Here is a 57,671-nt window from a genome sequence, read left to right as displayed (position 1 = left end):
CGCCAATGTCCAGCACCCGTTGAACGCCTGGCAGGCGGGTTTGGAGGTACGCGGCGGTGAAGGCGCCCTGTATGCAGGCGTCTGTGCAGACCTTCATGGCGCTCCCGGCCTGTTGCACGGTGAATTGTTTGAATTGGAAGAAGGAGTTGCCCATAAACAAAATGCCGCTTTAGTTAACACTGAATTCCGCATGCTGGTGAGCTTCTTCAGCCAGCTCCTGAGCATGTGGAATGCCTGTTAAGGCCGCCTAAAACACCGCCCTGGCGCTTGGCACTGCGTCCATGCCGGTAAACTCGCCCGCCAGGTATTTGTAATGAGCGGCCATGGCTATCATGCCGGCATTGTCTGTGCAATATTCGAATTTCGGGATGTACGTTTTCCAGCCGTATTTCTCGCCATATTCCGCCAGCGCCTTGCGCAGGCCGGAGTTGGCGCTTACGCCGCCGGCAATGCCTATTTCGGTTACGCCTGTTTCGGCAGCGGCTTTCACCAGTTTGTTCATCAATATGGTGATGATGCGGTGCTGGATGGAGGCGCAGATGTCTGCCATGTTCTTCCCGGCAAAATCAGGGTCTTTGGCCCTGTTTTCCTGCAAAAAATAAAGGATGGCGGTTTTAAGCCCGGAGAAGCTGAAGTTCAGGCCGGGTATCTGCGGCTCAGGGAACCTGAACCGTGCGGCGTCACCGGTTTGGGCGTATTTGTCAACGAGCGGGCCGCCGGGGTACGGCAGTCCCAGCAGTTTGGCGCTTTTGTCAAACGCTTCACCGGCCGCGTCGTCCAGCGTTTCACCAATTACCCGCATCTGCAGCGGGCTTTCGCAATGAACTATCTGGGTATGGCCGCCGGAAACCGTGAGGCAGAGAAAGGGAAAAGAAGGTTTGGGATCTTCTATGAAATTGGCCAGCACGTGGGCCTGCATATGATGCACGCCTATGAGCGGCACATCCAGGGCCAGGGCCATAGATTTGGCAAAACAGCTGCCTACCAGCAGGGAACCGATGAGGCCGGGGCTTTGGGTGAAGGCCACCGCGCTAAGGTCTGCGGGCTGCATGCCGGCTTTGCGGAGGGCCAGGTCTACCACGGGCACAATGTTCTCCTGGTGCGCGCGGGAGGCCAGCTCCGGTACCACGCCGCCGTACTGTTCATGCACGGTCTGGTTGGCAATGATGTTAGACAGTACCTTGCCGTCCGCAATCACGGCGGCGCTTGTTTCGTCACAAGATGACTCTATGGCTAGAATGTTTACGGGCATATGCGGCGCAAAGGTACCACATTTAGCGGTATCTAGTTACTCCTGATAGCCACCACCGGGTCAAGGCGGCTGGCGGAAAACGCCGGGATGAACCCGGCTACAATGCCCACAATGGCGGAAATGGAAAAGCCCAGGATGATGTTGCCGGTAGACAGCCCTATGGTAAAGCTGGAGAACATGTTTTTGGCGATGAGCGTGCCGCTGAACACCAGCAGGAGGCCCAGCCCCCCTCCTATAAGGCAAAGCAGGATGGCTTCCAGCAGAAATTCAAGCAGTATGATGCCGGGCCGCGCGCCAATGGCTTTTTTGAGCCCGATGATGTTCGTTCTTTCCTTCACGGTTACAAACATGATATTGGCAATGCCGAAACCGCCTACTATCAGGGCAAAACCGGCTATCAGCCAGCCGGCCGTGTTCAATACCCTGAAAACGGATTCCAGCTCGCCCTGTACCGTAGTGATCTCGTTCAGGGCAAAGTCGTTGTCTTGCGTGGGTTTGAGCCGGTTAATGGCACGCATGGCGCCGGTGAGATCGTCTTTCATCTGGCCGAGGGGGATGTCTGCCCGGGCACGGATCATGTAAAACGGGTCTGCAAAGCGCCTTTCATCTACAATGGTGCGGGCAAACAGGTAAGGCATGATCACGGTATTATCCCCAAAAACGCCGCCCAGCATGCTTTCTCCCTTCCTTTTGAGCGCGCCTACCACCTTTACATTGCGGCCGGAGAAACGCACTACCTTGCCCACGGCGGCTTCCGGACTGAAAAACAGTCCTTCCCAGATATTGGCGCCCAGCACTACCGCATTACTGCCGGTAGTGAGCTCTGACGGGCTGAAGTAACGGCCGGCGGCAATATCCATAGACTGCATCTTGTCAAGGTCCATCGTAGTGGCCAGCAGCTCCACGTTCTCCATGTAATCCGCCCCGTACTCTATTTTGCGGCCGCCGGAAGAAAAAAGGAAGGTCACCGCGTCTGCCGTGCTCACTTTTTCCTTGATGGCCTTCATCTGGGAATACTCGGGTTCTGGCCGGTTTACATACTTCCACCACTCGCCATCCCCATCCCACGGCCATTTCTGCAGGTACACCACGTTGGTGCCCATAGATTTCAGGTCGTTCCGGATGGAGCTTTCCATACTGTCCGTCACTGTCAGCACGGCAATAATGCAAAAAATGCCGATGGTGATGCCCAGGAGGGACAAAAACGTGCGGAGTTTGTTCACCCGCAGCTCCTGCAGGGCCATCTTGAGACTGTTCAGCAATATTTTGAGGGTAGAAAGCATATTTCAAATTTAGTATATAATGTAATGCCATCCGTATGCTTGTGAAGAAAGGTCGTAAACCCGGGTTTTCGGAGGAAATATGTACCTTTGCAGCCATTTATAAAAGATGAAATACCTGAACGAGATCAATAAAAGGAAATCCTTTGCCATTATTGCGCACCCGGATGCGGGTAAAACCACGCTCACCGAAAAGTTCCTGCTCTTCGGCGGCGCCATCCAGACGGCGGGTGCGGTAAAGTCTAACAAGATCAAGAAACATACTACATCAGACTTCATGGAAATTGAACGCCAGAGGGGTATCTCCGTGGCTACTTCCGTGATGACCTTTGAATACAGGGATATATTGGTGAACCTGCTGGATACCCCCGGCCACAAAGACTTTGCGGAAGATACCTACCGCACCCTCACGGCGGTAGACAGTGTGGTGCTGGTGATAGACTGCGTGAAAGGCGTGGAAGAACAGACCAAAAAGCTCATGGAAGTATGCCGCATGCGCGATACGCCCGTGATCATTTTTGTGAACAAGCTGGACCGTGACGGTAAAAATCCCTTTGACCTGCTGGACGAGCTGGAAGAACTGCTCAACATCAGGGTGCGGCCGCTCAGCTGGCCCATCAATATGGGAAAAGACTTCAAAGGCGTTTACAACCTGTACGATAAAAGCTTTGTATCCTTTGCCGCCAACAGGAAAGCAACAGACGAAGATATTGTAGCGCTGCCAGACCTGGCCAGCGAACAGGTGGACGAACTATTCAATGCGCAGGACGCCGCGCAGCTCCGTAACGACGTGGAGCTGATCGAAGGCGTGTACGATGCGTTCGACAAACAGCCTTACCTGGAAGGCAAGCTGGCCCCTGTGTTCTTCGGCAGCGCCGTGAACAACTTTGGCGTGAAAGACCTGCTGGACACCTTCGTGGAAATTGCCCCCACCCCGCGGGACCGCGAAGCGACCACCCGCGTGATCAAAGTGACGGAAGACAAATTCTCCGGCTTCATCTTCAAGATACACGCCAACCTTGACCCTCGCCACCGCGACAGGATAGCGTTCCTCCGCGTGTGCTCCGGCAAGTTTGAAAGGAATAAATATTTCCGCCACGTGCGGCTGGACAAGGATGTGCGTTTTGCCAACCCTTACAGCTTCCTGGCCCGCGAAAAGAACATTGTAGACGATGCCTACCCCGGAGACGTGGTGGGCCTGTTCGATACCGGCAACTTCAAAATAGGCGATACGCTGACGGAAGGCGAAAAGTTCTATTTCACAGGCATTCCCAGCTTCTCTCCTGAACTGTTCAAGGAGCTGGTGAACAAAGACCCCATGAAAACCAAACAGCTGGAAAAAGGCATCTCCCAGTTAACAGATGAAGGAGTGGCCCAGCTGTTCACACAACATAACGGCAACCGTAAGATCATTGGCTGCGTGGGAGACCTGCAGTTTGAAGTAATTCAATACCGCCTGCTGCAGGAATACGGCGCTTCCTGCCAGTTCAACACCCTGCCCTTTTACAAGGCCTGCTGGATAACGGGAGATAAAAAGAAGCTGGAAGAATTTACCCGCTTCAAAGGCGCCAACGTAGTGCATGACAAAGACGGGCACCTGGTATACCTGGCCCAGTCTGAATGGTACCTGAATACGGAAAGGGCCAACAACCCGGACATCGAGTTCCACTTCAGCTCTGAAATTCACAAGTAATAACGGGAACGGCGCCTTAACAGGCGCCGTTTTCATGTACGACCAACTCAATTATTGCGTGAAATAAAGATGGTTACAAAAGTAACCGCCCCTGTCCGCAAGGGTTTACGATTTCGGGAAACTCATTTGCGAAATGCGGAAAAATAAAAGCGGCCGCACCTGGGGCGCGGCCGCTTTCTTGAAACAGATCAGCTGTTTACAGCGCTACTACAGCGCCATCCCCATATATCTGCTGCTTGTATTTTAACGAAGGAGAAGGCAGGAACGGCCCCAGGTCCAGCTGGGCCCATTTTTCATCTACGGCTTTGATGGTGGCATCATCTGCTACAATGATGTTTGGCCAGTCCCGCTGAAAATCGTCATGCTCCTTTGTTTTGATGGTACCGTCCAGGCCAAGGCAGGCGGTTACCTTATGAGGGTTGCAGCTGGAGGGGATCTCTGTGAGAATATTGTCCCGCTTGGGATCAAGGTTGTTGCAGAACCGCCAGAGCGCTGAGGGCAGGTCTGCCGCGTCTACCGTGTGCTCTACGTACAGCACCATCTTCACGCCTTCCATGCCGGGCTGCGCGCAGAGCCGCGGGTGCAGCTCCCGCACGTGGTTGCGGCGGCTTTTTTCCACTGCCACTATGATGCAGGGAATGTCTGCCTGCAGCAGTGAGGCGTTCACCTGTTTTATTTCCGGGAAAGCGGCTTTGAGCGCGGCCTCATTTACGGCAGGCGTAAAAATGCCATCATCAAAACGCTCGTCTTTCTCTTCTTCATGCTTGGCGGTGCCGTCTATGCACATCTTCCCGCCAAAACCCATGCGAGAGCAGGAATGGTCCAGCACGTCCATCGGCCCCTGGCTGAAGTATACGTCTGTTGCCGGGTTCAGGTTCCTGAACGCATATTGCGCCAGCGCCTTGTAATCTGAAATACGTGTGCCCGTATCCGTTACAGCCAGAATTTTATTGAACATCATTTGCCCCGCGCCCCACATGGCATTCATCACCTTCTGGGCCTGGCCGGGATAGTCTTTGGCTATCTGGGCAATTACCAGGTTGTGGAACACGCCTTCCACCGGCATTTCCATATCAACAATTTCCGGTACCAGCGTCATTTTGATAGGCGCCAGGAAGATCCTTTCCGTGGCCTTGCCTATCCAGGCGTCTTCCTGCGGGGGGATGCCCACAATGGTGGAGGGGTATACGGCGTCTTTACGGTGGGTGATGGCGGTAACATGGAAGCGGGGGTACCAGTCTGCCAGGGAATAATACCCGGTATGGTCACCGAAGGGGCCTTCCCATATCAGCTCTTCATGCGGCTCCACATATCCTTCTATCACAAAATCAGCATCTGCCGGCACTTCCAGCTCCGGCTGCGTGATGCATTTTACCAGCTCCACTTTCTTTTTGCGCAGGAAGCCGGCCAGCATGTACTCGTCTACATTCTCCGGCAGCGGCGCGGTGGCGGAATAGGTGTATACCGGGTCTCCCCCCAGCACTACCGCTACGGGCATGCGTTTGTTGAGCTTTTTGTATTCGGAAAAATGTTTGGCGGATACCTTGTGTTTATGCCAGTGCATGCCGGTCATGTCTTTTTCAAACACCTGCATGCGGTACATGCCTACGTTGCGGGAGCCGGTATGCGGGTCTTTGGTATGGATCACCGGCAGGGTGATGAAGGGGCCGCCGTCTTTGGGCCAGCAGGTCATTACAGGCAGCTTGCCCAGGTCTGGAGCGGCCATTACCACCTCCTGGCAGGCGCCTTTGCCGCCCACCACCTTCGGCATCCAGGAAGCGAACTGCCCCAGCTTGGGCAGCATCTGTAATTTATCTATGATGCTCTCCTTGGGTTTGGACAGCATTTTGAACAATGTTTCTATTTCACGGGCCACATCGTCCAGCTCCTGTACGCCCAGCGCCATGCACATGCGGCGGTAGCTGCCCATGGAATTGATCAGCACGGGAAAGTCGTACCCGGTGTTTTCGAAGAGCAGCGCCTTGCCGCCGTCCGGAGATTTGCTGATGCGGTCCGTTATTTCCGCTATTTCCAGCTTCGGGTCTACGTACGTGCTGATGCGCACCAGTTCTCCCGCTTTTTCCAGCGTATCTATAAAATGCCTGAGATGCTTGTATGCCATAGGTCCATGCTTTCTTTCAAGGCACAAAAGTACGGTGGTTCAGGCACATAAAAAAAGACCCCGGAAAACCGGGGCCCTGGGGTTTTGAGTAAAACAATCCGGATAAAAAAAGTGGAAAAAAGGGGCCGCTGAAAAGCGGCCCGGTACAAGTTATTGTGACAACAAGAATAAATTAGGTTAAAACGGCGGGTGCCGTGTTAGTTACCAAACACAATTACACCGGATACCCTGGGCCTGCGCGGAACCGGGAGCGGGGGCGGCGGAGGCGGGTAAGGATAGCGCGGCCGTACCACCACTACTCTTTCTGCACGGTAGCAATCGTCCCTTCTGTAGTCACGATGCTTGTACTTCTTGTGCTTGTAATGGCCGTGCGCATGTCCCCTGCCGCGGCGGTCATCGTAGTCGTCATCATAATAATGACGCTCCGAGTACACCGTGCGCACCGGGTAACGGTCGTGGCCCCGTCTCTGTGCCTGCGTTGCATAGGTTGCTCCTACAAGGAGTGTAACCAGAAGTAGCTTCTTCATAGCCTGCTGTTTTAAAAATTGGTTTTTCTGCGCCCGTTGATCCCCTTTTTTTGTTGGCGGACGGGCTTGCTATCGTAAATCCAAGAAGTATGCCAATATGGTTGTTACTTCTAAAGCCTTGGTGGGAAAGGGTTTCAAGCTGGTGATGGTATCATCATAAAAAAAGACTGCTTATAAAAGCAGTCTTTCCTTTTTTTCTATGTGGACTTGATTGGGGGTGTGATAATCTCTTATCAACAACCTTCATGCCAAATAATAATCTACATTTTGAAGCAGCGGGAGAAGTTGGTGCTCCGCCTGCCGCCTGAGCTGCTTCCAAAGCGGTACATCACGGTAATGCCGGAAAAGGAATACCAGTCTTTATACTTGGCGGAACCGCGTTGTGCACCATCCAGCGGGTAAGCGGCCGGGCCTTTGCCGGACTCGTCTCCCCGGTACGCCATATCTACCGCCAGCTGGCCTCTTTCCGCCAGCAAGGTATTCTGGTCTATATAACCGGTGCTCACATCATCCAGGTAATCTGTGAAAGTAGGGCGCAGGCCTATTTCCAGGCCAACCGTCCACCGGTCTGTAAAAAGATATTTGAACCCTACACCGAACGGGATGGCTACCTGGTGGAGGGCGTACTGGTTGCCCCGCTCAGGATACTGCGGCAGGCCCTGCCCTTCCGTGCTCAAACGGCGCAGCGGCACTTTGTTGCCAGATGTATCCCTGGCCCAGGGGTAAAAACTGAATACGGCCACCCCGCCGAATATGTAGGGCGTAAACCCTTTGGCATCTATGTCCAGTATGTTCCATTCAGCGCCTATCTGCCCTTCCCAGAGGTTAGACTGGAAGCTCAGGTTCCTAGCCTGCAGCGCAATGCTTTCATTCGTTGCATCGTCCGCGGCTATCATGCCAAAGCTGAAACCTGCTCTCAGTGTGAGATAGCGGTTCATGTCCTTTTTCACCATCAGGCCCACCATTGGTTTGGTATAACGGAAGTCAACGCGTTTTTCTGAAAGGTCCCCGCTGTAGTTGCTGATACCGCCTATAAGGCCCACATGCCAATCTTGTGCTGTACTGATGAAAGGGGCAGAGATGAATAAAACAAACCCGATGATCTTTTTCAAGGTTGTATGGTTTTAACAGGTTACCGATTATTAGAACGCTGTAATGCCGTTTAAAGTATTTACAAGTACCATAACCGGGGACTAAATTATACATTTTTCACTGTTATTACAATTATAACCATATGATTACGCGTTCTTTTATAACAGGATAGAGGCTAATGCCTTATTTTTGCCGCAGGTATGATATTTGAGTCGTTGTAACCATTTACCGATATAAATTGTAATTAATACGTGAGTACCCCCCGCCGGAAAAAAATCTTACGCTGGACCATAGGTAGCGTGCTGACATTGCTTTTGCTGCCAGTTCTCCTTCTTCTGTTGCTGCAGTTACCCGTGGTGCAGGATTTCATGCGCTCCAAAGCCGAATCCTACCTGCGCAAGCAATTGAAAACGGAGGTGAACATTGCCAGCCTCCGTTTTTCCTGGTGGAACTCCATGACGCTGAAAGGCGTGTACGTAGGAGATACACGTAAAGACACCCTGCTTTCTTCCGGTGAGCTGGCCGTGAAATACAACCTGCTGGGCCTGCTCAGCAATGAGCTCAAGATCAATTCCCTCCGCTGGGAAGACGCCGTAATCAACATTTACCGCCCCGCGGCAGATTCTTCCTTCAATTACCAGTTCGTGATAGACGCCTTCAGCAGCCCCGGCGCAAAGGAAGACACCCTCATTGAAGAATCCGGCACTACGCTGGAGTACCAGATCGGGAACGTGCAACTGGAACGTATACACGTAAATTTCAATGATTCCCTGGGCGGCATGCTGGCCACCGTTCGCCTGCAAAAGCTCGAAGCCCTGCCGGATACCCTGCAGCCGGGAAACGGTATCTATTATATAAAGAACTTCCAGCTGGACGGGCTGCAGGCCACCATTCTGCAGCAATACCGCACTCCCCTGCCGGATACCGCTCCCCCTGATACGGCCGCCGTGCCCTTTGACCTGGCCGTGCGCGAGCTGGCCATCCGCAATACGCAATGGTCTTATACAGACGAGGCCAGCGGCCTGGGCACCACCGGCAGCATCGGCAAATTGCAACTGCGCAAGGCCCGCTTTGACCTGGTGCAGACCTTCATCGCCGCAGACGAGCTGCTGCTGGAAAAAACCGCCGCCGCGCTTGATTTCTCCAAACCGCTGGATACCCTGCAAACCCCGGAAGATACCAGCGCTGCGCCCAATACCTGGACCGTGGCCGCCAAAAAGCTGGAAGTGAACGGCGTAGACTTTGCCATGTCTAACCACCTTGAAAAAAGGCTGGCCTACCGCAATGCGGTTGACTATAATTATATGAACATCCGCCAGCTGTCGCTGCGCGCGGAAGACCTCACCTATAGCGCAGACAGTACCCTGGTAACCCTGCTGGGCGGCGCCATGCAGGAACAAAGCGGCCTGCAGCTCAAGGCCCTCAGGGGCAAGGTGCGGTATACCAACCAGGAGGCGCAGCTGAGCAACTTCCTGCTGCAAACGGCGGAAAGCAATATTGATGCAGACGTACACCTGAAAACTGCGTCATGGGCCACCGTGGCAGACCAGTTGCCGCTGCTGGAAATAAATGCAGACATACGCCCTTCCGCCCTGGCCATGAAGGAAGCCTTGTTTTTTGTGCCGGACATGCGCAGCACCCCTTCCCTGCAGCCGCTCTGGAAAAAGCGTGTATCCCTGCACGGTAGCATGAAAGGCAGCCTGGCCAAACTGGACGTTGCCGGATTGGAAGCCAAAGACAACGACGCCAACTACCTCTATGTGAAAGGCACCGCCTACCAGGTAACAGACCCTGACCGTATGGGCGCAGACCTGGTGAACGTCAAACTGCAGAGCAGCCGGCGGGGCATTGAATCCTGGCTGCCGCCCAATACCCTGCCCGCCTCCGTGAAACTGCCCAACCGCCTGGCCCTTAACGGCAGCGTGCGCGGCGGCATGCAATTGCTGCGGCCAGACCTGGCGCTCACCACAGACATGGGCAACGCCAGCATTAAGGGCGAGCTGGCTGATTTTATGGACACTAAAAAGATCAGGTACGATGTAGCCCTGCAAACAGACCGCCTGCAACTGGGCAGCCTGCTGGGAGATACCACCATGGGCAGCCTTACCGGCAGCGTAACGGCCAAAGGCAGCGGCACAGACCCGCAAACCGCCAGCGCCCTGGCCAACGTAGACATCCGCTCTTTTACCTATAACCGTTACACCTACCAGGGCGTGAAAATAGACGGCAGCCTGCAGAAAGGCGCCTACGCCGTAAAAGGCGGCATCAATGACCCTAATGCCGTAGCGCGTTTTGAAGCTTCCGGCCAGCTGGACACCCTGCACCCCGACCTGCAGCTGCGCGCTGACCTTGACAAGCTGGACCTGATGGCCACCAACTTCAGCACCAGCCCCATGATCATCAAATCTTGCCTGGACGCGGAGGTAGACAACCTCTCCCCCCGCCGCCTCAGCGGGTTTGCCGCCGTTCATAAAATACAGATCACAGATGACAAGGAGATGTACGCCATGGACAGCATCCTGCTAAAAGCCACCACGGCAGACAGCCTGCAGCAGATCAGCCTCACCGGCCCCTTCGGTTACATCCGCGCCTTTGGCGATTTCAATTACCAAACCTTTGCTACCGCCGCCACCAGTCTCATTACCCGCCACCTGGAAGCACAGGCCCCACCCGCCGCGGTTAACCAGGAAAGCCAGTGGGTACAGTTCAACGGCAGCCTTTCCATACCCAAAAGCCTGCGCAACCTGCTGCCTGATATTGACCTGCCCAGGCCGGTAACCCTCAACGGCCGCATTGACACAGACAGCAGCTTCCTCATAGCCCGCATTGCCGTGCCCACCATGCGGTACGACTCGTTCAAGGTAGACACCCTGGAAGCAGACCTGACCGCTGACACCACCCGTATGGACGCCAAAATACTGCTGGGCGCCCTCTACCACCCCCAGATACCCCTCCAGCGCACCACGCTCGATGTATCTGCCACCGGCGGCCTGCTTGACTGGGACCTGCTCATGGGCCGCAATACCAACCGGCCAAAGTATAAGCTGGGCGGCCTGGTGCGTTTCGGGGAGCAAGACAGCCTGCTCATCTCCCTCAAAAAAGACCTGCTGCTCAACCGGCAGCCATGGAACGTAAGCGGAGATAATAATATGGTGATACAGGGCGGCGGCGTGGCCTTTGCAGACATTGGCCTGCAGAAAGGCAGCCAGGAGCTGAAGATCACTACCGGGCAGCGTGCCGAAGGCGCTTCCCTGCCCGACCTTACCGTAACGCTCAAAGATTTCCGGCTGAGCACCATTACCAGCCTCATTGAAAAAGACACCGCCCTGGCGGAAGGCATCAGCAACGGCAGCATCACCGTCAGCAACCTGGATGCCACCCCGCTGATAGACGGGCAGTTGAAAATAGACAGTTTGGCCGCTATGGGCGCCGCCATCGGCACCCTCAATCTCACGGCGCAAACCACCGCAGAGAAAGCCGTAAACCTCAACGCCACCATCAAGGGTAATGGCAATGACCTTACCCTGCAGGGCACCTATGCAGATGAAATGGACCTCCGGCTGGATATAGCCGCCCTCAGCATGAAAAGCGCAGAGCCTTTCACCTTTGGCAACGTTAGCGGCATGAGCGGCGTAAGCAGCGGCACCATTACACTAAAAGGCACTACAGATAAGCCTTTGATCAGGGGTAATCTGCACTTCGAAAAAGTAAAAGGCCGGGTAACCGCCATCAACAGCATTATACAGCTGCCGTCTGAAGACCTGGCGCTGGACGATGCCGGCATGCGTTTCAACCAGTTCGTTATTGCAGACAGCAGCGGCAATGAGGCCGTGATCAACGGGCAGATACTCACCCGCAACATGGACCGCGTCCAGCTCCAGCTCGACCTGACCGCACAAAACTTCCAGGCGCTGGGCCCGCAGGCCACCAATGACCCAGACCAGTTTTATTACGGTCCGGCCTGGGTAGATGTAGACGCCCGCATCCGCGGTACGCTTGACCTCCCGCGTGTGGAAATGGACCTGAAGCTCCGCGAAAAATCCGAGGTAACGGTGATGATACCTGAAGAAGACCCCGGCATTGCAGACCGCGCCGGCGTGGTGGAATTTATTGACCCCGCCATGTGGCTGGATACCACCCTCCGGATCAAAGACACGCTTCAGCTGACCGCCACCCGCCTGAAAGGCATTGTATTTTCCGGAGACATTACCGTAACGCCGGAGTCTACCATGAGAATAGTGATAGACCGTACCAATGGAGACTTCCTGGAGGTAAAAGGCAACGCCACCCTCAACCTCACCATGGACCCCTCCAGCAAAATGAGCCTTACCGGCCGGTACGAGATAGACGACGGTAAATACCAGATGTCACTCAACCAGCTGATCAAACGCGAGTTCAAAATAGAAAAGGGCAGCACCATTATATGGAACGGAGACCCCCTGAGCGCGGACGTGAACATTACCGCCCGGTACGATGTGAACGCAGTGGCCGGAGACCTGCTACAAGACCAGATCTCCTCCAGCGACCCTACCCGTGGCCGCTTCAACCAGAAAGTGCCCGTGGAGGTATACCTGAAGATCACCAAGGAGCTGCTCAAACCGGAAATTGCCTTTGAGCTGGACATGCCCGAACGGGAACAGGGCGCCCTGGGCGGCATGGTGTATACCCGCATCAAGCAGATCAACCAGGTGCAATCCGAACTGAACAAACAGGTGATGGGCCTGCTGGTGCTGAACCGCTTCATCTCCGAAAACCCCTTTGACCAGCTGGACAGCAAGAGCGGCAGCGCCGCGGAAGACATTGCCCGCAAAAGCGTGAGCAAGATCGTTTCCCAGCAGCTGAACAACCTGGCCGGCAGCCTCATCAAAGGCTTTGATGTGAATTTTGACCTGCAAAGCGAGAACGAGTATACAGACGCCGGCAGCCGCGAAGAAAGCACCAACCTGAAAGTAGACGTGAGCAAGCGCCTCTTCAGCGACCGCCTCACCGTGAGCGTGGGCTCCAACATCGGCATCTCCGGCTCCCAGTCTCAAAACCAGAATGCCAGCTCTATTATTGGAGACGTGTCTGCAGAATACACCCTCACCCGCGACGGGCGCTACCGCATCAGGGCTTACCAGCGGAACGTAACTGAAACCGTGGTGCAGGGGCAGATCGTGGAGACCGGGCTCACGTTTATGCTGGTAATGGATTATGACGAGTTCCGGGAAATATTCGGCAGAAAAAAAGAAGAAAAAAAGCAGGAACGGCTGCGGAAAGAAGACAAATAACATGAACAGCTCAGTACGATATTTCATTTTATGCAACCTGGCCCTTTTGCTGGCGGCCTGCTCCACTACCCGCACCGTGCCGGAAGGAGACCGGCTGTATACCGGCCATGAGGTCAAGTGGACGGAGAAAAAGAAGCCTAAAGATTACAGCATTCTCAAAGCCGGTATGGACGAGCGGGTGCGGCCTACCCCCAACCGCAAGTTTCTGGGCATGCCCTTCAAGCTCTGGCTGTATAACCTCGGCAAGGAGCCGAAAGGCAAAGGCCTCAACTACCTCCTGCGCAAAAAATGGGGAGAGCCCCCCGTGCTCCTGAGCCAGTTGAACGCAGACAGGAATGACGATGTGCTGAACAGCTACCTGGAAGATAATGGCTACTTCCAGTCTGAGGTTACCCATGAAATAAAAAACAAGGGCAAGAAAAAAGCCAGCGTAGAATTTACCGCCACCCCCAACCACCGGTACACCATTCACCGCGTGCGGTTCGATACAGATACCGGGGTGCTGGGCCGGATGATCATGCTCCACTCCGGCAAAACCCTGCTGAAACCCGATGATAATTACAGTCTTGACAAGATAAAGGCAGAACGGGAGCGCATACACGATCATCTGAAAGAAGAAGGCTTCTACTATTTCACGCCGGATTATATGCTGGTACAGATAGACAGCACCCTTAAAGGCCAGGTTGACCTGTATGTGAGACTGAAGTCTACCACCCCTGCCACCGCCATCCGTCAATACTGGATGAAGGAGGTGGAGCTGTATACCAATTATAACCTGGCGGAAGACACCCTGCAGCGCAACACCCCCGGCACCAAGTACCAGAACTTCACCATTATTGACCCGGATTCCCTGTACAAACCCATTGTATTTGACAGGAGCGTGTTTTTGCAGCGTGACAGCCTGTACCGCATCAGCTCCCACAACATTACGCTGCAGCGCCTGGTGAACCTGGGTACCTTCAAATTTGTGCGCGGTAATTTCCGGCCCGTGCGTGACAGTGCGCTGCTGTTTGCCCGCTTTTTCCTGACGCCCTACCCCAAACGCTCCTTGCAGTTTGAAGTGTCAGGCACCTCCAAATCAAATGGTTTTGTGGGGTCTCAGGTAAAGATATCCGCCAAAAACAGGAACTTCCAGCGTAAGGCCAACCTGCTGGAGATCAATTTGGGCGGCGGCTTTGAAACGCAGGTAGGCGGCAAAACCACCCAATTATCTACCAACGCCTATAGCCTCAATGCGGAAGTGGCCATTACCATGCCCCGCTTCTATACGCCTATCATCAAGTTCAACCCCCGGACACCTTTTGTGCCTAAAACAAGGTTCAGTTTGGGGTACGAGCTGCTGAACCGCCCCAACCTTTATAACCTGAACGCATTTACCGGCCAGTACGGTTACCTCTGGAAACAGACCCGTTTCCTCGACCATGCCCTTTACCCCGTTGCCATCACCTACGTGTTGCCGGGCAACGAATCTGCCGAGTTCCTGGCGCAAAAGGAACAAGACCCCGCGTTGAAACAGTCTATTTCCAAGCAATTCATTTTAGGAAGTAACTACAGCTTAATATTTAATAATCAATCACCTGCAAAATATCATAGTTTCTTTGGGCTGTTCAATGTAGACATAGCCGGGAATCTGTCAGGGCTGGTGGTGCCCACTGCCTCTGACGGTGTGAAACGCCTGCTGAACAATGAAATATCCCAGTACGTCCGCGTCAACGTAGATGGCCGCCACTACTGGAAACTGGGTGATAACCTCCGCTGGGTGAACCGGCTGTTTGCCGGGTACGGGTACGCCTATGGGAAAAATTCAGAAGGCGTTCCGCCCACGCTGCCTTTCGTGAAACAGTTCTTTACCGGCGGTAGCAACAGCATCAGGGCATTCAGGGCCAGAACGCTGGGCCCCGGTTCTTACAGGGATACCAACGCCGACAGGAACCTGTTGCTGGCCAATGCCGCGGGAGACATCAAGCTGGAATACAATTCCGAATTACGATACAAACCCAACAGTTTATTGGAACTGGCCGCTTTTGTAGACGCCGGTAACATCTGGCTGGGCAAGGCACCTGATACCCTGCAATCTCAAACCTTTGCCTTCAACCGTTTCATGAAAGAAATTGCTGTGGGCGCCGGTCTGGGTTTGAGGATAGACGCCTCCATCCTGCTGGTCCGCTTTGATGTGGCTTTCCCGCTGCGGAAGCCCTGGCTGCCGGACGGAGAGCGGTGGGTGTTTAACCAGATCAGTTTCGGGGATGGCCAGTGGCGGAAAGAGAACCTGATATTGAACATCGCCATCGGATATCCCTTCTAAATTTTTACAACAGGCCCCGTTTGAGGGCCTGTTACTTTTTTCTCCAAAAAAATGTTTGCTATACTTCCACTTTCATCCAACTTATTTTTCCTACTAGAAACCAGTCACTTAATTAACACAACCCGCCATCCCATTGAATTTTTATCATATTAATGTTTTTGTTTAATTTAATTTTAATTCTATATTTGTTGTCCGACTGATTTGCACCCATCGATTTCCTGTACCTAATTGATATTTGATGAAAAGAATTTCTACCCTTTGTTTATTCTTAATGATTTGCATGGTTTCACTGCCCAATTTGCTTCAAGCACAGGGCTTTGATCAGCACATGCCTCCGCAGGACCCGCTGCTCACCTCCTATTTCCAGAACCGCTACCTGGCCAACCCTGCCATGGCGGGGGCAGACTCCGGTTTGAACATCAACATCGGCTACCGCAAACAATGGAAGGAGGTAACAGACGCACCTGTTACTTTTGCCCTCACCGGAGATTACCGTCTTGGTAAAAAAATGGGCATCGGTATAACTGTCCTGAATGACCAGGCCGGCGTGCTGAAACAGAACCGCGTAGCCCTCACCTACGCCTACCATGTGCAACTGAGCGAAGAGGAGCAACTGCACCTGGGCGTTACCGGCGCTTTGGACAACCGGCATATTGAAAAACGTAAAAACGCACCGCAAGACCCGTACGTAGACGAGTTCAATAAAAAAGGCAACGAGTTCCAGGCAGATCTGGGCGTAGCCTATACGAATGACAAGCTGACCCTGCAGGCCTCCCTGCCCAACATCACCCGTACGTTCAGGAATACGGACGAGGTGGAACCGCGCAGCAGTCCCGGTTTTTTTGCTTCCGCGTCCTACAAGCTGGGCACCAAGTGCGCCCAGATCAATTCCATTGAGCCGCTGGTAGCATTCCGCGCCGTTAAAGGATTTAAGGCCGTGGCGGATGTGGGCGCCAAAGTGAACTTTTACCGTAGCACGGTCAACATGTTTGCATTGTACCATTCCAACAACGCGGTATCAGCCGGGGTGGGCTTCCAGTTCAAGAACTCCATCGAAGTGCAGGCCAGCTACACTTCACAAACCGCAAATGTGCAAGGGAATATGAATATTGACGGGAATTTTGGTTTAGGCATCAAGATCAGGTTGTTCAAGTAAATTTGTAACAACCTGCTGATAAAAAATTTAAAGGGTGCCTCCTGTTTTGCGGACATTGGAAGCACCCTTTTCGATTATGGCAATTGTTGGTTAATGACTACCGTTTACGGGTGGCGGTGAAAATGGATCTACCCAGGGATAAAAGGGCACCAGCGAGCCTGGCTCCAGGCTGCCTGCATCCGTGCTGTGGCAGATAAACCCGTCCGCATGCGCGGCTGCCGCCAGCTCCGCGTTCTTCGGGAAATGCAGCCCCCTGATCTTCAGCCCGTTCTTGTTTACCATAGCCGCCGGCACAAACTCGTCCAGCGCATTGACCGCAGACCTGTTTTCCGTGAACGGCAACAGCCAGGGTTTCAGCGCCGGCAGCTGCCAACAGGCGCGGATATAAGATTCCAGGAACAGTTTGCCACCCACCTGCACGCCGAAGGTATTGGACGGCAGCACCATTACCCGCGTTTTGGTTGGGCTGTAGCCCAGCCAGAAAGATTTAAAAGGTTTTGCCCGCACTTTGTGGAACACCTGTTCCACTTCCAGTTCCTGTAGTATTTTGTGCACGCCTTCTTCCCCGCATATCACCAGCAGGTCTGTTTCCAAACCTTCCTTTATGGCACCCTCCAGCGCAACTGGCTGCACAGATACCCGCTCGTTCACCACCGGCTGAATGGTGTATTGCTCCAGCAGCGCCGTGAGCGTATAGTTATTGGCCACCTCCTGCCCCTGGTTGAGAACGGTGACGCGGGGCGGCCGGTGTACCCTCACGGTACCGATGCCCTCAGACACCAGCAGCGCCATATGCTGAAAGTTGATGCGGGTGCCGGCGTCCAGCAGCTTCTTCCCTTCCAGGGTGGCAAGCGCTTCAGACAACACCCGGCCAATGGCTTGCTCCGGCAGTAATTGTTCTGTTCCCCAATTGGTACGGCAAGCCGCAATCTGCTGGATGGCGGCGGTAACACTGATCATGAGCCACGACGTTTTGCGAAATGGGACAAGGATGAAATCGGGCCAAAAACCGGAGAGTTCCTTTGCGGCTTTCACATGCATGCAGGAAATGGGGCCGCTGGGAGACCCTCCGATTAATAGGCAAAAGATATTAACAATATTAACATATTAATTACACCAGCCGTAAAATACAAAATACTACACAAACATCTGATATTTATTAACTGAATATCGCATTTAACTGTCAATTCATAAAAATTATATGCCACTATACAAACATTTAAAATATTTATATTTGATACTCAATACCCGACTCTTACCAGCATCTTACTTTTGAAGGGATTATTGGGGTAATTAAATACTTAATACGTAAAATGTAAGTCCATACCAACTCCGATGATTACAATAGAGCATATCATAGCGGTTATTGTGGCGTTCCATCTAAAAACGTACACTCCGATTAGGTATATAACAATGCCCAGGACTCCAAAAAAAGGCGGGTACAGGACATTTTCAAGAGCTCCAAGCTCTGCGCTGTCCAAATCCCCTGTCATTGATAGAGAAAGGGAAACCAAGGTGGATAAGGCGATTAGTAAGATATTACGGAGGTTGCGAAAAGTCATTTTGCAGTTGTCTTTGTTGTTTCGAGCACTAGTCAGACTATCCGAACAAGAAGCCCATAAGCCGAATTCGTTCAGCGTCACTGGTAGTACAGTCAAAAGCTTTCAGTTTCATTCGCAGATCATGCTCACTTCTCGAATCTGGCCTTAATTCAATTCGTATATCTCCTGTTGCTGTATTGGTGACAAAAAGAATCTCTTCGAATGGATCTTTAATTACCAGTTCTTCATCACTCGTCCATGCATAAGAATTAAAAAAAATTGGATAAAGCAAATCACCTGGAGCACTTCTATAAAAGGGCACTGACTTGATTATATTGTTCTTAATATCAAAAAGCTCCCAGTAAAATTGAGTACAATCGAAGTCAACTATAAAACTCAATCTGGCACTTACTTTCTTTGATGGATTTCGTCTTTTTTAAAAGTGAAACAACTTTGTTATGCAAGAGCAGCCTTCAAACACAAATAAAAATATAAAGCGTATAATCATATGTTGCCAGCTTTAAATTGGTTTGAAGCTTTAACAAGACTGGCCGTCAACGTATCCTTTTTAGCAAAAGAGTATCCTGCCCGTCTGTCAATTGCAGTTTATTCTCGCTATCCAGGACCCTAAAATTCCATCTAAACACCCTCGCAATTCGTTCATTTACAAGAGTGATCGTATCATGAGAAATAACCAATCTATAACTCCTTGACAAGGTCATATTCGACTGCGATAAATAAGCAGAATCAGCTTGGACTCGAAGATAAATGGCATATCCTCCGATAGTATCTGTTTCCCATTCTCCTAAAAATCGTTTATCAATGATTCTTTCTCGTTCCTTCACTGCATCTTTCGCAACGCACCAAAAGAATACTCCCATTGTCACGATAACTAAAAACAGAACAGCAATTCTCAAACCTTTACTGGCTTTTAGGCCATAAAGTATATAGGTACATAATCCAACGAAAAATCCACTAGCGAGAATTTTTACCAGAATTTCTACTCCTATATAATCCAGATAGAAATAAGATATCAGGAACAGGATTACAAGTGTAATTGTACTTAGGCTTTGTTTTTTTTTCATTCTCCTAATTGTCTTTTTTTTCTTGCTGTTTAATCATTTCTTTGTTGGTATCGTTCACGACATTTCCAACTATGACACCGGATACCTGCACTCCCTGGTCTGCTACTTTAACTCCAACGCGTATCATTGAGGATTCTGAACTTTCCATCATGTTAACTATTTTTTCAGCAGCAATTCTTGCATCTTTTTTTGAAATTTCATTTCCGGACTCTTTCCGTAGCTGCTTCATTACATCTTTGACAATCTGTCCTCGTTCCTTGGCCGATAAGCTGCTAACAGCTCCTTCAGAAATTGCACTGCTCAACTGTGACTTTACGGAATTGCTAACGGGATCAATTACAGCTTTCGATAATATGGCTTCTGGTACTGCCAATACCATCGAATAGGTTACATCAACCGGGTCGAATTTATCTTGTGCACCAAGAGCCATGGATACACCCTGTTCTGTAAGGCTTGCTGATCCCGCTGATATAATTGCCGCTCCTCCTGTGGCCATTGTCACATTTGCTCCGCCCAACGCAGTAATGCCCCCCGCGCTTGCAATTGCACCTGTACCAAGTCCGAGAGTAGCTCCACCTACGGCGCCAGCAGCAGTTGTTGCTAGTACTTTTTTCCATCCTCCATTCTTAAATCCATATTTGAATGCCCCATAAATGAATCCTCCTACTCCACCGATAATTCCACCTACACAAGAGGGGCATTTCCCGGTCGGATCATTATATGTGGAAGGGTTGTTATATGAATAATGATAAGGAGTTAATCTTTCCTGCCTTTTCTGATCAGCCATTGGATCGATCTGAATAAACCTGCCGGTTTGTTGATCATATGTCCTAGCATTAAAATCTTACAACTCCAACCCACTTCCATCTCCAAACTCCTCGTTCTGTAACTCGTTCCCATTGTAACCGTGCTTATTACGCTCCAGTTTATTGACAGCCTTCACCGATATCCCCCCTTTGGTCAACCCAAATGGATAATAATTACCGCCTTACCCGCACTACCGACAACTTTTTTCAAAGACCTGATTTAAAGATATAGGTTTTTATTTTCAATTGAAAAAAACAAAAGGGAGGGTAAAAAACACATCCATAGCGGGTGAAGACGGCGCAAGGTGCCTCCAGGTCAATGTCTCCAATGCCGCCTTCACCCGCTATGGATGCACCAAGACAGCACTGCCGCCGCCGCTTTGCAGCTGCCGCACTTCACCCACCGTCTGCCACACCGGCAGCCGCTTTTCTCCTTCTACCTGCCGCAAGACAAAACTCTCCCCACCCGCGCCCGTCTACCGCAGGTAACGCCCTAGCAGCGCCAGCGCCTGCACATACTTGTTGATATGCCCCGCGCTATGCCCTCTACCCGTGCGGATGCCCGTTTGCAGCTGCGCAAGCAAAAAGGCTGGTCACAAACAGACCTCGCCAATAAGAGCAACGTATCCAGAGAGATTATTGGGAAGTACGAACGCGGCGACGCCACGCCCTCCATCGATTTTGCAAAGCGCATCGCGGATGCTTTGGGGGTTTCACTCGATTATCTCGTAGGGGAAGGCATCAATGCCCATTTTGATAAAAAAAAGCTCCAGCGCATTCAGGATATTGAAAAACTTGATGACGACACTAAAGAGAAGGTATATTTTCTCATCGATAATATCATTCAAAACACCAAAGGCAAAAAAGCATTTAACTCTTAAAACATAAAGCCCGCGCGGATCGCGCGGGCTTTGTTACTTAAGTTGAGATCACTTTATTTTTAGTACAGAATACCTGGTTCCAAACATTAAAATCAAGAATAAAGCTGCCAAACTAATGCCCAATAGAGGGTTCATCAAAAATTCAAGCCCATTAGAATACGCAAACCATAGTATTAAAAATAACCCAATACTTATACACGCATTCGCATAAACTACTTTCTTCTCAAACCCTTTATTAGACTTAATAAACTTGAGGCATACCAACATGATTAAAAAATACGGGACACTTATAAAAATCAATTTCGGATAGAGAAAAAAAGACCAGAAAGAAATTAGTATTTCCTTATAGCTTTCACCACGATCCTCCATGTCCATATAGGGCACTCCCTGTTTCGCCAGCACAGCCATTATCAATAATTCAAGTACATATTGAAGCAAGAAAACAAATAGTACAAAACTAATTCTTATCAATATTCTCTGGGCGTTCATAACTAACGTTTTTTCTCTTCTTCCGTATTACGAGTATTATCAAAATTTACCACGGGAGACGCTTTTTTATCCTTACTACTACCACTCGTATTATACCTATGCTCCATTGGTGCAAATAATGAAGTAGGGCCTTCTTTTGACTCAATTGGATTACGATTAAATAACAAATATGTATCTCCGGTTTTTTGATCAGTTACCCATAACTCGTAAGCAGGGAACCCATCTGTTGACCCTTTCAAAGAATAACTAAATGAGCCATCTTTATTGGGCGTTACTGTCAAAGTCATATCAGCATCAATGGATGGAGCTCCCGTCACAAGTTTATTACTTGCACTAACACCAAAATTAACAACGCCAGCATTAACTCCATTCTCCATGCCGCTAACATTACCGCGCACTGATCCGGCGGACGCATCACCTGATGTTTCTTTTACATTCCCATTCCGATCATAACCAATACTTCCATTCGCTCTATTACTGATAAGACTAAGCTTTTGATCATCAAAGTTCATATTCACGGACTGTTCTGTACGGTAAGCACTCGTATTTGCTTGATAAGAAGTACGATTGTCTCCTGCAAAGGACTTAGAAGTACCAAACGGATTAGGGTTGGCTAACTCCTTTTGCGGGATAAATGCCCGGAATGTTACAATGTATTTCTCAAGCCCTTCCAGATCAATAGCACGAATCACATCATTTTCCGCATAAGCATATGTTGAGTTATGCACATAATCTGAAGCAAGAGGATCCACCTGCAAGAACCTACCTATCTGCGGATCCATTGTACGCCATTTCATCTGGTAAGTATTCCAGCCCAAATCATCGTCCAATAGCTGGCCTGTAAACTTATACTTATTCTCCAGCCGGTTTGGTGCCTTGGTCGATATGCCCGCCATGGTGAGCCCAAACGGATAATAATGCGTCTCCTCCAGCACCGCCAGCCACCATGGCCACAGCTCATCATGGCCGCCGGTATTTAATGGGCAACCAGAAATGCATCGCGGCACAGATCACTGCCATGCTGCAGCTGAAGCGGCAGTGATAGTGCGGGAAGAGCATGTACCACATGGTGCACAGCGGCAGCCGCGCATGCAGCTGCCGATAAAGCCGGGATTGGTCATTCACCACTGTAACGGGAATAGAGCATCCACTTCGCAGCTCTTTTTTACGTCATTACTGCCTTTCCAGCCCCGTTGAATATCCCTCTATGCCCCTCACCTCACTTTTTCTTCCTTAAAACACCCTGTAAACGCTGTTTCCTGCGTTTTTTTGTCTTATCCAGATACGCCAAACGTATCCAGGCACCTTTTTTTTGCAGGTATTAGCTCAGAACGGTATCTCCAGATCATTGCTACACCAAATGCCGGACATTTCCGCATCAAGTCCACCTAACATTCGCTTCCCCTTCGCTGACCCTTCGGTATTCTCATTATAGTGAAGTAGCTGTGGGGTATTCTTTTGTCATAGTCATTGTATCAATTTTCAACATCACATTCTACCCCATTTTTCAATAACTTTTTGAGCTTGTCCCACGATTTCTCCCCATTTCGGGTCATTAATTATTTCTTCATCTGTATCTTTTGCATCGTAGTTATTTAGTGACTCCCTTAATTTTTTCAATTCCCAAATTAAGGTGTTTGACAGTTTTAGCTCAAAAGAAATTTTATCAACAAAATCGTCAAACTGGTAATCGTCAAACAATGTACACATTAATTCAGTATAAGAGGAAATTAATCCAGTATCATTATTTTCATTTAGCCACAGTTTTCGTTGCAAACTTGTATTTGACAGCTCAATTATTTTGTTATATATGTACTTTGATATCTCGATCATATATTTAAAACTTTGGCATTTTGTTAATATCAAATTGATTTAGTGGTATATGAGCAGCTGGCAAGTCTCCACTTTTCAAAGGATTGCCATTGACATCGTAAAATCTTCCTTCCTTCATGAACTTGACGTAGGGATTTCTCTGTGATGGATTGGGGCTATTGGGATTTCCTGGCATTTGTCTAATTATATTATGAGGATTTGAGGGGTCTTTGGATACTATTCCACCACCTTTTTTGCTCGCTTGTGTTACCCAGCCCTTCGGAGCTGTTTCCGTTTTAACAGTTCCTCCCGAACTTGCAGCGGGATTAACAGTCGCCCCTGCAGATGGATTAACAGTTCTTTCTCCAAATTGTGTCACCTGCGGTTTCTCTACTGTAATAACCGGTGTTTTTCCACTGCTCGTTTTATTAAACACTTTCGAAAACAGCGGTGATAATTTAGCCCCTGCATAACTTAAGCCTGCGCCGGCACCAGCAGATATTCCAAACTGCCCCCATTCAAAAGAAGCCTGTTTACCGTCATGTATGTTAAACCCTTGGTCTACAGCATTTCCTGCAGCACCGGACAACGCACCCGCCGCGATAAGCGCCACTGTTCCTCCTCCGGCTGTTGCTACTGTAATGTCAACCACCGCCCCCGCGACCGCTCCCGAAATCATTCCTCTACCGATTCCCTTTGCTACGTTTTCACCGCGGATAGCTGCTCGCACGCCGCCAACAACACCGCCAACAATTGCTCCTATTAATGTGCCTAAAAATCGTCCATCCTCATCATAAAAATATACCGGATTGTTAACCGCAAAATTATAGGGGGAATATTCAATATAATCTTCACTCAATGGATCTATTGCATGCCATCTCCCAATCTGTTGATCATACATCCTAGCCCCATAGTCATACCACTCCAGGCCACCGCCGTCACTAAACTCCCCATTCTGCAGTTCCTTCCCGTTATAACCATACCTATTCTGCTCCAGCTTATTAATCGCCTTCGTGCTAATCCCCACCATCGTCAACCCGAAAGGATAATAATGCGTCTCCTCCAGCACCGCTCCAGGGTTGTTGGTCACCACCAGGTTGTCAAAGAACACATCCTGCGAGGTCTCATTGCTGGTGTATACATACAGGAACCCGCCCTTCCTGATCACCATCTTGTCCTGCGCCAAGGTCTGCAACTGGTCTGGCTCCGCTTTCACCTGCCTGACCCCGCTGTTCTCGTCCACTAAGTTAAACTCATCATCGAATAACGCAAAATTCAGGTAAGCTTTCGGGCGATTGGCTTGCGCCGGGTCGGCCGGTTCTTTCTGCTTCATCCGCTGGTAGCCGTCATTTAAGAACTGTTCGTTCAACGGGCTGCGGGACAGGCCCTCTCCGGGCGTTTCCTTGTCACCCCCGCCCGGCTGGCCGCCGCCAAAGGCTCTCAGCAGCGAGGTAGCCATGTCTGCCACCGGTACCAGGGATTTGTCCTGCTTGCGCCCGATGGACTTGTAAAATGCCTTGGCACCAATAGAGATCGTATCCCCCGCCATCACCTTCAGCACCAGCGACGGCCCCACCCGTTTGTCCGGGTGCTGCCCGTTGAGCTTGGCCACCTGGCTGTTCTGGCTGCCCGCGGTGGCGTCTTGCGGGTAACCCGCCGGTTTGGCGCTGCGACTGGACTCGATATTGCTGAACAGGGCGTTCTCCGTAGCAGAGCGCTCCGTTTCCATGCTCGCCAGGTACAGCTGCTGCTGGCTGCCTTCCGTCAGCACCATCCGTACGTTGCCCAGGTGGTCTTTGATAAAGTAGTCGTAGGTGTAGTGCACCGGCTGAATGTCGGTGTTCACCCGGATGCGGCCTTCCTCATGGCTGATCAGCCGTAGTACGTCATTCTCATACACCAGCCCGCCATTGTAGGCCGTAACGGTGGTCTTGGGCTGTGGCCCGGTCAGGTCTTCCACCGTTTTGCGGTGTTTGATGCCCGCCGCGTCATACACGTACCGGATCGTGCCCTTGCCGGGGATGGTGATCAGCTCCGGCAGGTTCAGGTGGTTATAGCTGATGCCGGTAATGCCTTTGTTGTTATCATACTTCAGGTTGCCGTTGGGGTCCTGGTCGTAGTCCAGGTCATTTGCATTGCCTTGGGTGATCTCCTTGAAGTCCCCCAGCGTGCTGGAAGGATTATAGATGCCATCATACACGCCTTGCAGGCGGTTGCCAGTAGTGGCATTGGCTTTCGTGTAATTGTAACGAAGGTCATCAATGGGGCCGCTAGTGCCGGGCCCGGTCTTGCCCTCCTGCTGCATCCGCAAAATGTTGCCGTTGGCATCATAGGCGCTGGTGGGGGTTACCCCGTCACCCATCTTCACATTGAACTTCGTAGCAGGGTTCTCGGCCCAGGCATGCGTTGTTGCCGGACTTTCCCAAAAGTCCCCCTTCAGCAGCCGGTTGGCCGGATCATAGCTGTAACCATAGGCGTGCTTCACCGTCGAGTTATTGGTACCCCGCCACTTGATGCCGGCTATGTTGCCGTTGAACTGGTTATCGGAGAACCCGTAGTCATAGTTCAGCTCCTGGCCGAAGTAGTGGCCGTCGTCCGTGTTGTCCACATAGGCCTTGTTGATGCCTCGCAGCCAGCCGCGGATGTTATAGTCATAGCTCAGGCTCTCCAGTTCGTTGCCGTCACGCTTTTTAAACGTCTTTTTCTTCAGCTGCCCCAGCGCGTCATACTCGTTGGTGGCAATATCTGTCACCGTGCCGTTGTCACCCACTTTCTTCTGCACCTTCAGCAGCCGGCCACCATGGTCATAGCTCAGCATGGTCAGCAGCTTCACCTCCGGGACCAGCGTGCTGCGAGGGTTGCGCAGTACCTGGGCCGTGCTCAGCACCTGGCCGGAGAAGTTGTAGAGGTTGGAAACGATGTCTTCCCCGCCCGTGGCATTGTCTGCCAGCACCTGCAGCACCCGGCCTTTGGCATCATAGCGGGTGGTGGTCACCAGCCAGCGGTCATTGGCCCCGTTGCCTTCCAGCACCCGCACCTTGGTGCCCGTTACCAGCCCTTTGGTCTGGTTGCTGACAGGCAGGGCGTCGGTATGCGGCTGGGTCTCTGTATTGTAGGGAATACCGCTCAGCTGGCCCGGTTGGGCAGCTTTGGCCCCTTCGTAGCTATAGTCGTCGTAATAAGTATAGGTCAGCGGCTCCAGCTTGCTTTGGTCAAGGCCGGATAATGGGTTGCTGGCATAGATCGTTTCCGTGGTCTGGGTACCGTTGGGGTCCAGCAGGGTCTCAAACTCACTGGTCTGGCTGTCAAAGCCTGGTTCAAAGATGATCTCCTGGCCGGCTTTGTACACCAGCCGGTTGTCGTGGCTGTTGACCACCAGGCTGGAGGGTACCTTGATCTGGTGGACGATGGTTTGGGTGGAGGTAGGGCTGCCCAGAGCCGTGGAAAGATCAGCGGCCGTTTGGGTAGTCGCGTACAGCGCCGTCATCACCGGCCGGTTCAGCTCATCATAAAACGTAGCCAGCCATTCGCCTTTGTCATGAAGGTTACCGTCTTGCGAGAACACCAGCCGGTCTCTCACGTCATAGACCATCTCCACCGGCGCTGCGCCCGGCACCTGTTTGAGCACCATCCGCTGCCGGTGGTCATACACGTACCGGAAGCAAAGCTCCTTGCGGTGCACTTCGTCTGCCAGGCTCCAGCTCATACCGGGCAGTAGCTCCACCATTTTAGGCGGCAACACATACCGCAGGTTCCCCAGCTCGTCATACACGTAATAGGTGCACAGCCAGCCATCATGCCCTTCGCCTGCAGTGGTATTCAACTCCTTCTTCTTCAAAATAATAGCACCCTCATTATCATGATACTCCACTGTCTTCTTCCCATCCTCATCTGTTTTTATCAATGCCTTAAGTGCCCCTACACTATAAGTCTCTGTTGTTGTGGGGAAAGCATCAACTCCGCTGCCAATACGCCAAACCCGTATGTTATCGTTCTCTGTATTAAATGCATATTTATATTGCAAAGGCTTGTGCCCTCCCCTTTCAGACGTAGCAAGATCTTGCTTCGCCCAACTGTTTCCTGGAGCGAAGCTGGCTACCACTCGGCTAAGTGAAGAAGATTCGTAATCAATACGCTCATAAAAAACCGCCTCTCCGGAAAATATTTCCTGTAGCTTCTGATTTTGCTCTCCAAATGGATTCGTTCTAAAATTTCCATCTTCTGTATCAGAAGGATACGACAGATATTTGAACACCTCCCTGCCCATATTGTCATATATCATTGGCGAAACCAGGTCCTTGCCACCAGTTACCACAACCCCACTCGTTCCACCCGCTCCCTTTTGAACCACCTGTAACAAGCGGCCCAAGCCATCAGTATAATCCGTTACTTGCTTAATTTCATGGGGAGTGCGGGAAGGGTGGCTTACAATAGCAGGGTCTGTAATCTGCATCCGGGGCTCAAACCTTCTTATATAATTTGGCAGTGCGTCAGAATAAGGGATAGGAATATCAATAGGAACAGCTGACGGTCGACTGGTGCTCGACGGCACTTGGGCATACAAAACACCACTGCTTAACACGCAAGTCGTCAAAAGCAATAAAAACACCCATAACCGATTGCTGCAGCGACCGTTAAAATTCTTCGAATAAAGATACTTGTCTAGCATATTGTGGGCTATTTAGATAGAGATAATAAATGGGCTTGTTCAATTACCATTAAGGAACTACAACATACTCCCGCCCAAGAGAAAGATAAAAATCATAAGCGTACCAAAGCGGATTCCATCCAGGATAATTTACTTCCTCAAGAACCACCTCCTGCTTGAGCACAAACGACGTTCCTCCCGCTCTCATAGTTCCTCCGGTTTGGCTGGTATAGTAAGGCACTCCAAATCCACCTGGTCTGACAACAACCCGGTAAGACACATCAATAGGTCTAACATATTGAGGTATTGTACAGGCGGGATCTTCAAAAAACCGAACCACCAAAGTAGCGATCTTTATGTCAATCAGAAAGCCCTCCGCGCCCATACTAGAAGAGTAACGGACATTCTCGTAGAAGAGCTTAGCATAGATAGGTCTATTACATGAATTAGTTTGGCCCAGCGATCTCCAACGCGTTTGACCAAATGTAGCGCTGGAAGGATCAGTATCCGTTTGCTGCACTTCTTCCTCTCCGGTAAACATATTATTGCCATCCCGAAGGCATCTTTTAACTTGCGTATCTTTCCATCCACCCGCTGAAGACGTAAAGTATTCAAACTGATTGATAATATTTTCCGTATTGTCCTTAATCAGCTTTAGCCGCTGGAAATCATCGTACTCATAAAATTTTATCTGGCCGGCAGGATCCGTTTCAGATGTAATACCCACCAAAGGCTGGTGCGTATATGTTGTAACAAAAGTCCCTGGCAAATTAGTTCTGAGTTTGCTTAATTCCACCCGCATTTGGCTGTCAGTCAAGGTACCGGAATTTAGCAATGCCGTATCCACAAACTGAACTGCTGTATTAAAAGATGCTCCGGTTACTTTTGCAATTATTCGCGATCTGTTATATCCCCAAAACAAAGCGCAAGGCAAATCATTTGCCTGATGATACTGCAGTAATTCCCCGGACGAAGCATACAAATCGTAGAATACTTTAGGAGCGATCCGAGAGTCTGTTGCCATAATAGCATTAAGTCCTACATAATCTGAAACCGGATCTTTAATGTTTAAAGTTTTTACTATAGTTGGCAATACCCAGCTTCCAGTTTGTCCATAGCTGTTTATAGTGGCCCCGGTAACAAATTCTCCGTTTGCCGATTTATTTTTTTGAACTATTTCTAATGGAACAAGTATATTCCTTTGAATCATCTGATCTGCGATTCCTGTCAACGGCAGAAGAAAATCTATAGGATACTTGAATACGGCTATTGTGGAATCACCATTTGAACGCCACATCGTACTTTTTTCAACAAGGAACGGATAATTCTGCTTGTAGTCATTCCTAACGTATTCCTTGCCTGAGCTTCCTGACAAATCGCTTGCACATGTAATCGTTTCTTCAGTAACAATTTGTCGAACTGAGGGCACTTCATGGTAAAGTACAGCTACATATTTTACAGCTTCAAATGCTTGATCTGAGAAGAAGAAATGCGGTTTTTTTACTACACCCGCAATCTGAGAAGCACCAGGAACTTTTACCAATTCGTATTTATAATTTATTTGCTTTAGAATGGATCCACTACTGTTTATCAACTGCTTCTCTCTGAGCGTCCCCCTTTGTAGGTGATTTGGAGAATACAAGCCGAAGAAGCCATATCTATTCGGGCTAAATGATGTTACTGTCGTCACTATAAAGGGATCAACAAGAAATACTGCCACCGGTTTCTCAGGAAATGCACTAAAATTATTGAAAAGCTGCTTTTCCTTACTTTGATCCGGATTTATAATAGTCACCTCTGAGTACCCAATCGCGTTTCCATTAAGATCTAATAATTGGTACAAAGGAAGATCATGTTCAACAGTCGCTTCTCCATTTACAATTTCAATGGGATGCCCTCCTCCCGGGCCTGAAACTGGTTGATCGGTTCTTGTTACACTCACTGTAGATGTAGTATAGGCAATATAACCGCTGTCCGGATTGAAATCATGCTGAAGCTGTCCACTGGTAAGATTATCATTTCCAATGTAAACATACCCTGTCTCACTAACATTACCACGCTCCACTTGCTTTACAAGTCGAACTCTCAGTCCACCTCCAGAATAGATCACTCCATTTCTTCGAAAGGTATTCAATTCATATTCAAATTGCGTTTGCCCACCAGTTGGCCACTTGATAACGCTCAACACACCTGCCCTGTTCCTGGCGAGATTGGAAGCTTTAGATGCTCCTTCAGATTTCAAACGTTTTCCAGATGGATTGTGGTTATAGTAGCCCCAATGATCAAACTCTGCTGAATTTCTCGACGGTAAAACTTCATCTTCGTAATATTGAAACTCAGCCAAGCTGATGGACCTATCTCTATCATTATTATATTGTTCAATACCCAACAATTTATGCCGGGAAAAAGGGTTTGTACCATCCCCAAAATATCCATTCTTAAATCTAAAATCCGCATAAACTGTTCCGTTCGATTGAGTAACAGTTATCTTTTCAAACGCTCTTTGACCTAATATATCCCACCTTTCATTATATGTGAAAGATATTGTGGCATTAGGGGCGCTAATGCTTTTCAAAAAAACAGGATCGACAGTTGTAATCCGCGTACTATCTTCCTTGGTTTCCACATTTGTTTGACTACCAGACACAGAAACAGCTTTTGATTTAGAATAGTAGGCATAGCTGATCTGCTGGCCTTTCTCATAGGTAAAGCGAATTACCTCTCCATCTGGTGATCTCACTTCACTCAAATACCAACTGCTAATATATGATCTTTGGGACGGAGTAGTAATACTGTGCTCTCGCTCAATACTATTCGCGCCAAACAAATAAGAATTCCCTTTGGGATCTACAATCTCCCAGGTAGAATCAGCAGAAAAAATGCCATTCCTCTTGATTAAGTATCCCTGCTCGCTCATGAATTGAGGGGCTTTGACTGCATTAAAAACAATACGCCCTCCTATGCTGGACACAAAAATATCAGGCTCCATATCCCAATCTGTAATTGCAGTTTTCAACGCTGACTCGAAGCCACTGGACGTATGATCTGTACTTAAGCCAGTATTACCATTCATACAATATCCTTTTCCAGCAAGATCATCCGGCTCCCCCCGTACCGTTCGGGTGATCACTCCACCCACGTCCAATGTCCAGCCCAACCCTGCAGGTCCCGCAATATCCTGCACTTTGATACCAGACGAACCAGAATATTGCAGTGAAATATCACAGGAGATACTTCTTCCTTTAACAGAATAAATTGGAATTGAGACGTCCAATTTACCATTAAACAAATTAACGGGTGTTGAGGCGACCTTTGTCAAAGAGGAAGCATTTGCCGATGGCGGGATTAAATCCGCCTCAAACTGTGCGTACAAACTTTTAGCACAAATCAGCGAGAGGCCAACAAAGTAAACAATCTTTCTCAGTAATGCTTGCATAAATAACTATTTAAAACGCGTCTTATTCTCAGATATATAAAAACGATAATATCTATTTGTTTTCAAACTTGCCTAGACTAGTCTTATTCCAAAAATGCCATAACTCCGTTTGGTTTTAAACAGAAATACAGCAACAACAAAATGATATGAAGTGTAACTTTTCATAGATAGCATTTTATCGAGAAGCAATATCTTCCACAGCCTCCAGCCTCCTCTTCATCTCCCCCATCTCCTTCTCCTGCTGAATAACATACAACGTTAACTCCTCCACCTTCTGCAGCAGCTTCTTATTCATCTCCCCCACATCCAGGCCGTTCTCCACTACTTCCTTCTCAGAAGGCATATCCGGCAAATGCCTGTTCTCCCGGATAAACCGTTCCACTTCCATCAAAGGCGGAAGCTTGTAATCGTGTGCAAAAACGAAATCCGCCCAGCTTGCTTGCGTCACCTTTACTTTCAGCGCCTTCACCGTACCATTTACCGCCAGTTTTTCATCGGGCGCGGCAGTGCCTATCCCTACATTTCCGTTGTACCGGATACGCATCCGTTCAGTCAAACTTTCAGGCAACAATCCATCAGAAGTGTGAAAAACAAAGTCCATCCCCTGCACCAGCGCATTGTTGGAAAAGTAGACATTTATCCTCTCAGCACGCATTCTTGCGCCGATCTGTTCCGGGTGAATATCCCGCCAGGTATAAAAATCAATGTTATAGCCTCCTGGGCTGGCATTTACGGGTACCTGGATATTGCCGGCATCATGCGCCACTCCAAACCGCAGCCCTGAATTAGCCGCTGCACTGGCAGCCAGATGCAACTTGGCTTGCGGATACCTGATGCCCAGCCCCATGTAACCGTTTGATCTGAGAATACTGAGATACTCACCCAGAAAGTCGGTATCGCTGTATGCGTAAAGGGAAAAGTTACTGCCGTCGTTGCCAGCGCCGGCCTCCTCGGTATTCATGCCAATTGCCCAGCGGCTCCGGTTCTCGCCATAGTTCATCCGGAAATGACCATTGCCGCCGGAACCCGTTGCCTGGGTGGTTTGGAAGGTCTGCGCCGCTCCCCGGCCGGAGATATTGAAATCTGCCGGGGATTGCAGCGAAGTTTGATTAATGATGTACTGCGCATCTGCAATCTGCAGCGGCACCATGGCTACAATCAGTAAAACAAATATTCTCATGGCAGCTATTTTGCATCCAGTTTATTGATTCTCTCCTCCAGCAGGGCCAGCTTCTTATTCAATTCAATGATATACAACGCCTGCTCCTCCACCTTCCGCAGCAGCTTCGCGTTCATATCGGCCACATCTATCCCTGATTCCAGCACTTCTCGCTCTGAAGGCACATCAGGTAAATGGTGATGCGTCAAAATAAACCGCTCCAGGTCTTTGAGGGAGCGCAAGATGTACCCAGGCCGGAATACGTAGTCGGGCCAGCCCGTTGCAGTTACCTTTACCTTCTGCGCTGTTATTTCACCGGCTACGGCCAGTTTGGATTGCGGGTCTGTAACGCCTATGCCTACATTCCCGTTCCCGTTTACTTTCAGGCCAAGAGCAGCACCGTCACTGGTGAAAGGATTACCCACATAGAGGCTCCAGTCATTAGTCATAGGTACAAACTTGTTCACGGTCAGGTCATTTCCGCGGTTATCCAGTTCAACCCAGCCACCGTTCAGGTTGATTGACCTGATCTTTATGTTGACCGTAATCGGCTCCGCTATGCCTGCTACTTGAGTGGCCCGCACCCTGAAACGTGAATTGCCATAGGCAGTATTACAATCAACAGTAAAAGCATGGGCGGCAACGCCGGTGTATCCGTTACTGCCCACTCGGCCTGCCTCACGCCAGATGTCGGGATTGGCATGACTGATACTGGCAATATGCGTTGAAGCAGCTGCAATGTTTCCCCGTGTATATGAAATAGAGATTTCGTAGTAACCGCTGGCCCCCGCTTCAGTTGGAAACACTCGTACAAATTCAGCATAATCACCAACAGTGTAATTTGCCGGGAATACGATGCCTTTTGAATATTCCTGGGCCACAAGGGAACTGCACAAAAGGGCATGGATACAAAAAAGAATAATTTTTTTCATAGGTTATCTGGTTTGGGATGATTGTTCAAGTAATAACAACCGCTTCTTCACCTCCCTCATCTCCTTATCCTGCTGAATAATATACAAAGTCAGCTCCTCCACCTTCTGCAACAGCTTCTTGTTCATCTCCCCTACATCCATCCCGTTCTCCTCCACCTCCGCGGCAGCAGGTATCTCCGGCAGATGCTGATGCCGTTGAATATACCGCTCCACCTCCTGCAAGCTTGGCAAAGGGTAATCTTTATGGAATACATAATCCGGCCAGGCGCTCTGCATTTTCACGGTCACCTTCTCCGCGATCATACCGCCTGCCACGGCAAGCTTGTACCCGTGTGTTTCTGTTGTACCTACGCCAAGTTCCCCGCCTGCCCCAACTTTCAGTACACTTACATCATCCCCGTTCCTCACTATCAGGGGATCATTCCCGTACCCCTTGATGTAGGTGGTACTGCCAATATTATTATCAAGCGTCCCAAAGAAAAAGCGGTGCCTGCCGGTTACGTCTGTATTCCAGGTGTTGACAAGGGACTTCATATAATCTGCCGGGTTGAAATTTCCTTCATGATAAATAGTCTTCCAGGCATTCCAATTGACCCCATCTACTTTATTCCTGAACCTTATATCCCCCCAATACATCGCCTCCATCTGGAAAATCCCCGTACTGCCATAAGCATTAAAACTCAGCAGCGATGAAGCATGCAGCCCCACATAATGCACCGCCCGGAAGCCGTTCTCTCCAACATCATCCCGCTCTTCCGGAAGAATGGTACTCCGCAATTTCATGTAATCCGCATCCTGCGCAGAAAGGAACATAGGTACAAACAAGGCGGTCACCGCCATCCATAAATATTTCATAGGTCAAATAATTTTTTAGAAATTATATCCTACACGGAACTTGATCGGGTCTGTTTTGGGTATCTGCTGATTGGCCAGGAAGTCGTACAACAATATCAAATTCCCTTTCAGCTTGTTATTGATCTTGTATTTTTTGCTGATGCCCAGCAAGGCGCTGCGTGTCCAGCCGGTATCGTGCAACAATGGTATATTGGTGGTAAAGGCGGCATTGTAATTATACTCAAACCCGCCGTTCACGAAGAAGGTGCCTTTCAGCTTGTAATCCCCGAAAGAACGGAAGCCTATGCCCTGGTGAGAAAAACGGATGTTATCAAAACCGGTGCCCATGCCCAGTTTATAGGAGGCTCCCACGCCTACGATGCCGTTCTTGCTGAATTTGTACCCTACCTGCCCGGCAAAATCGCCGGTGGTGGGGAAGTATTGGTTGGAGCGTTGGAACTGCACATTGGTGCCAAACTCCAGCCGTTGCAGGAAACTTTTGGTTTTGAGTTCTTTGGGTTTAAAATCGGGCATGTCTGCCGCATTGTCCAGGTCGGGGAAGTTCTTTTTCAGCTCTTCAAACTGGGAGCGTGCTGCTTCCATCTGCTGGCTGACAGCCTGCCGGGCATTGGGGCCTCCGCTCCCGAGGCGCTGCTGGATGAGCTGCTCTACCTGGGTGCGGGTTTGCAGGCCGGCCAGACTCTGCTCCAGGTCTTCGCCAGACATGCCGCCGCCGCTCCGCAAGTTAAAGAGGCTGGCCAGTTGAGAGTTGCGCTGAATAAAGTCGTTATACGCGGGTAGTTTCTGCAGCAGCTCCATGGCTTTGGCTTCCGCCTTCTTGGTGTCTTTGAACACTTCCTTGTATTCATTGATCTGCTGCGCGTAGTAATAAGCTTCTTTATTGATCTTCTGCAGGTCTTTGGTAAGGCCCTGGTAGTTGCTCAGCTGGGATTTCAGCAACTGGCGCCGCTCGCGGATGTAGTTCTTTATCTGCTCTGCCTGCTGCAATTTGGCTTGCAGCTCCTTCACATTCTTCAGGGAGCCGTTGAGCTTGTCTTTCGCGCCCTTGGCCTTGCCCAGCCATTCCTTTGAATCTTTCAGAAAGCCCAGGGAGTTCTGCAGCGTGTCCAGGTAGCCGAAATATTGCCCGCCGGCAAATTTCTCCAGTTTGGCGGTTTTGCTTTTCAGTTTGGCCTTGAGCCGGCCCAGGGAGTCTATAGATTTGGTAAAAATGTTTTTGGCGGCAATACTGTCTATTTTAGCCAGCTTCTCCTGCATCTTCTTTTCCTGTTTCATCAACCGGCTGAGGGCCTTCTGGCTGCGTTTGTCCAGCTGCTTTTCGAACTGCCGGCTCTTCTGGCTTACCTGGCTCAGGTATTTCTGCGGTACTTCGTTGATGCGGGCCAAGGCGCTGTCCTGTGCCAGCGCGGGCGCTGTCAGCAGCATGAGTATAAAGGGAAGAATGCGGGTTATCATAACTAATAGATATAGGTAAATAAAAACGGGCTACGCTTCTTTCTTCTTTTTCTCCTTTGATTTCAGCTTTTTGATCACTTTTTCTTCGTTCATGATATCAAGATACATCAATCCGTTGACATGATGTAATGTACAGGACAAATAATAGGTATGTTCCTCCCCGATGATATAGTCCATCGTGATGGTATCCTTGGCCAGCCGGAGCCGCTTGTAGGGCTCGCCCAGCAACGCCACCAGGTCTGATTCGGAACAGGCGGTTTTAATGGGCAGGTGCAGGGCTTCCAGCACTTTGCCGGTAATGCCCTGCTCGTCTTTGGTAAAATCCAGGGAAATGGACTTTGTCTCGTCAGGCTCGCTGCTGAGACGGAGAAAGGTGTTGAAACCGGAAAGTTCGCCCACCCATTGCTCGCCCATAAAGTCATAGTTCTCTACCTCGCGGTAGTCGGGGCCGGTATAGAAATCGCTGAGGCGGATGTTATGGAAATCGTGGTACGCTATAATATCCATACTGAAACACTTTTTTGAAGGTCATAACCAGAAGAGAGTTTTCCATATTGCTTTCGAAAGCCATAGGTCATCAAAAGGGGAATCAGGGATTCGAGTTGCATAGGTTTAGCCGGAAAACGTTTTTCCGTAGCATAAATATAGAGCTATTTACGACATTTTTAAAAAAGCCGCCGGGAATCACACATATTGATTTTTATCATATTATCACTCCCTTCACGCCGCAATTCTCCGCGTTCTCCCCTTCAAAAAGGCCACCACCTCCTCTTCAGAGGTATACTTGTCACCGATGTTCACGAAGTGCCGCGCCAGCAGGTCATAGCGCTTGCCCATCAGGTAAGCCCATACATGCAGGAAGTGAATGCCGTCAAACACGATGGCGTCATTGCTGATGTACTCCTGGATGGTGCTGCGGAAATAATTGGGGTGTTCCGTCCAGTGCATGGAGGGTTTGATGTGATGGCTGATGTGGTAACCATCGTTCCAGCATTTGTGGTTGTACTTGGTATTGATGCAGGTGATGCTGTTCTTGTAGGGGTTGCCGGGGTCTTCCGCGCAAACGAAGGCATGCTGCGCCCAGTTGCCGAGCATCATCACAATGCGCGATATCACAAACGGAATGATGAACACTACCAGCGTGGCCGGCCAGTTTACAAAGCTCATGCCCACGCAGAAGGCCACAAAGAGAAACTCCCCGCGCACGGAGCGCACCAGCAGCTTTTTGCGTTTCTTGCGCACAAAATAGCTGGCCAGGTGGTAGATGCCGGCAAAGAGGAAGCTGCCCAGGTACGCGCCAAATCCGCGGATAGAGTCCCGCTGAAAGCGCATGGTGCTGCTTTCGTCTTCCGGCAGGTTGTTTTCCGGGTGGTGCATGCCGATGTGGTGACTGTAGTAAGTTTCCGGCGTCTGGCCAAAGAGCGGCCCCAATACCCAGGGAAGGTAATGGTTCATAATATCGTACTCTTTCCTGAAAAAGGCGCGGTGGCTGGTGCAGTGCAGCATAAGGCCGAAGGGGCCTTTGAAAATAAAATTGTTGAAAACGAGATAGGCTGCGGCCAGTATGCCCCACCACCAGCCGGTGATGAAGGGCATGTACAGCAGCACGGCCAGCGTGCCCAGCACCAGTGTAATACGGATGGTCAGGTGCACAAACGGCAGGTCCCGTTTATCACGGATAAAACGCAGGAAAAAACGGTTTACAGCAGACGCTTTAGCTGGCTCCCGGTACACCGGGTCTGAAATGGCACGGAGCGAAATCATGGTAAAACAGTTCTTGGCACTCACTGAAGATAGCCTAATTATCTGTTTATTCAAAATCAGAATCCGTCTCCGCCCATGTCCCCACCTTCATTGTTGTCGTTATTCCGCTTGCGTTTGAAGATGTTGGCGTCCATCTTGCCGAAGCGCCAGCTCACGTTCACCCGCAGCTCGCGGGAAACGCGCTTGCGGTACCGCTCGCTCTGGGAAAAGGTGGTATTGGTCCAGCTCAGGTCCCTGTCGGTATTGAAAATGTCGTTCAGGGCAAGGGCCACGGAGAAGTTCTTCTTTTTGAAGAAATCTTTTTTGAGCGCCACGTCTATCTGGTACTCCGGCGCATCTTCACCCTGCGGATTGATCTGGCGCGACTCGTATTCCCCGGTTACCTGCAGCGTGGTGCTCCAGGGCAATTTGGTATTGCTGTTCACCTTTCCGAACCACACAAAACCCTGGTTGCTGATGCCTTCGGCCTCAATGCTGGTTTGAGCAACGTTGAGGTTGGTGGTGATGTCCCAGCCCTTGGTGATCTGGTTGCGCACCGTCAATTCCGCACCATAGGTATTACGCTGGTTAGCGTTGATGGGGTAGCTCAGTACTACCTGCCGCTCCTGCCCGTCCAGTACCAGCGTGGTGTCTACGTTAAAGTTGGTGATGGCGTTGTTGGTATTGCGGAAATATACGGAAGCGAGAATGTTGTGCTTGCGGTCAAAATCTTTGAGGTAAGACAGCTCGAAGGAGTTGGTGAACTCCGGCTTCAGGGCCGGGTTACCCCTGCGGGCCGAATTGGCGTTGTACTCGATGTTGGGCAGCAGATCGCGGAACCAGGGGCGCTGTATGCGGCGGCTGTAGTTCAGCTGCAGTTCATGGTCTCCCTTGAACTTGCGCGTCATGTACAGGCTGGGAAACAGGCTGATGGGATAATCTATGTTGTAGGCCGCGTCCTTTACATTGCGCATTTCGCCGGTGTAGTAAGACTGCTCCGCCCGCAAGCCCGCCTGGAACCCGTAATCGCCAAAAGCGCCGGTGTAGCTGGCGTACGCGGCATTGATCTGTTCCGTATAGTGATAGTCGTTAGAAAGGGCTGAATCCAGCAGGAATTCGCCGGTAGCAAAGTCTTTCCCGAAGGTGTTCAGCACATTGTTGAACGTACGGGAAGTGGTGCGCAGGCCGGCCTCTATTTTGGATTTTTCGTTGATAGGGTTCACAAAGTCTATCTGGCCCGTGTAATACGTGGTATTGCCCTTGCCGTTGCCATAACGCAGCTCCGGCTGGTTGGGCGAGTTGCTGGCGTTGCCCTGCATGTCATAATACTGCAGGTCGTAATCGTTCTTGTTGGTGTTGTTGGCGCGGTTGTAGGTGAAATCAGCCGTCAGCTCGCGGCCTTCCTTGGCAAACGTGCGTTTATAGCCTATTTGCGTAGTGTAATTGCGGAAGCCATGGCGGCTGTCATTCCGGCCCAGCCCGTAGCGCACGCGGCTTTGGTGCTCGTCAAGGTCATACGTGGTCTGGCTGTTCAGGTTGTTGAAATCACCGGCGGTGATGCCCTGGGAAACGGTAATGGTGTTCCGGTTGTCTATGAACCAGTCAAAGCCCAGGCGGCCGTTCTGGAACCTGCGCCCGAAATCTCCCTCCTGGTACTGGTCAAGATATGTGGTGGTATCTGCGCCCAGGTTCTTGCGGAAAAGGTGCTGGCGCATGGGAGAGCGCCTGTCACGCAGGTTGTAGTTGGCAAAAAGGTTGATCTTGCCCTGGCGGATGTTCAGGTCAACGCCGGCGTTGGTGCTGCCGGTGGTGGAAATACCTGCGCTCACCAGTCCGTTGATGCCCGCCTTGCGGTTCTTTTTCAATACAATGTTCAGGATGCCGCTCATGCCTTCCGCATCGTATTTGGCGGAGGGGTTGGTGACCACTTCAATGTTGGCGATAGCATCGGCCGGTATCTGGTCTAGCGTAAGGGTGCTGGGGCGGCCGTCTACAAATATGGTAGGGCTGCCGTTGCGCACGCTTACATTACCGTCTATGTCAACGTTCACGGAGGGCACCTGCCGCAGCACGTCTGTAGCGGTGCCGCCAATGCTGGCCAGGTTCTTGTCTACGTTGAACACCCGCTTGTCTATCTCCATGGTGAAGGCGGGCTTCTCTCCCACCACTTCTACCGTTTGCAATGCGGTGGCAGATGTTTTCAGTTTGATGTTGCCTACGTCTAGCGACCGTTTAACGGTTACGTTCCGGAAATAGGTCTGATAGCCGATGAAAAATATTTTCAGAATATAGCTGCCGGGTTTGATGGCGCTAAAATCGAAATCGCCGTTGCCTTTGGATAGCATGCCCGTTACTACGGAAGAGTCTGTGTTTAACAATGCAACAGATGCGTATTCTACAGGTTTTCCGCTTTGTTCGTCCAATAATTTTCCCATGATCTGGGCTTGTCCTTCTCCCTGCTGCGCCCAAACCGGGGCACTTGCGCACAGGATAGCGCCGATCATTAAAATAACAAAATTCCTCATGTTTACTAATACCAGATTGATTTACACTCGGGGCTAAAGTAAACAAATTGATCTTGATGGCTTGAAATATTGGATGGATGGTAACTATCATCCGTAACTGTTACAATAACATCTTTACGAGGTGCAAATAATTTCCCCCGCTGAAGGGCACTGTCTCGTGCACCACATAACCCAGCCGCTCATACAGCCGTTGCGCATCCGGGTTTTCATCACTCACCAGCAGGCCGGTGCGCTGATGCCCTTCCGCCCTGGCTTTATCTTCGGCGGCATAAATCAGTTGCCGGCCAATGCCTTTCCCCTGGCTGGCCGGGGCTACAGCAATACTGTCCAGGTAATATTCTCCCGGCCCGGTTTCATCTCCCGGCAGGTATTGATGCCCAAACCGGTTACTGATGTAAGAGAGCACAGGCTCCCGCAGCTGTTCCAGCAGGCCGCCGTCATAGCCCACAATAATGCCGCCCAGGCCTTTTTCATCTTCAAATACCTGGGTGTTCTCATAACTGTACTGGTTGCCGGGCTGCCTGAAAAAATGCTCAAACAGCGGCTGCAGCACACCGCTATCTGTGGTGCCGGCCAGCTGGCAGGCAACGGTACGCATGGCCTGGAATAATAAGGGAACTGCCTGGGCTGCGTCTTCAGGACGGGCGTTTCTGATCATAACGCAAAGATACGGCATCTCCACAGCTGTATTCCTGGCATAACAAAAAGATACCTAGCGCCTTAGCTCATTTTCAAAAATTAAATTTGGAATTACTGAACACCGTTCATTATATTTGCATTGTAAATTTTTTATCAATGGGTATTTCAGACCGGAAAGAACGAGAGAAGCAGGAAATGAGACGCCTCATCATAGATGCGGCCATGCGCATGTTTGTGGACGAAGGGTATGAAAAAACATCCATCCGCGCCATTGCGGAGAAGATCGAGTACAGCCCGGGCACGCTGTATCTCTACTATAAAGACAAAGACGAGCTGCTGTATGAAGTACAACGTGAAGCTTTCGGGAAGTTGCTGAAAGCCCTGCAGGCAAAAGCCGTCAGCAAAGATCCCTGGAAACGGCTTTCACAGGTCATGCATACCTACGTGGAGTTCGGCCTGGCCCACCCTGATTTGTACGACCTGATGTTCATTATCCGCGCGCCTATGAAAACCGCGGAAGAAAAAGGCGACTGGAAGAACGGGGACACATGTTTCGAATACCTGGCCAACGCCATGCAGGAATGTATAGATCAAAAGCTGATACGGTACACAGATAGCCGCGTGGCCTCCCTCTCCGTATGGTCACTGGGCCATGGCCTGGTGTCACTGGAAGTACGCTGCCGGTTCAAGGTACTGCAAGTGTCTGAAGGAGATATTGCACGCATGATCAAAAAATCCATTGACGAGCATTTGAGGCTCATGAAGGCATAGAAGAAGCATTACGGCCCAAACGCGCCCGTTTAAACGTCCGGCAACAAACCACAAGCACACTATAAAACACACATAAAAAAGAGAAGCATACCACTTCTCTCTTTTTTGGACCACATACTAAACAGTGTTCATTATGTTACCAAGAATCATTTACCTACTGTTGTTTATGAATCTCCTGATGTTCAGTAACAGCAGCGCGCAATCCCGGCTGGACGGCTATATTACTGAAGCTGTACAACGCAACCAGGCCGTAAGCCGCCAGCACTTCCAGCTGGCCAAAAGCCTTTACGCCCTGCAGGAAGCCAAAGCCTTCTTTATGCCGCAGGCCTCCCTGCTGGCCAATTACACCAAAGCCGGCGGCGGCCGCACTATAGACCTGCCGCTGGGAGACCTGATGAACCCGGTGTACAACACCCTCAACGAACTGACGGCCAGCCAGAAGTTCCCGCAATTGTCTAACGAGTCCATCCTGCTCAACCCTGATAATTTCTACGATGCCAAACTGCGCACCTCCCTCCCGCTCATCAACACGGAGATCATGTACGCCAAAAAGATCAGGCAGGAAGACATTACCCGCCAGCAGGCTATTCTCAACGTGTACAAGCGGCAACTGGTGAAAGATGTGAAAACGGCATATTACCAGTACTTCCAGGCCGTGCGCGCGGTAGAAGTGTACAACAATGCGCTGAAGCTGGTGCAGGAAAACATCCGCGTCAACCAGAGCATGCTCCGCAACGGCATCCGCAACAGCACTTCATTGACCCGCGCGCAAACGGAACTGCAGCGGGTGGAGGCCTCCATTACGCAGGCCCGCAACCGGCAGCGCAACGCCCGCTCTTATTTCAACTTTTTGCTGAACAGGCCATTGGCAGACAGCATTGAGCTGGACAGCGCCACCCTGGCCATACCCGCCGCCCTTCCCGATGCCGGCATACAACAAAGGGAGGAGCTGAAACAGCTGCAAACCACGCATACCATCGCCTTGCTGGCGGAGAAAAAAGAACAGTCGCTTTTCACGCCCAAAGTCAGCACCTTCCTTGACCTGGGCAGCCAGGGCTTTAACTGGGATTTCGATAACAAGACACGCTATTATCTCTGGGGCGTAAATCTGCAGTGGGACATCTTCACCGGCGGCCAGCGCAAACAGCGTATCAAACAGGCGCGCGCAGACGCGTCCATTGCGCAAACGGCCTACAGCGAAGCGCTGCAGGGGCTTGAGCTGGAGCTAAACCGCGCGCAGAACAACTATAACTCCGCCTGCGCCTCTTTCCGCATTGCGCAAACGCAGCTGCAGCTCTCCGAAAAGTATTTTTCCGACCAGCAAAAGGTTTACCGCGAAGGGCAGCTGCTCTACATAGAGCTGCTTGACGCGCAGGACCAGCTCACCCAGGCGCGGCTGCAAGTGCTGCAGGCATGGGCGGAAGTACAGGTATCCGCGGCAGATGTAGAACGCGCACAGGCATCTTATCCTTTACAAACCATTCAATAATCAGACTATATGAAACCGCATTTTCTTCCCCTGTTATTCATGGCCGCGGCTGCGCTGCAGTCTTGCGGCAACGGCAATGCCGCATCAGGCATCCCGGAGCAAACGGCCATTCCCGTCAGGCTGATGCCGCTCACCAGCTCCTCTTCCGCCGCCAGCATACCCGTTTCAGGCACCTTCACCACGGATGACGAAGTGCTGCTGTCTTTCAAAACGGGCGGCATCATACAGCGCATTACCGTAAAAGAGGGCGATGCCATCCGCCAGGGCCAGACGGTGGCCGTGCTCAACCCGGTAGAAATAGACGCCCAGGTGCAGCAGGCCAGGCTGGCCTTTGAAAAAGCCACACGTGACCATCAGCGGGCGCAAAATCTTTACAATGACAGCGTGGCCACGCTGGAGCAGCTGCAAAACGCCGCCACCGCCATGGAAATGGCACGGCAACAGCTGAACACCGCGCAGTTCAACAGGAACCACAGCGTTATTACCGCTCCCCGCAACGGCTTTGTTTTACGCAAGCTGGCGGAAGAAGGCCAGCTGGTGCAGCCGGGCACGCCCATTTTGCAAACCAACGGCGCCGCCTCCGGCAACTGGCTGCTGCGCGCCGCCCTGAGCAACAAGGAATGGGCCGCCATCAAGGTGAATGACAAGGCTGATGTACAGATAGAATCCGTGCCCGGGAAAACCTTCAGCGGTACAGTGGCACGCCGTTCCGAAGGTATAGACCCCGCCAGCGGCGCTTTCCGGATAGACATCCGCATTACAGGGGAAAAACCGGCCAACATTGCTTTCGGCATGTTCGGCAAAGCGGTGGTGCACACCAGCAACAGCGCCGCGCCCGCCGGCTGGGCCATCCCGTATGATGCGCTGTTGGATGGAGACGGCAGCACGGGTTATGTATTCGTCACAAACGACGGTAAAACGGCCCGCAAGGTAAAAGTAACGGTCAGCGGCATGGAAAAAGAACACGTGTTCATCAGTCACGGGCTTGAGAACGCCGGCCAGCTCATCATTGCAGGCAGCGCCTACCTGCGTGACAGCAGCCGCATTCACATCATCCAGTAAAACATGAACCGATGAAACAAGCCTGTTCCATCGGCCCCGTTTTAAAAAATCAAATATGAACCGATGAAAATATCAGCATATGCCGTCAAGAACTACCAGTTCACGCTCGTCATCTTTATGATGATCATAGCCCTGGGCGTTACCACCATCCTGAACATGCCCCGGTCTGAAGACCCGGAAATGCACTCTCCCACCTATTCCGTGGTGGTAGTGTACCCCGGCACCAGCCCGAAGGATATGGAGGAACTGATCGTAGACCCGCTGGAAAAAGAGATACATGGCCTGGAAAACATTCTCCGCATCCGCACCAGCATCAGCGACGGGCTGGCGGTACTGCGGGTAGACTACAAATACAACAGCAACGTAGACGACAAATACCAGGAAATGGTGCGCGTGGTCAACAACAAACGCCGCGATCTGCCTGACAATATTGACATAGAGGTGCGCAAGTTTCAGCCCTCGGACGTAAACATCATGCAGGTGGCGCTCATTTCCGAAAATGCCCCCCGGGACCGGTTGAAGTTCTACGCGGAAAAGCTGCAGGACGAGCTGGAGAAGCTGACCCCGCTAAAGAAAGTAGAGATATTCGGCCTGCCGGACCAGCAGGTGCGTGCGGAGCTTGACCTTGAAAAAATGGCGCAGATGGGCCTGCCGCTCAACAACGTCATCAGCAGCCTGCAAAACGAAACCCTGAGCATTCCCGGCGGCAGCATAGAAGCCGGCAACCGCAGCTTCAATATCAAAACCAGCGGCAACTTCCATTCCATGGACGAGATACGCAATACCATTGTGTACACCAGCAATGGCCGCAACGTATACCTGAAAGACATTGCCAAGGTATACTACGGGTATGCGGACGAAACCTATCACACCCGCCTGAACGGCTTCCGCAGCGTATTTGTGGCCGCGGCGCAGAAAGAGGGTGAAAACATCAGCAAAACGCAGCAGCTGTACAAACCGGTGCTGGAAGCCTTCCGGAAAACGCTGCCGGCCAATATAGACATGGTGGAGCACTTTGACCAGGCGGAGAACGTGAACCGGCGGCTGGGCAGCCTGGGCGTTGACTTCCTCATTGCCATTGGCCTGGTGGCCATTACCCTGCTGCCGCTGGGCTTCAGGCAGGCGGTGATAGTGATGATCTCCATCCCGCTTTCCCTGGCCATCGGCATTGTGCTGCTGCAGCTCTTCGGCTACAACCTCAACCAGCTCAGCATTGTAGGCCTGGTGGTGGCCCTGGGCCTGCTGGTAGACGACAGTATTGTGGTGGTGGAAAACATAGAACGGTGGATGCTGGAAGGCCACAGCGCGCTGGAAGCCACACTGAAAGCCACCAGGCAGATTGGCCTGGCCGTGGTGGGCTGTACCGTTACGCTCATCATTGCCTTCATGCCGCTGGTGTTCATGCCGGAGGGCGCGGGAGATTTCATCCGCGGGCTGCCCATGGCCGTAATATTCTGTGTGCTGGCTTCCATGGTGGTATCCCTCACCATCATCCCCTTCCTTACCAGCAAGCTGCTGAAGCCGCATACCGGCCACCCGGACGGCAACATTTTTATGCGCGGCCTCAAAAAGATCATCCACGGCAGCTACGCGCGGCTGCTTGACAAAGCGCTGCAACGCCCGGTGCTCACGCTGGTGGCTACCCTGCTCATCTTCGGCGGCTCACTGGTGGTGTTCAACCTCATCGGCTTCAGCCTCTTCCCCGCGTCTGAAAAGCCCCAGTTCCTGGTGAACATCACGGCGCCCCCGCAGTCCAGCATCGGGTACACCAACAGCATTGCGCGGCAAATTGAACAGGCCCTGCAGCAGGAAAAAGCGGTACGCTACTTTGCCACCAACGTAGGCAAAGGCAACCCGCGCATTTATTACAACGTGGTGCAGGAAAACGAGCGGAGTGACTTTGCGCAGATATTCGTACAGCTGCAGCCTGATACGGACCAGCGCACCAAAGCCGCCGTTATGGAAAAGTTCCGCAAGGCATGGACGCCCTACCCTGGCGCCAAAGTGGAAGTGAAAAACTTTGAACAGGGGCCGCCTGTAGTGGCCCCGGTAGAGGTGCGCCTCTTCGGAGACAACCTGGACACGCTGCGCCGCCTGGCGGCCCATGTGGAGCAGATGCTGCAGCAAACGCCTGGTACCATGTACATAGATAACCCGGTAGACCTGCTGAAGAGTGACATCCGCGTGGCCATTCAACCTGAAAAAGCGCAACAGCTGGGCGTGCCTTTTGTGCAGGTAGACCGCACCGTGCGCCTGGCCGTAGCCGGCCTTTCCCTGGGCAAATACACAGACCATAACAGCAACGACTACGAAATACTCCTCACCCGCGCGCGTGACGGCAGGCCCACGCTGGACGTGTTCAACAACCTCTACGTCAACAACCTGCAAGGCCAGGCCATCCCTCTCTCGCAGGTGGCGGAGCTGAAAATGGAAACTTCCCCGGTCAACATCAACCACCAGGAAAAAAGAAGAGTAGTGTCTGTAAAAGCATTTGTGAAAGATGGTTTCCTGGTAAGCCGCGTGATAGGGGACGTAACCGGCAAAATGGACGCCATGCGCCTGCCCGTTGGCTACAGCTATGAAATGGGTGGCGAAGTGGAAAGCGCCAAACAGTCTTTCGGCGGCTTCCAGTCTGTGATACTGGTTACCGTGTTCCTGTTTATTGCAGTGCTCATCCTGGAGTTCCGCACCTTTAAAAGCACGCTTATTATTCTCTCCGTTATTCCGCTGGGCATTGTGGGCGCCGCGCTGGCGCTGTGGTTTACCGGCAACACGCTTTCTTTTGTGGCTATCATCGGGCTGATTGCGCTGGCGGGTATTGAGGTGAAGAACACCATCCTGCTGGTAGACTTCACCAACCAGCTCCGTGCCCAGGGCAAAAGCCTGGATGAAGCCATCCGTGAAGCGGGCGAAGTGCGCTTCCTGCCCATTGTGCTCACCTCACTTACGGCCATAGGCGGCCTCATCCCCATTGCGGCTTCCAGCAACCCGCTTATTTCACCGCTGGCCATTGTGCTCATTGGCGGGCTGGTCAGCTCCACCCTCCTGTCAAGGCTGGTAACGCCGGTGGTATACAAGCTGATACCGCCTAAAGTATAAGCATTAAAAAAGCCCTGAAACGCAATGTTTCAGGGCTTTTTTCCAACAAGTACATTTAGCTGTGCGTTGCCGCAGATTCATAAATTTTATCTATCACATCCTTGTATTTCTCCAGGATGGTTTTACGTTTCAGGCTCAGCTTGGGCGTCATTTCACCGGTATCCACGCCCCATTCCCTTGGCATCAGCTCAAATTTCTTGATCTGCTCCACATGGTTGAAAAAGCCGTTGTAACGGTCTACCACTTTCTGGTACATGGCTATCACATCGGGGTTTTTCACCGCTTCCTCGTTGCTGGTGAAAGGGATACTGTTCTGCGCCATCCATTTTTTCAGCATGTTGAAAGAAGGCACTATCAGCGCTGATACAAATTTCTTTTCGTTGCCCACTACCATGATCTGCTCAATGAAGGGGCTTTCTTTGGCCTTGTTCTCAATGGGCTGCGGCGCTACATATTTACCGCCGCTGGTTTTGAACAACTCTTTCTTGCGGTCTGTGATCTTGAGGAACTTGCCGTCTATGAAAGTGCCGATATCTCCCGTATGCAGCCAGCCGTCTATCACCGTTTCCGCAGTGAGGTCAGGCCGCTTGAAGTACCCCATCATCACGGAAGGGCCTTTCACGCAAATTTCGCCCTCTTCCGTCAGCTTCACCTCCTGCCCTTCAATAACGGGGCCGGTGGTGCCAAACCGGGTGTTCTCCGGCCTGTCACGCCGGTTTACGCTGATCACCGGGCTGTTTTCCGTGGGGCCGTAACCTTCGTACACCGGTACCTGCGCCGCATTGAAAATGCGCAGCAGGTTTTCCTGGCAGGCGGCGCCGCCGGTTACAATAAAGGTGATGCGGCCGCCCAGGGCTTCCCGCCATTTGCTGAAGATGAGTTTGTTGGCCAGCTTCAGCTGCGTATCGTACCACCAGCCGTTGCTGATGTTGTTATCATATTTTTTCCCAAGGGCCACGGCCCAGAAGAACAGCGCACGTTTAATGCCTTTCAGCTCGTTGCCCGTGCTCATGATCTTCTCGTACACTTTTTCCAGCAGCCGCGGCACGGTGGTAAACCCGTCTGGCCGCACTTCTTTCAGGTTATCCCCTATCTTGTCCATGCTCTCCGCATAGTACGCGCCTATGCCGCTGAAAAGATAGATGTAGGTACACATCTTCTCGAAAATATGGTTCAGGGGCAGGAAGCTCAGTACCTTCTGCTCCGGCGCGTCCGGGAAGGGAAAGCTCTTTTTGGAATTGAACACGTTGCTCACAATGTTTTTGTGCGTGAGCATTACGCCTTTGGGCGTACCCGTAGTGCCGGAAGTATAGATGATAGTGGCCAGGTGGTCTTCGCTGATGGTGGGACGTATATCTTCTACCTGCTGCAGCAGCGCGTCTGTGGCCAGGTCTGTCACCTTGCTCCAGTGGTCTGCACCGGGTATTTCCTCAAAGGTGTAAATATTCTTCAGAGCAGGTACGCGGTCTTTCAGCTCCCGTATTTTCTGCAACAGGTCAAGACTGCTGATAAAGATGTACTGCACGCCCGCATCGTTCAGGATGAACTCTATCTCTTTCGGATTGGTAGTGGGATAAAGCGGTACCAGCACGGCGCCTGTCTGCTGTACGGCCAGGTCTGTAAACACCCATTCAGGCCGGTTGTTGCTGATGATCGCAATTTTGTCTGCGCCTTCCGCCGTAAAGTCTTTACCGCCAACGCCCAGTGCCAGCAGGCCTGCACTGAACCGGTTCACGATCTGCTGCACCTGCGCCGTGCTCCAGGGCTTCCAGAGCCCGTCTACTTTCGATACAAGCATATCAGGTTTAGGGAACCTCTCCAGCTGGTACGCTACCGCATCAAATAATCGTTTTGGTGCTGTGGTCGATTTCATTGTCATATATTGACAATATAATAAAAATCCGGTAGTTTTCAAGAGATATAGCCAGTATATATTCTTTATATGTGCCTCATCGTCACCAATATCGCCAAATTGTCACCCTCCCGTCCCTCATTTTTTCGTACCTTTGCAGTCGCTATTCAAACCCGAAACCCCGGTACTGCCAACGGTTACGAGCGTACTTATTCTTTCACTAAAATTATAATGCATGATTCTAGCAACAGACCTGGACGGAACTTTTTTAGGAGGAACTGACCAACACAAGGAACACTTATACAATATCATCCGTGAGAACGACAGCTTCCGGCTGATCTTTGTAACAGGCCGTGGTGTGGAAAGCATTCTGCCTTTATTGAATGATCCGGTGATACCCAGGCCTGACTACGTAATTTGTGACGTGGGGGCCACCGTGCTGGACGGCACAACCCTGCAGCCTATACAACCTATCCAGAACAATATAGAAAGCAAATGGCCCGGCAAACAGTTCATCATGGAACAGATGCAGCATATTAACGGCCTGCGCCTGCAGAACGTGCCGCAGCAACGCCGCTGCTCGTTCTTCTTTGATGATGAAAATATCAAGTCGAAAATTGCAGACCTGGAAAGATCGCTCAATTGCGATATCATTCTCTCCGCCAATAAATTCCTGGACGTACTGCCCCGCGCCGTGAACAAGGGCACCACGCTGCAACATCTCGTTGAGCTGCTGCAAATACCGGAGCAGGACGTGCTGGTAGCAGGAGATACCCTGAATGATCTTTCCCTCTACGGCCGCGGCTTCAAAGGCGTGGTAGTGGGCGAGGCGGAACACGCGCTGACCACCGCCACCCGCGAGCTGAGCGACGTGTACATATCAGACACCGCCGGCGCAGGCGGCATCCTGGAAGCGCTGGACCACTTTACGGATTTCAAGCCTTTTTATAAAGAAAAGGCGCCGCTGCCAATGCCCAACAGCTCCACCCAGCTGGTGATGCTGTATCACCGCTTCCCTTTTGAAACGGTGGAAATAGACGGCAAAAAAGTGCGCCGCTCACCCAAGAGCCCCAACGGCATCATCCCCACGCTCACCAACTTTTTCAAGTCACAGCGCCCCGGCTTGTGGGTGGCCTGGCAAGAGAAGCAGGATGGGCAGGAAACCGTGGAGAACTTCCATATAGACAAGGAGCAATACCCACACCTGGTGGCCAGTCCGGTACTGATGGAAAAGGAAGACATAGACATCTTCTACAAACTCTTTTCCAAGGAGGCTTTCTGGCCTGCCATTTTTTCGTTTACCGAAAAGGTGCAGTTCAATCACGAGCATTGGGAACACTACCTGAAAATAAACCGCCTGTTTGCGGAAAAAGCCGCGGCGGAAGCGGAGCAGAACGCCATGGTGTGGATACATGATTATAACCTCTGGATGGTACCCGGCTACCTGCGCCAGCTGCGGCCAGACCTGAAGATCGGTTTCTTCCACCACACGGCCTTCCCCGCCGCCAATACCTTCAACATCATTCCCTGGCATGGAGAGATCATTGGCAGCTTGCTGCAGTGCGACTATGTGAGCTTTCACATCCCGCGCTACGTAGAGAATTTCGTAGACGTGGTTAAAAGCCATATGCCCGTGAAAATAACGGAGCAGGTGAACTGCGCTCCGCGCTTCCTCACCTACAGCGCCGCCATGGGCACCGGCACCATGACGCGAGAAATTGACACCGGCCGCCGCAAAGTGAGGCTGGGCGCCAACCCTGTAGGCGTGCACGTAGATTACATCAAAGAGCTGACGGAGAAAGAGGAAACGCAGCAAATGATAGCCGAACTGAAAAAGCAGACCAGCGGCAAAAAGACCATTCTCAGCATAGAGCGGCTGGATTATGTGAAAGGCCCGCTGGAAAAGATCAAGGCCTTCCACCAGTTCCTGGAAGAACATCCCAACCTGCACGGCAAAATAGAATTGATCAACATCTGCACGCCGCCGGCCAGCGGCATGAAGATCTACGAACAGGTGCAGCAGGAACTGGAGCAGCTGATCGGGAAAATCAACGGGCAGTATTCCCGCATAGACTGGGTGCCCATCCACTTCTTCTTCCGCTCCTTCTCCTTTGCAGAAGTGCTGGCCTACTACGCCGTATCAGATATAGCGTGGATCACGCCGCTGCGTGACGGCCTGAACCTGGTGGCCAAGGAGTACGTTGCCGTACAGGGCCTGAACCCTGAATCTGAAGGCGCGCTGGTACTGTCTGAATTTGCCGGCGCTTCCGTAGAATTGCCCACGGCCATTCTCACCAATCCGTATGACAATGCGTCTATGAAAGAAAGCCTGTTGCGGGCCATAGCCATGAACAAGCAGGAAAGGCAGCTCAGGATGAAGCGGCTGTTCCAGAACGTGAGCCACTTCAATATTGAGTACTGGGCGGACGAGTTCATGCAGGAGCTCAGGAACGCGGGAGAATAACATAAAAAATGCCGGGTAAACGCCCGGCATTTTTTTATGAACAAAATATTTTTTCTCCTGCCTACATCGCCGCGGAAAACGCGATCACCCCAAACACCATGGCCAGCAATGCAAAGCCCAGCATAATGATGGTCAGCACCCCCACAAATTTGAACAGTGATTTCAGGTTGGAGAACGAGCTGTTCAGCACATCCTGGTCGCTGTTGCGCAGGGCTTCCTGCATACGTGTGGCAAAGCGGTAAAGGTATATATAAGGGAACACGCTGATAATGCCGAACACGATATAGAACACCATGGTGAATTTCCGGCTATAGGAACTGTAAAGAGCATAACTCTCTCCTTCCAGCCCTTCCATACCTTCCGGCAGCGAGCCCATGATGAGGCTGGCAGACAAGCCGCCGATGAGCATCAAGGCGCACATTATAAAGCCGATAATGGCCAGGAATTTGGCCCAGCGGGCCGCCTCAGACAGAAAGCCGGTAGATTCGTTATCGATCCGCAGATCGAACAGGTTGTTAGTTTCCATTAGATAGATTTGATACCTAAATTATCATTTTTTATAATGCCTTGTATATGGAGGGACAAAAATTTAGGTAAAAAGCTGGGGTTCTCCTTTACAGGAAACCACTTCCGCTGCAATAAGGCAATATTCATTGAAAGTAAGGTGGTCAGGGTCCAATTGCAAACTGATAGCTACCGCAGGTAGTGCCTCACAAAATTCTCTATATTCCTGTTGCAAAGTCAGGTACCCTGAAATATATTTCCGGCCGGAGGCGGTAACAAGCCAGTCCCTCACATGTTTGATCACAAGCATTGGATCTCCATTATGCGCTTTGGTATCTACGCCGTTCAGATCTGAAATGTATTGCTGGTAGAGGTACTTCCTGCGCTCCAATATCAACGCGTTCTTCGCTCGCTGCGGCTTTTGACCAAAACGTTTGGCGCCATAAAAAACGCCCAGCTCGAAAGGCATATTGAACCTGGGAAGACCATTGTGGTTTAATTCAATCCTGGAGATGTCATGAATGCCGTAGCGGCAGTTCTGAATGTATCGTGTTATTTTATCCAACCGGAAGTCTGTACCGTTATCTTCATTCAAAGCACACTGTGGAACAAAGCCGCACCGGTAAATCGTGTATATAATTGCGTGAAGAAGCGGAGTATACTCTTCATCAAACGGGCAATTAACAAAAACAAGGTTGTTATAGTCTACTTGTACTACTGCCATGTAACAGCATCTAAGCTAATTCGGAGGTGTCCGTTTTACGACGGCACCTTCTTGTTTGTTGGTTTTTTCTTCGGTCTCATAGTGAGAAGACCATCCCTGTATGCCTGCCTTACGGCCTCACGAACTTGCTCACGGGTAACAGAAGCCGGGCGGTCAGTCATTTCTATTTTTACACTTTGTTTCATGCAACGAATCTATCATTTTTTGCTGCTCGTCCCAACTTTTTTTTCTCACATCCGGCACAAAAAAAGGCTGTCTTCTGCAAGACAGCCTGTCATTAGGGACCAAGGATAAAAAAATCAGTTTCCGTTCCTGTATTTTCCGGTGATCAGCGCATGCCTGTTGTTCACCTCCAGTTTCTGGTAAATATTTTTGATGTAGGTTTTAATGGTTTCCAGTGAAACGCCGAGGCGGGTGGCCACTTCCTTGTTGGTGAGGCCTTCTTCAATAGCCTGCAGGGTTTGCGCTTCGCGGGGGGTGAGCTTTTCCAGCAGGTTGTCTGTGGAGCGCGGGTTGAAATACGCCACTACCTTGCGGGCAATGCCGGGAGACATGGGTGCGCCGCCTTCCATTAACGTTACTACTGCTTCCTTGATCTTCAGCAGCGGCGTTTGTTTGTGCAGGTAGCCGGTAGCGCCGGCGCAAAGGGCCTGGAAAATTTTCTCCGGCTCTTCATATACGGTCAGCATCATCACCTGGCAGCGCGGCGACCTTTTTTTGATGAGGGGTACGCCCTTGATGCCGGAAAGCCCCGGCAGGCCGATGTCTGACAATACAAGATCAAGCTCCGTACCGGCGGGCCATTGCTCCAGGAACTGCTCTACGGTAGGGGCGGATACCTTGCAGGCAAAACCTGCCTGCTCATTGAAAAATTCCGCGAGCGTGTTGCGGATGTCTGCATCATCTTCTATCAAACCCAGGTTGATCATGGTCACAAATATGTATTGTTAGTACGAGAAAATGTATCCCCTATTGGGGGGATCAGGCGGGTATTTCCAGCAGCAGCACAAAATCGTTGTCCTTTTTTTCCGCCTCCAGGCGGCCCTTCATGCGGGCGGCGCGTAAGCGCATCTGTTCCATGCCGCGGCCACCCTGGTATTGTTTCATTTTACCATTTACGCCGGTGCAGCTGTTGGTAACACGCAGGCAGATATGTTTCTGGAAGGCCAGCTGCACTTTAATGCAGGGCTCGCTGCTGTAGCGGGCGGCGTTGTTGGTGGCTTCCTTGAATATCAGGAAAAAGTTCTGCCGCACAGACTGGCTCAGCGGGCGCGCCATGTAATCACCCTCCAGTTCGAATATGCATTTAATGTCAAGATCGTTCTGCAGGTTGCTGAGGTAGTCGCGCATGCGGGTCACCAGGTCTGCCGCGGTATCAAAACGCGCATCTATAGACCATACCATGTCACTCATGGTGCTGAGCGCGTGTTTGCTGGAGTCTGCAATTTTCTGCAGCGCCGCCTTGTCCTGGTGCCGCATGCTCAGGTGATCTGCCTGGAAGTAGATGCGCGTGAGCGAGCTGCCTACTTCGTCATGCAGGTCTCCCGCTATTTTGGTACGCAGTTTTTGTTCCCGTAAAACCTGCTGCATGCGGTACCGGAAAAACAGCCAGCCGCAAAGCAGCAGGCCCATGCCGCAGAGCACCTTGAACCACCAGGTCTGGTACCATGCGGGATGAACTATCAGCGGAACGGCCAGCAGCGTGGTGTAGCTGGTACTCCCGTTGAGGCGGGCCGCCAGCTGTATATTGTAACGGCCGGGCGCCAGGCCTGCAAAGCTCATTTCCCGCTGGCGCCCTATTTCCAGCCAGGGTGCATCTGTGCGCGTGCGGTAGTAATATGCCTGGTTGGCAGCCGCGTCTATGCCGCCAAAGCGCAGGGAAAAGTACTCCACCCCCGCCGCTATTTCCAGCTGCTCCGGCTTTTGATAAGGTAAGGTATATACATGTTCAGCGGCGCCATCTCCATTGCTGAAGCTGAAACCCGTGAAATGCAGGGGAATGGAGGCCTGACGGCGGAAGCGCTGCAGGTCTTCCATCCTGAACGTTGTAATCCCGTTAATAGTGCCAAGATATATGCGGCCGCCGGCTACACAGGTGGAAGAATGGTTGAACTCGTTAGACGGCAGGTTATGCATGCGGGTATAATTGCTGATCTGCCGCGTTTGCAGCTGTATAACGCTCAACCCGTGATCAGTACCGGCTACCACCTCGTTGCCCTGCCGCAGTATAAAATACACCGCGTTGCCCGCCAGGCCGTTTTCCGTGTTCAGCTCCCGTATCACCGCTCCTTTTTCATCCAGTATCAGCAGGCCCCTGCCGTTAGTGCCCGCCCACAGCTCCCGGCCAAACTGCTGCACCTGGTACATGGGTACGTCCGTCAGCCGCTGCAGCCGGCCTGTTGACGGCTCCCAGGAAAAGAGGCCGGCAATAGTGGCAAAGTACCGGAGCTTGCCCGCGTTCAGTATGCCGTACACCTTGGAACGTTGCAGCCGCGGCCAGTCTTTCCCGGCACGCAGGTAAGCAGAACGCCCGCTGGCCGGGTTGATGCGGAATACGCCGTTATACCCCCCTACCCAAACAATGGAATCATTTTCCCGGAGCAGGCTGGTGTAATAGAGGTCTGTGGCACGGTCTTCCGGGCGGGTATGCAAGGTGTCTCCCACAATACGCTCAAAGCGGTTTTCCGCAATGTGGTACCATTGAAGGCCGTCACCTTCCGTGGCCAGCAACAATTTTTTTTCGTCCCATAACAGGCTGGCGTATACGAATATATTGCCCAGCACCTTTTTTTCGCCGGTGCGTTCATTGATGCTTACAAAACCATTACTGTACGTGCCTGCGTACAACAGGCCGTTGGGATGCAGGAGAATGCTGCGCACGCTGTTCATGGCCAGTTCAAAGGGGTTTACCAGCAGGTTGGCAAAAGGCGTTTGCACCGCTTCCAGTTCCGCTATGCTTTTGCTGAGGGAGATGTAAACCTTGTTGCCCGATGTGCGCACGTCTGAAGCACGCAGGCCGGCAAGGTCCACGTCAAGCCCCTTCATTCTTTCCGTAACCTGGCCGGTAGCCGGGTTATAGGAAAAGAGGCCGCGTTTGTTCACCAGGAAGCCCGTTTCGCCGCCCGGCAGGGAGAACAGGAATTCACGCTTGCCGCTGTTCAGCGTATCATTGAAGGGAGCCGGCAGCAGCCTCAGCCGGCGGGTTTCCAGGTTATAAGAATGCAGCCCTTTGCCGGCAATGTTAAGCAGCACTTCATCCTTCCCCTGGCAGTACACAGGCCCGGTAACGCGTTCCCGCAGGCCTGGGTCTTGTACTGTGCCGTCAGGGCTGACGCAAAGCAGCCGGCCATTGCTCACCACCACGAGGCGGCCCTGCCCGGTCTCTTGCAGGAAGCTGATAGCGCCCCGGGAAGGCTTGGAAGGGAAATTCCTGGCAAGATCGGCCACCAGCTCCAGCCCGTTTCCTTTTACACGCAACAAACGGCCGTCGTTAGTGCCCAGGTAGATGTCCCCGTTCCGGCTTTCACATATTTCCGTTACATACAGCTCCTGCTCCTGCGGCAAACCGATGGTTTGTGTTTGCCAGCGGCGCAGGTCAAAGCGGGTGAGGCCGGTACGCGTGCCTATCCAGATACGGTCCCTTGAATCTGCGAAGATGGTGTTGATGAAATTGCCGGTAATAGCGGGCCGGCTTACCTGGTTGAAGGTAAGCAACTGGTTCCCGTCATACCGGTGCAGCCCGCTGCTGGAAAAAAACCAGAGGAGGCCGGCACGGTCTGCCGTAGCACAGTTGATGGTAGCGTCGCGCAACGCTTCGGGCAGGTCGATATAACGGAAGCGGTAACCATCACCTGCGGTTACCCAGAAGGGCAAACAACATAAAAAACAAATGAACCGGGATAGTCTCGTTGCCTGGATATTCTGCATACCGGTTGTAAATATACTCCGGCAGGCTTATAATACACGTATGGCCCCCTCCATTTTTTGCTTCATGCTCATGAACACGCCCAGCAACTGCTGGTGATCAATTTCAAGAGCGGGGCGCTTGTATTGCAGGAACTTCTCCTGGTCATTGAGGCGGGGCCAGAAGATATGCTGGTAATAATAGGCTATCAGTGATTCAATAATGGCATGATCGCGGAACTCCTGCAGGTGGGAGGTATCTGCCAGTGAATTGGCATAGTCCCCGAAGAGGTCTATAAAGTTGGAAAGGCCGTCCAGCGCCTCGAGGCTCAGCTTTTTGCTCCTGATCTGCCGGGCAATGCGGTCTACCTTGTAGGTGTTGCAGGTTTCCGGCTGCAGGTCTGCCACGGCGTCCAGCCAGTGCAGCAGGCGGGGCGACGCCTCCAATGCCGGCAAATGAGTTTGTATGGTGGCGGCCACCTCCGCCAGGCTGGCTGCGGCAAACACCTGCTGGTTGCGGAAGGTCAGCAGCTTGTCTCCCCCCTGGTGGTCTGTATACCAGATAAGGTACACGGGCGCGCCCAGCGCCGCTGAATCGTACTCAACGATCCAGGTATCGTGCTCTCCGCAGATCGCTTCAAACCGTGTCTTTATATATTGTTCTGGCATAATCTGGCTGTAACCATGCGTTTACGGAGTATAAATATATGCTATTTTTTAATTATTTATAACAAAGGTAGGTGTTTTTTTCCGGTGAGGCGAAAATGAGGCACATAGTGGGGGCATTCCGGGTAACAGTATGGCAATCTGGTAGCGGTAGTTGATACGAGGTAAGTACCCGGCAGGTTCCAAGTACGTATGAAGTACGTATGAAGTACCCTTATATAAGGGGGTACTTCATACGTACTTGGAAGGTACTGCAAACGTACTTGGAACGTACTTGGAATACCTGAGCGCAACATTGTGTCCCAGCTGGTCTTGTCCTGATATAGGTTTACACCTTGGTTTAGAAAATACTGATATTGGTTTACAATGCTCAAAACTAATCCTGATTCCGGCTTACAGGGTGAATTTTTGGTCCTGGTTACGGTTTACAGGCG

At 51.3% G+C, this 57,671-nt stretch carries 38 protein-coding genes and 1 pseudogene (1 of these 39 running past the window's edge); 11 read left to right on the top strand and 28 right to left on the bottom strand.

The window, feature by feature from the left end; all coding sequences use genetic code 11:
• The 3 genes from ABDW36_RS25380 to ABDW36_RS25370 all read right to left on the bottom strand — a co-directional run.
• Positions 1-154: the 5' end (the start) of a methyltransferase gene (locus tag ABDW36_RS25380; RefSeq protein ID WP_343704750.1), read on the bottom strand. Its footprint begins 566 nt before the window's first position; 154 of the gene's 720 nt are visible here — the first part of the coding sequence; its start codon is at positions 152-154; its stop codon lies off the left edge, out of view.
• Between the two features lie 93 nt (positions 155-247).
• Positions 248-1,252, bottom strand: a complete 1,005-nt coding sequence (gene tsaD / locus ABDW36_RS25375; protein ID WP_343704749.1) for a tRNA (adenosine(37)-N6)-threonylcarbamoyltransferase complex transferase subunit TsaD — start codon at positions 1,250-1,252, stop codon at positions 248-250.
• 32 nt (positions 1,253-1,284) lie between these two features.
• A complete protein-coding gene (locus ABDW36_RS25370; RefSeq protein ID WP_343704748.1) occupies positions 1,285-2,535 on the bottom strand; it encodes an ABC transporter permease in 1,251 nt (416 codons plus the stop codon).
• 106 nt (positions 2,536-2,641) lie between these two features.
• Between ABDW36_RS25370 and ABDW36_RS25365 the strand changes: the two genes are divergently transcribed.
• Positions 2,642-4,225, top strand: a complete 1,584-nt coding sequence (locus ABDW36_RS25365; RefSeq protein WP_343704747.1) for a peptide chain release factor 3 — start codon at positions 2,642-2,644, stop codon at positions 4,223-4,225.
• A 196-nt stretch (positions 4,226-4,421) separates the two neighbouring features.
• Here ABDW36_RS25365 and ABDW36_RS25360 read toward each other — a convergent pair whose 3' ends face one another.
• From ABDW36_RS25360 to ABDW36_RS25350, 3 genes are all read right to left on the bottom strand, one after another.
• Complete coding sequence (locus ABDW36_RS25360; protein ID WP_343704746.1) at positions 4,422-6,347, bottom strand: menaquinone biosynthesis decarboxylase; 1,926 nt, start codon at positions 6,345-6,347, stop codon at positions 4,422-4,424.
• Between the two features lie 197 nt (positions 6,348-6,544).
• Positions 6,545-6,874, bottom strand: coding sequence for a hypothetical protein (locus ABDW36_RS25355; RefSeq protein ID WP_343704745.1), 330 nt, complete (start codon positions 6,872-6,874; stop codon positions 6,545-6,547).
• 260 nt (positions 6,875-7,134) lie between these two features.
• Positions 7,135-7,986 carry a DUF6089 family protein gene (locus tag ABDW36_RS25350; RefSeq protein WP_343704744.1) on the bottom strand — a complete coding sequence of 284 codons (852 nt, stop codon included), beginning with the start codon at positions 7,984-7,986 and terminating at the stop codon, positions 7,135-7,137.
• A gap of 318 nt (positions 7,987-8,304) precedes the next feature.
• On the opposite strand from ABDW36_RS25350, the gene ABDW36_RS25345 reads away from it, so the two are divergent.
• The 3 genes from ABDW36_RS25345 to ABDW36_RS25335 all read left to right on the top strand — a co-directional run bounded on the left by ABDW36_RS25345 (position 8,305) and on the right by ABDW36_RS25335 (position 16,697).
• Positions 8,305-13,236, top strand: a complete 4,932-nt coding sequence (locus tag ABDW36_RS25345; protein ID WP_343704743.1) for a translocation/assembly module TamB domain-containing protein — start codon at positions 8,305-8,307, stop codon at positions 13,234-13,236.
• Between the two features lies 1 nt (position 13,237).
• Complete coding sequence (locus ABDW36_RS25340; protein ID WP_343704742.1) at positions 13,238-15,541, top strand: BamA/TamA family outer membrane protein; 2,304 nt, start codon at positions 13,238-13,240, stop codon at positions 15,539-15,541.
• A gap of 238 nt (positions 15,542-15,779) precedes the next feature.
• Positions 15,780-16,697, top strand: a complete 918-nt coding sequence (locus ABDW36_RS25335) for a PorP/SprF family type IX secretion system membrane protein (protein ID WP_343704741.1) — start codon at positions 15,780-15,782, stop codon at positions 16,695-16,697.
• A 90-nt stretch (positions 16,698-16,787) separates the two neighbouring features.
• Here ABDW36_RS25335 and ABDW36_RS25330 read toward each other — a convergent pair whose 3' ends face one another.
• From ABDW36_RS25330 to ABDW36_RS25320, 3 genes and pseudogenes are all read right to left on the bottom strand, one after another.
• A complete protein-coding gene (locus tag ABDW36_RS25330; protein ID WP_343704740.1) occupies positions 16,788-17,657 on the bottom strand; it encodes a hypothetical protein in 870 nt (289 codons plus the stop codon).
• A 1,135-nt stretch (positions 17,658-18,792) separates the two neighbouring features.
• Entirely contained in the window at positions 18,793-19,323 is a 531-nt protein-coding gene (locus ABDW36_RS25325) for a hypothetical protein (RefSeq protein ID WP_343704739.1), read from the bottom strand.
• A gap of 4 nt (positions 19,324-19,327) precedes the next feature.
• Positions 19,328-20,152: pseudogene (locus ABDW36_RS25320) on the bottom strand (RHS repeat-associated core domain-containing protein); the annotation flags it as partial.
• A 327-nt stretch (positions 20,153-20,479) separates the two neighbouring features.
• Between ABDW36_RS25320 and ABDW36_RS25315 the strand changes: the two are divergent.
• Together ABDW36_RS25315 and ABDW36_RS25310 are read left to right on the top strand one after the other, a co-directional pair.
• On the top strand, positions 20,480-20,626 hold the full coding sequence (locus ABDW36_RS25315; RefSeq protein WP_343704738.1) for a hypothetical protein: 147 nt from the start codon (positions 20,480-20,482) through the stop codon (positions 20,624-20,626).
• A gap of 30 nt (positions 20,627-20,656) precedes the next feature.
• Positions 20,657-21,010, top strand: a complete 354-nt coding sequence (locus tag ABDW36_RS25310; RefSeq protein WP_343704737.1) for a helix-turn-helix transcriptional regulator — start codon at positions 20,657-20,659, stop codon at positions 21,008-21,010.
• A 48-nt stretch (positions 21,011-21,058) separates the two neighbouring features.
• Here the strand turns inward: ABDW36_RS25310 and ABDW36_RS25305 are convergent, their stop codons facing one another.
• From ABDW36_RS25305 to ABDW36_RS25245, 13 genes are all read right to left on the bottom strand, one after another.
• Positions 21,059-21,499 (bottom strand): hypothetical protein, encoded by a 441-nt coding sequence (locus ABDW36_RS25305; RefSeq protein WP_343704736.1) that lies wholly within the window; start codon positions 21,497-21,499, stop codon positions 21,059-21,061.
• A 2-nt stretch (positions 21,500-21,501) separates the two neighbouring features.
• Positions 21,502-22,506: an RHS repeat-associated core domain-containing protein gene (locus tag ABDW36_RS25300; RefSeq protein WP_343704735.1), complete on the bottom strand. Its 1,005-nt coding sequence runs from the start codon at positions 22,504-22,506 to the stop codon at positions 21,502-21,504.
• A gap of 481 nt (positions 22,507-22,987) precedes the next feature.
• Positions 22,988-23,332, bottom strand: a complete 345-nt coding sequence (locus ABDW36_RS25295) for a hypothetical protein (RefSeq protein ID WP_343704734.1) — start codon at positions 23,330-23,332, stop codon at positions 22,988-22,990.
• Between the two features lie 4 nt (positions 23,333-23,336).
• Positions 23,337-27,149 (bottom strand): RHS repeat-associated core domain-containing protein, encoded by a 3,813-nt coding sequence (locus ABDW36_RS25290; RefSeq protein WP_343704733.1) that lies wholly within the window; start codon positions 27,147-27,149, stop codon positions 23,337-23,339.
• Positions 27,150-28,029: 880 nt separating this feature from the next.
• Positions 28,030-31,395 (bottom strand): SpvB/TcaC N-terminal domain-containing protein, encoded by a 3,366-nt coding sequence (locus tag ABDW36_RS25285; RefSeq protein WP_343704732.1) that lies wholly within the window; start codon positions 31,393-31,395, stop codon positions 28,030-28,032.
• A 175-nt stretch (positions 31,396-31,570) separates the two neighbouring features.
• Positions 31,571-32,575 (bottom strand): hypothetical protein, encoded by a 1,005-nt coding sequence (locus ABDW36_RS25280; protein WP_343704731.1) that lies wholly within the window; start codon positions 32,573-32,575, stop codon positions 31,571-31,573.
• A gap of 5 nt (positions 32,576-32,580) precedes the next feature.
• On the bottom strand, positions 32,581-33,486 hold the full coding sequence (locus ABDW36_RS25275; protein WP_343704730.1) for a hypothetical protein: 906 nt from the start codon (positions 33,484-33,486) through the stop codon (positions 32,581-32,583).
• A 3-nt stretch (positions 33,487-33,489) separates the two neighbouring features.
• Entirely contained in the window at positions 33,490-34,341 is an 852-nt protein-coding gene (locus ABDW36_RS25270) for a hypothetical protein (protein ID WP_343704729.1), read from the bottom strand.
• 15 nt (positions 34,342-34,356) lie between these two features.
• On the bottom strand, positions 34,357-35,796 hold the full coding sequence (locus tag ABDW36_RS25265; RefSeq protein WP_343704728.1) for a hypothetical protein: 1,440 nt from the start codon (positions 35,794-35,796) through the stop codon (positions 34,357-34,359).
• 30 nt (positions 35,797-35,826) lie between these two features.
• Positions 35,827-36,303 carry a hypothetical protein gene (locus ABDW36_RS25260; RefSeq protein ID WP_343704727.1) on the bottom strand — a complete coding sequence of 159 codons (477 nt, stop codon included), beginning with the start codon at positions 36,301-36,303 and terminating at the stop codon, positions 35,827-35,829.
• 213 nt (positions 36,304-36,516) lie between these two features.
• Positions 36,517-37,560, bottom strand: coding sequence for a fatty acid desaturase (locus ABDW36_RS25255; protein ID WP_343704726.1), 1,044 nt, complete (start codon positions 37,558-37,560; stop codon positions 36,517-36,519).
• A gap of 56 nt (positions 37,561-37,616) precedes the next feature.
• The gene (locus ABDW36_RS25250; protein WP_343704725.1) at positions 37,617-39,974 is read right to left on the bottom strand and encodes an outer membrane beta-barrel family protein; all 2,358 of its coding nucleotides are present in this window, start codon (positions 39,972-39,974) and stop codon (positions 37,617-37,619) included.
• Positions 39,975-40,164: 190 nt separating this feature from the next.
• Positions 40,165-40,722, bottom strand: a complete 558-nt coding sequence (locus tag ABDW36_RS25245; RefSeq protein WP_343704724.1) for a GNAT family N-acetyltransferase — start codon at positions 40,720-40,722, stop codon at positions 40,165-40,167.
• Between the two features lie 137 nt (positions 40,723-40,859).
• On the opposite strand from ABDW36_RS25245, the gene ABDW36_RS25240 reads away from it, so the two are divergent.
• The 4 genes from ABDW36_RS25240 (at position 40,860) to ABDW36_RS25225 (ending at position 47,124) form a co-directional block, all read left to right on the top strand.
• Positions 40,860-41,474 (top strand): TetR/AcrR family transcriptional regulator, encoded by a 615-nt coding sequence (locus tag ABDW36_RS25240; protein ID WP_343704723.1) that lies wholly within the window; start codon positions 40,860-40,862, stop codon positions 41,472-41,474.
• Between the two features lie 166 nt (positions 41,475-41,640).
• Complete coding sequence (locus tag ABDW36_RS25235; RefSeq protein ID WP_343704722.1) at positions 41,641-42,963, top strand: TolC family protein; 1,323 nt, start codon at positions 41,641-41,643, stop codon at positions 42,961-42,963.
• A gap of 9 nt (positions 42,964-42,972) precedes the next feature.
• Positions 42,973-44,025 carry an efflux RND transporter periplasmic adaptor subunit gene (locus ABDW36_RS25230; RefSeq protein WP_343704721.1) on the top strand — a complete coding sequence of 351 codons (1,053 nt, stop codon included), beginning with the start codon at positions 42,973-42,975 and terminating at the stop codon, positions 44,023-44,025.
• Positions 44,026-44,088: 63 nt separating this feature from the next.
• A complete protein-coding gene (locus ABDW36_RS25225; protein ID WP_343704720.1) occupies positions 44,089-47,124 on the top strand; it encodes an efflux RND transporter permease subunit in 3,036 nt (1,011 codons plus the stop codon).
• Positions 47,125-47,179: 55 nt separating this feature from the next.
• Here the strand turns inward: ABDW36_RS25225 and ABDW36_RS25220 are convergent, their stop codons facing one another.
• Positions 47,180-48,997: a long-chain fatty acid--CoA ligase gene (locus ABDW36_RS25220; protein WP_343704719.1), complete on the bottom strand. Its 1,818-nt coding sequence runs from the start codon at positions 48,995-48,997 to the stop codon at positions 47,180-47,182.
• Positions 48,998-49,211: 214 nt separating this feature from the next.
• Here ABDW36_RS25220 and ggpS point away from each other — a divergent pair, with 214 nt between their 5' ends.
• Positions 49,212-51,440, top strand: coding sequence for a glucosylglycerol-phosphate synthase (gene ggpS, locus ABDW36_RS25215; RefSeq protein ID WP_343704718.1), 2,229 nt, complete (start codon positions 49,212-49,214; stop codon positions 51,438-51,440).
• A gap of 61 nt (positions 51,441-51,501) precedes the next feature.
• Here ggpS and ABDW36_RS25210 read toward each other — a convergent pair whose 3' ends face one another.
• From ABDW36_RS25210 to ABDW36_RS25190, 5 genes are all read right to left on the bottom strand, one after another.
• Positions 51,502-51,966 carry a DUF5362 family protein gene (locus ABDW36_RS25210; RefSeq protein ID WP_343704717.1) on the bottom strand — a complete coding sequence of 155 codons (465 nt, stop codon included), beginning with the start codon at positions 51,964-51,966 and terminating at the stop codon, positions 51,502-51,504.
• Positions 51,967-52,029: 63 nt separating this feature from the next.
• Complete coding sequence (locus tag ABDW36_RS25205; RefSeq protein ID WP_343704716.1) at positions 52,030-52,668, bottom strand: hypothetical protein; 639 nt, start codon at positions 52,666-52,668, stop codon at positions 52,030-52,032.
• Between the two features lie 299 nt (positions 52,669-52,967).
• Positions 52,968-53,597 carry a response regulator transcription factor gene (locus ABDW36_RS25200; RefSeq protein WP_343704770.1) on the bottom strand — a complete coding sequence of 210 codons (630 nt, stop codon included), beginning with the start codon at positions 53,595-53,597 and terminating at the stop codon, positions 52,968-52,970.
• Positions 53,598-53,649: 52 nt separating this feature from the next.
• Positions 53,650-56,541, bottom strand: a complete 2,892-nt coding sequence (locus ABDW36_RS25195) for a two-component regulator propeller domain-containing protein (RefSeq protein ID WP_343704715.1) — start codon at positions 56,539-56,541, stop codon at positions 53,650-53,652.
• Positions 56,542-56,622: 81 nt separating this feature from the next.
• The gene (locus tag ABDW36_RS25190) at positions 56,623-57,240 is read right to left on the bottom strand and encodes a hypothetical protein (protein WP_343704714.1); all 618 of its coding nucleotides are present in this window, start codon (positions 57,238-57,240) and stop codon (positions 56,623-56,625) included.
• Between the last annotated feature and the right edge of the window lie 431 nt (positions 57,241-57,671).

It is taken from the genome of Chitinophaga sp., from assembly GCF_039596455.1.
In the GTDB taxonomy this organism is placed as follows: domain Bacteria; phylum Bacteroidota; class Bacteroidia; order Chitinophagales; family Chitinophagaceae; genus Chitinophaga.
Note: the sequence above shows the minus strand (reverse complement) of the source record. Positions and strands in the feature narration are given on the sequence as shown.

Excerpts from the sequence above, each read along its gene's own strand:
- tsaD (WP_343704749.1), bottom strand. The coding sequence starts at position 1,252 with ATGCCCGTAAACATTCTAGCCATAGAGTCATCTTGTGACGAAACAAGC.
- ABDW36_RS25370 (WP_343704748.1), bottom strand. The coding sequence starts at position 2,535 with ATGCTTTCTACCCTCAAAATATTGCTGAACAGTCTCAAGATGGCCCTG.
- ABDW36_RS25365 (WP_343704747.1), top strand. The coding sequence starts at position 2,642 with ATGAAATACCTGAACGAGATCAATAAAAGGAAATCCTTTGCCATTATT.
- ABDW36_RS25360 (WP_343704746.1), bottom strand. The coding sequence starts at position 6,347 with ATGGCATACAAGCATCTCAGGCATTTTATAGATACGCTGGAAAAAGCG.
- ABDW36_RS25355 (WP_343704745.1), bottom strand. The coding sequence starts at position 6,874 with ATGAAGAAGCTACTTCTGGTTACACTCCTTGTAGGAGCAACCTATGCA.
- ABDW36_RS25340 (WP_343704742.1), top strand. The coding sequence starts at position 13,238 with ATGAACAGCTCAGTACGATATTTCATTTTATGCAACCTGGCCCTTTTG.
- ABDW36_RS25335 (WP_343704741.1), top strand. The coding sequence starts at position 15,780 with ATGAAAAGAATTTCTACCCTTTGTTTATTCTTAATGATTTGCATGGTT.
- ABDW36_RS25330 (WP_343704740.1), bottom strand. The coding sequence starts at position 17,657 with ATGATCAGTGTTACCGCCGCCATCCAGCAGATTGCGGCTTGCCGTACC.
- ABDW36_RS25325 (WP_343704739.1), bottom strand. The coding sequence starts at position 19,323 with ATGAAAAAAAAACAAAGCCTAAGTACAATTACACTTGTAATCCTGTTC.
- ABDW36_RS25315 (WP_343704738.1), top strand. The coding sequence starts at position 20,480 with ATGCACCAAGACAGCACTGCCGCCGCCGCTTTGCAGCTGCCGCACTTC.
- ABDW36_RS25310 (WP_343704737.1), top strand. The coding sequence starts at position 20,657 with ATGCCCCGCGCTATGCCCTCTACCCGTGCGGATGCCCGTTTGCAGCTG.
- ABDW36_RS25305 (WP_343704736.1), bottom strand. The coding sequence starts at position 21,499 with ATGAACGCCCAGAGAATATTGATAAGAATTAGTTTTGTACTATTTGTT.
- ABDW36_RS25295 (WP_343704734.1), bottom strand. The coding sequence starts at position 23,332 with ATGATCGAGATATCAAAGTACATATATAACAAAATAATTGAGCTGTCA.
- ABDW36_RS25285 (WP_343704732.1), bottom strand. The coding sequence starts at position 31,395 with ATGCAAGCATTACTGAGAAAGATTGTTTACTTTGTTGGCCTCTCGCTG.
- ABDW36_RS25280 (WP_343704731.1), bottom strand. The coding sequence starts at position 32,575 with ATGAGAATATTTGTTTTACTGATTGTAGCCATGGTGCCGCTGCAGATT.
- ABDW36_RS25275 (WP_343704730.1), bottom strand. The coding sequence starts at position 33,486 with ATGAAAAAAATTATTCTTTTTTGTATCCATGCCCTTTTGTGCAGTTCC.
- ABDW36_RS25270 (WP_343704729.1), bottom strand. The coding sequence starts at position 34,341 with ATGAAATATTTATGGATGGCGGTGACCGCCTTGTTTGTACCTATGTTC.
- ABDW36_RS25265 (WP_343704728.1), bottom strand. The coding sequence starts at position 35,796 with ATGATAACCCGCATTCTTCCCTTTATACTCATGCTGCTGACAGCGCCC.
- ABDW36_RS25260 (WP_343704727.1), bottom strand. The coding sequence starts at position 36,303 with ATGGATATTATAGCGTACCACGATTTCCATAACATCCGCCTCAGCGAT.
- ABDW36_RS25255 (WP_343704726.1), bottom strand. The coding sequence starts at position 37,560 with ATGATTTCGCTCCGTGCCATTTCAGACCCGGTGTACCGGGAGCCAGCT.
- ABDW36_RS25250 (WP_343704725.1), bottom strand. The coding sequence starts at position 39,974 with ATGGGAAAATTATTGGACGAACAAAGCGGAAAACCTGTAGAATACGCA.
- ABDW36_RS25245 (WP_343704724.1), bottom strand. The coding sequence starts at position 40,722 with ATGATCAGAAACGCCCGTCCTGAAGACGCAGCCCAGGCAGTTCCCTTA.
- ABDW36_RS25240 (WP_343704723.1), top strand. The coding sequence starts at position 40,860 with ATGGGTATTTCAGACCGGAAAGAACGAGAGAAGCAGGAAATGAGACGC.
- ABDW36_RS25235 (WP_343704722.1), top strand. The coding sequence starts at position 41,641 with ATGAATCTCCTGATGTTCAGTAACAGCAGCGCGCAATCCCGGCTGGAC.
- ABDW36_RS25230 (WP_343704721.1), top strand. The coding sequence starts at position 42,973 with ATGAAACCGCATTTTCTTCCCCTGTTATTCATGGCCGCGGCTGCGCTG.
- ABDW36_RS25225 (WP_343704720.1), top strand. The coding sequence starts at position 44,089 with ATGAAAATATCAGCATATGCCGTCAAGAACTACCAGTTCACGCTCGTC.
- ABDW36_RS25220 (WP_343704719.1), bottom strand. The coding sequence starts at position 48,997 with ATGAAATCGACCACAGCACCAAAACGATTATTTGATGCGGTAGCGTAC.
- ggpS (WP_343704718.1), top strand. The coding sequence starts at position 49,212 with ATGATTCTAGCAACAGACCTGGACGGAACTTTTTTAGGAGGAACTGAC.
- ABDW36_RS25210 (WP_343704717.1), bottom strand. The coding sequence starts at position 51,966 with ATGGAAACTAACAACCTGTTCGATCTGCGGATCGATAACGAATCTACC.
- ABDW36_RS25205 (WP_343704716.1), bottom strand. The coding sequence starts at position 52,668 with ATGGCAGTAGTACAAGTAGACTATAACAACCTTGTTTTTGTTAATTGC.
- ABDW36_RS25200 (WP_343704770.1), bottom strand. The coding sequence starts at position 53,597 with ATGATCAACCTGGGTTTGATAGAAGATGATGCAGACATCCGCAACACG.
- ABDW36_RS25190 (WP_343704714.1), bottom strand. The coding sequence starts at position 57,240 with ATGCCAGAACAATATATAAAGACACGGTTTGAAGCGATCTGCGGAGAG.